Genomic DNA, 57,671 nt, shown 5'->3' on the forward strand with positions numbered 1-57,671 from the left:
TGTGTATGTGTAATATTTTCAGGAGTTATAAGATTATGGTTAGTTAAGGCTTTATGTATACCATAATTTATGATCTCCATATCTTCAACGACTAAAATTTTTTTAAACATATTATCTTATTTAAAGAGCTGATAGAATAATAGTTATTAAGTTGCATGAGGAAATTTCAATAAAACTTTTATTCCATTTTGCCTGTTGACTTCAAAATTAATTGTTCCACCGATTCCTTCAATAAGGTTTTCCATAATTGTAATTCCATTTTTTTTAGTCATTGTTTTTTCAGTAATACCTTTTCCATTATCTGTATATATAATATTTAAAGAGTTTTCTTCAGATTTAAAAATAATACTAGCTATTTTACAATTACTATGCTTTTCCATATTTACCATTAGTTCTTTTAAAACTCGAAATAAGACTATTTTTTTATTGTTCTCAATACCTTTCCAATTTTGATTATCAATACCATTAAAGAAAATGTTTCTTTCTGAAGAAATATAACTGTTCATCATCTCTTTGAGCTCTATATCAAAGTTTTCAAAATCAATATCATTACTTTCTCTTGAAATATCTCGAGCTTTATTATAAACAGAGTTTAGTTTACTTAAAATTTTAGGATCATCAGCATTATTAGTAACTAACATTTTTATCAGGTGGATATCGTTAGCTAAATGGTCATGTATTTTTTTTGATATTCTTTTTTCTGCCTCATAAGCAGCATTTATTTTTTGAGCTTTATGCTGTTCTTCCTTAATTCTATTCCTTTGTTTTTGAATTTTTTGATAAAGAATGATATATATGGTGATACCAATAATAGTTAATGAAAATAAAGAAATAATCCATAGTTTTTGCTCATGCTCTTGCGCTAGTTGTTTTTCTTTTAGAATTTTTTCTTTAGTCAAACGTTCATTTTCAAACCGAGTAGGAGCATAAATCTGACGGATTTTCTTTTGTGTTTCGCTTAATGACTTACTTATGGATTTAAATTTTTGCAGATCTTGAATAGCATTTGGATCTATTTTAGTAATAAGATCTAAAGATTCTAATATAGAAACTTCATTATTAAATAGTATAGCGTTTTTATATGCATTCCTTGCATAAAACATTGCTTTTTTAGAATTTTTTGAAATATAATATTTACTTAAATGTATATAGCTAGCGAATAAGTTTGATGGTATATTGTTTGATTCTCTTATAGCAAGAGCTTCAAGTAAAAGTTGTTCACTATCGCCGTTATTTGGATCTTGTAACCATTTTATTTTACCCAAATTACTTAATATTCTAGCATATTCAATAGTGCTATTTCTTACAGTTTTATTTTTCAAAAGTTGAGTAAATAGTGTTATAGATTCTTTAAAAGAACCGTTGTCCGCAATTATATTGGCTTTGGTATTTTTAAATTTTAATAAATTAAGAATGCCTATTTTATCAATAGCCTCATTCTCTTTAATTAGTTGGAGTGTTTTATAATTCCATAGCAATGCCTGATTACTATTTTGTAGCTCTCGGTAGTTGGTAGCTATAAGATGATTCAATCCAGAAATAGTTTTTAAGTCTGAAAAATTGCTTATATATTTCAATCCATCAATAGCAGTAATATTACTCCCTACATTATCTCCTAATACTTTTTGTTGATCAGCCATATAAAGCAATCTTTTGGCTGCGAGAAGGCTATCTTTTAAATTTCGATGAATTTGAAAAGAAGTATTATAATGGGTGAAAGAGGTTAGATGATTGGTTAAAGCTGAATTGTAGATCCCAAGTTTAAAATGAGCTTTTCCCATGTATGCACTATCTCTATTTTCTTTTGCTAACTTTAAAAGTTTGTAAGAAGTATTAATAGCCTCATTATATTTTTTTTGTTTGCTAAGTATGCTAGTTTTTAGCATATACCCTTTATAAATTAATGGCTTTACAGGTAAATCAGAAGTGATAGCGATAAATTGATCAACTTGAACTAAGGTAGTATCGTTAGGAAGTTGTTTTTTTAGATTGTTGTAGTGATTCGTTAAACTATCAAGAAACTTTGTGGCTTTACCATGTTTAACTTTTAGCTCAGAATGTTCATTACACCTTTGAAAAGTTGTGGTAAAAATGAAAAACAGAAATAAGAGTATGTGTATCTTTCTGATCATCCTCCTAATTTAAATTAATTTTCAATAAGTTTTAAGTCTAAAATAAAAAGAGGAATGATAATTTAATGTTTTCTTATCATCCCCCTAGCTGATATAATCTAGTGTATTAAAAGTAGATTATTCTTCGTCATCATCAGGATCCACAGTTCCATCTTCACCAACAGTTGTTTGTGTATTGTTGTTTGAACAATTATTAGGATCAATTTCTGTGGTTTCTTGGTTCGTATAATCACTTTTTTCTTCGTCATCATCAGGATCTACAGTTCCATCTTCACCAACAGTTGTTTGTGTATTGTTGTTAGAACAATTGTTAGGATCAATTTTTGTAGTTTCTTGGCTCGTATAATTACTTTTTTCTTCATTATTGTCAGAATCTACGGTTCCATCTTTACCAACAGCTAGCTGTGGTTTTTCATTAATATTATTTGTAATCAATTCTTCCTCTGTGCAACTGCTACAGATTAGCAGAGTTAATAATAATGCCGCTTTTATAATAATTGATAAAATACGATCTACGTGTTTTAAATTTTTCATTGTAATAAAATTTTAAATTCCGTAAGCATTTTTAACTTGACTAGTATTCATTTAAAGCACCTACTTGTTTTTGTTTTTTTTAATCGTTTTGAACATGTTTTCTAAGCTTAGATGTAGTTACGTTGGCCTTACGTTACTGTTGCTGTTCGGATACAAATAGACGGATAAAGAGAGGTGTTTTATGGACATAGAAAAACAAGTTTGTGGGCATTGTGGACATGCCCTACAAAAGGTGTTTTTATAAAAATAAATAGTAGAAGAAAGACCGAGAAAAAGAGAAGAGTTACTTGTAATACATCGTATATATATAATCAATTCTGATTATGTAAAACCATAATTTTTTTTTGAAATCGATAGATAAATTTGAAAATCCTACACAACTGTTGTGTTAAATGAAGCTCGTTTTTACACGTTGAAATTTTAGGTGAAAAAATAGTAGATGTAGAGGATTGAAAAGAGCATCAAAAAATCAAATAGTATATAAAAATGGATAGGGAGATTATTATAAAAAAAATAGTAGTAGAAGCTTTTGAAGGAGCTAAAGAGAGATGTTTATCAAATAATAAAACGGCATGGGCTAAACATATTGCCACTGAAGTTGATGTAGGTGTTTCAGAGAAAACATTAAAAAGAGCCTACAATAAATATGTATTAGATAAAGTAGAAGAAGTGGCGCCAAAGGAGGAAACAATTTTATGTTTTTGTAGGTATTTAGGTTTCAATAGTTATGAAGAATATGTTGAAGCTAGTAAAATTGAAATCTTAATGAAGAGCATGACTTATGAAAGGTTACTGAATTACGCGCCGATAAAAAAGCATGAGTTTATAGAAAAACTTTCTAAAATATCCAGATTTAAAAATGAGGCTATTTACTATTGGTTAGGAGTACTCTTTTTAGAAACAACACAATATGAATTAGCAATATCCAATTTGAAAAAATCTATCAAACTTAACCCAACAAAAGGAGAGTATTATTACAATCTGGTATTAGCGAAAATAAATGGTAGACGCCCATTTGTTTTGACTAGCAACGAGATAGAAGAAATATTGAAGGACATAGAAATAGGATTACAATATAACTCAGAAATAACTGGATTTAACTATTTAAAATACATTATTCAAGAAGACTTTTATAAAAATAGAGGTCTAGGTGTTAAAGGTGAAGAAATAAAATTAGAAGAGTATGAAAGAGAAACAAATGAATATAAAAGGTTGCTTAGAATGTTACAATTATAAAACGAAAACTTACTATATATGACACCCATAGAGAATATGACTCAAAATGGAAAAAAAATATTTAAATACTTTTCCAAAGGTTTTTCATTAACAAAAAAAATAACAAGTCAAGAGTATGACGAACTCATAGACCAAGCTGTATTTCCACTATATAAAAAAGCATTAAAAAAGACGTTACTTGATAGCAGTGAATGTAAACGAAAACCAGAGATGTTTTTCGCCCCAACTAGTGCTAAAAAAAGTTTAGGAGAACGTCATTTTAAGAAAGGGGAAGACAATGTATTACGATTCATTCCAATTGTAGTTACTATAATGAATTTCACAGCTCATGAATTGGTGATTTATCAATGTTTGTTTGATCCAACTACAGAAGTAGCACTTAATGAGAGTACTTGGACCTACTTTTATAAAGAAATTGTTTCCTTAGAAACTAAACAAGATTCAGGAGAAGGAGAGTTTTTAACACCTACTAAAAAAATGCTTTATAAAATACCAGTTGTTAATCTGTTTATAAAAGGGAAACATAAGCAATTTAATGTGTCTCAAGAGTTTATATTAACTACAAGAGGGAGTTCAAAATATAAAGTTAGATTGTCAGATTTTGAAATTTTAGATGAAATAGGAGGAGAGTTTGAGACTTCAGACGTAGAAAAAACGATTAAAGCAATTCGTAGTGCCTTACGAGATAAACAACGTTAAATAACAAGATTTTTAGGGGTTTTACGTAAACCCATAAAATCACTCTCTTGTCACCTATTAATTTTAGGTGTCCATTAGAATAATTAATTAGCCGACAATTAAATGAATCTAGTTCAATATTAAATTTTATAAAAACACACAATTTCATGGGGAAAATTATACACAAGACCAAACCAAAGAAAGAAATAAAGAAAGAGGATCAAAATATGGGATTTAAGATTATTTTCTTTGCGTTAAACTTTCTATTAGTTCCTTTTAGTGCGTATACTACTTTTAAAGGATACAGTCAATTTTTAGGAATTCCGCTAGCGATTGTACTTGCATTAGCTACAGGCTTAATGTTTTTCGGGCTCAATTACGCGATAATGACCCTAAGAGAAGAGGGAAAACCACATTTTAAACAGTCCGTTGGTTTTTTACTGCCATTAATGATTAGCTTTTTCGGGAACTTCCCACATTTCTATGGAAATCAAATGCAAGGTTCCCTCTTAAATGAAGAGGTAACACATTATAAAACTACACTCACCAATACGTATAATACAGCTATTAATAAATTAGAAAGAAAGAGACTAGATGAAAGGCAAGGAATTGAATCAAAAAATGAATTGGATATTTTAAAAACAAATCTTGATGCTGATTTAAAAGAGTTAAAAGCTCAGATCCAAGATGGTGGATGTAAAGGAATGTGTAGACAAAAATGGGAAGAAATAAGATCCTTATTTATGGAGTATAACAAGGTGCATAATGGTACTAACAATGCGCCACCACATATTTCACAAATTTTCACCAAGTCGTACAATCAGTTTGAAAATTTAGCTATGTCAAATTTTAAAGCATTACTCAATAAACAAAAAAATGAAATTGAGAACATAGATGGACAAATAGACTTAGATATTAAACTATTAAATGATACAGATTACTCGAACTTAGTTAAACTTTCAGATACGCTTTTAATGGCGCAAAATGAAGAAAGACTTAAAATTGAAGGAGGGAATCTCCTTAAAAGAATTAAAGCAACTAATGATGATTTAGGACAAAAAGCGAGTAAGTTACCAGGCTATGAATTCACCATACTTCCAGCACCAGAAGAAGTTAATACTAAAAATATCAAAGGAGTATTAGAAAGCGCTTTTATAAAAAATGATAATAGTTCAGCTACGATATTTTCCATAATTCTAAGCTTAATCATAGATCTAGCAGTACTTGGTTTTGTGTTTTTGATTTTAAGTTTTAAAAAGGTTAATCAAGAAGAAGAAATTCGAGGGCCGAACATACAAACCCTTAGTTAAATGAACAGATTAAAATGAATTAATATTTATTACACAGAATATTATGGCAAGATTTGGGAGTAAATTTATAGATAGAATAAAAGATAAAAAGAATAAAGGAGAAGAGAAAGTAGTATTTCCAGTAATACCCAAAAACATTAATGTTATTAATGTGACAGCTCACACTGTTGAAGTTTCTTGGGAACCAGGAAATGATGAAACTAGTTGGGAAATTGTTATTCAAGAAAATAATAAAGATAAACCTGCAATTGAAACAGGTACGTATACCTCGTCTAATACGCATTATAAAGAAACGGATTTACTTCCTTCTAAGGATTACGAAATTTATATAAGAGTTAATAATAATTCAGATGAAAGTATATGGGCTACACCTATAAAATTCACAACTTTATCCTCTTTAAATACAGAATTTATATTTGAACCAAACTCTAGTGGTGATAAAGAAAACAGTGTTTTTGGTAAAGATACATTTCCTAATCAAGAAAATGATAATAAAAAGGAATTTAATCCAGAACCACTAAATGAAGAAGACCAAGCAGATAGTGTTTTCAACAACAAAAAACAGGAAAATATAAACGAAGATCTAAATAAGACCATTAATAGTAGTCCAAATAGAGATCCTGTCCCACCTCCCCAAAATCCTAGTAGTGAAAGTACACTTACAATTGATGCAGATTATGTGTACTTTTTTACGTTTGGTTTATCTACAGCTGGAAAAACAGCAATGTTATCAGGCGTTCTATACTATATGGAAACTTCTAGAATTGGAAGGTTAAGAACAAAAGGAGATGAGAGACATCAAAAACGAGGCAAAATGGTTCTTAATCAGATGAGAAAGAAAGTAAAGTCTGGAGTATTTGTTGATAGAACATCTGCTATGGATGCAACAGCTGCTAACTTACCTACAGAAATTAATCTAAAATTTGAGCCTGCCGATTCCAATAAACCAGATATGCCATTTTGTTTAATGGAAATGGCAGGAGAAGATTTAGATGATATAAAACTAACTGAAGATGTAAATTCTGGAGACTTTGATGATAGAATAAAAGCGTATTTAACACACCCTGAATGTATGCTAGCATTTATATGTGTTATTGATACAGATTTAGGAGAAGAAGGAGGTATAAACCCGAGAGAGGAAAGTGAGAGCATAATCATGGAGTTTTTAGATTATCTCCATGAAATTGGGCATACAACAAATCCAATTTTAATAAGTGTAAATAAGTGGGATAAGATAGCAGATCAATACGAAAATGTAGAAAGCTATTTACGAAAAGAGCACCCTTTATTGTACGGAGCACTAGCAGATAGAGATAGAGATGAAGTTGCTATTACAAAATTTTCTATAGGAGAAGTTGATAAGGAAGGAGCTACTTATGAGTATAATTCAGAAGATTCTAAAACAATTTTTAATTGGATGTATAGAATTGTAACTGGGGTAGCTTTTAATAAAGAGATTTCTTTTGAAAAAAGAAAAACAAAGACAAAAACTTCGTTAAAAGAAAAGTTGAGTAAAGGTTTTAAAAATATGATGTCAAATGAGTAATAAAATAGGATATGCTGTTTTTGGTAGTCCTAGGGGGTTACAAGTACAGTCTAACGGACTCTTTAAAGAGTTAAATTTAGACAAGTCATTATATTTAGATCATAACGAAGTACGGTTAGAAGAAGGCGAACATGTATTGATGTTTAAGCGTATTTCTACTGAAAATAATGACAATAGAAATACAATTTTAATAGCTATATATGAACATGCATGGCAATACGGAGAAAATCGTGATGCTTTTATAGGAAGTGCTATATGTTTTAAAAATGATTTACCAAACTCTCAAAGAATGATGACAGGAGTGTGGGAGCTATTTCGTAAAATAAAAAAGAATGTAGATAATAACAATCGTTTTACAAGTAATAGTTCAAGTTCTTGGGATATCAACCTTCCAGACCCTAATGTAGATTATGGAATGTTAACCAATGAAAAATGGAGTTATAATCCTTTTTATCAATTAACTAAAGCTATAGTACATACTACATCATATAGCGCGTTAAAATATGAAAGTGCTTCACTTTTATTTCATTTTTGCTATAATGATAACCTTCATCATTTAGATTTTCTTTATGCGACGGATCAGGCTAATGTGATACAAAAGATGCAAGCCAAAAATTTACAATTGTTAAATTTTACCTCAATCTTTGATTATACTGTAAAGACAAATACACTTAAGAAAGAAAATGATGAATTATATGAGAGAATAGTATCTCAAAAAGAAGAAACTCTTAGGTTATCAAATAAGATACAAGATTTAAATATTAACTATTTAAAAAATGTAGACAATACTTACCTGCAAAAATTAAATAACCAACATAAAGCAAAATTAGATGAGATAAAAGCTAAAGAAAATCATATTAAAGGACTTGACGAGCATATTGCATCTAAAACTTTGGTGTATTTAGAAAAAATAGAACCAGTAAAAAAACAAGAGTTTATTGATAAGTTCGATAGTCAGAACAATGAAATTGAAGAAAAAAAGAAAGAGTTAAGAGCGTTAAGTGGTGATATAGAAATTAAAAAAAGAGAACTACAACGAATTGAAGAAAAAGTAGAGAGCGAAGAGAATATTTATAAGTATACAGTTAAAAAAGGAGTTGAACTTATAGAAGAACATAGCGCATTCAAATTCAAAAAAAGAATCACTGATAATGAAGGTGAAAACTATAACGCAAAGTTAAACCAATACCTTGAAGCCATTCCTGAAAGAATAAAGAAAAATAGAGTTAAAAATCTACTATTTCTTGGAATTATTGCGAGTATACTAATTCTTTCAGTAATCTCTCATTTACTTCTATTATCAATAGAACAGGATAAAGCTCAGTCTGTTTTTAATGAAGAGCGAGAGAAATTGGAGGCAAAAAAAGACAGTATAGTTAATCATCAAAATAAAAGAAATGAATTATTTCAAAATCTAATTACCTATCAAAAACATAGCGTTAAAAGTGATCCAGTAAAGTTTAGAAAATATGCCAATGAATTATTAAAAAACTACTTGAAAAATACATACGCTAAAACATCCCCTGAAAACACATTTATAACTATTTACGATTGGGAATTTTGGGAGTTCGATTACAAGAATAAGAATCTGGTTAAAGCTCTGAATTTAAAAAATAAACAGACATATTTTGTAAATCTAAACTCTAGAATTAAAGAACCTTTAGGTGATTTGAAATGGGATGATAAAGGCGTAGAACAAGCTCTTACATCATACCTAAAAGAAGATAATGACATTTATGAGCACATAGTTTCTATTCCTAAGAAGGAGGAAGAAATCAAATTTAAAATAAAGATACAGCGAGATGTTTTAGAGGATCATTTTAAATGGCTTTTAAAGGAGGCTAACGAAGTAGACAATATAAGCGAATTGAAAAAAGGGAAAATAGATGCACCATATTTTAAGAAACAATGAAAGAAATGATAGAGTTAATAGAAAATACAGGAATACAATTTGTTGAAATTCAAATTTCGATAGGCGAAGACATTAATAGTGATAAAAGGTTTGCAGAAGTCGTAGAATATGATGAAAATCAGAATGAGAAAGAATTAGATTTATTATTCCCTTATAAATTAGGAGATAAATTTGTAGACTACGATAGTATTAATGCTGAAGCGATAGATCATAAAGGTGAAGTAATTGAAAAAGAAATTAAAGAAAGTTTTTTAAACTATATCCCCGAAGAAGATATTTATAAAATAAGAGGACACGAACCTTTAGATATTTATAGAGGGCATTGGATACCTCTTCCTTATTTTAGAGTTAGGAATGACGAATTAGAACCTTTTCATCCAGGTCCTAAAGACTGGTGCAGATTATGGTTTGACGAGGTTGATGAGCAAACAAGAAGAGTAGAGGGGTGTACACATAAAATAGTCTTGGCTTTTGATACAAAAACGTCAAATCAGAATCAAAGTAATTATTTAATACCAAATGATACAGATGCCACATCGTCTGGAAATGTTAGATTCAAATGTGTTATTAAAGAACGATTTTTTAGATCTTTCTATAGTCGAGATTCGGTATGGGATTGGCTCGAAAATATCTATACGATATATGCTAAAAAAATAACTAGAAAACATAAAAATCATCTAAGGCATTTTAGTAGTTATTTTGCGTTGTTAGATATTTTAAATCAATGTAAGAGTTTTCCTGAAATAGCACTTATCAAAGGAGAAAATACAATAGAAACCGGATTAGTATTAGATATTGGTAATTCACGTACTTGTGGTTTAATTGTAGAAACAACGTCACCGCATATCAATAGTAATTTCGATTTCACTTCTGCTAAACGGATACAAATAAGAGATTTATCGGTTCCTTATAAAGTATATGACGAACCTTTTGAAATGCAAGTTGCTTTTGCGGAAGAGAAATTTGGGAATGAAGCTGCAAATCAATTTGAAAATGTATTTCAATGGCCTAGTTTGTTGAGGATTGGGAAAGAGGCGATAAGGCTCACTTCTATTTTCGAAAGTGAAGATTCACAAGCCACTTTAAGTAGTCCTAAACGTTATTTATGGGATAAATTACCCTCTCAAATTCCTTGGATAAAAGTAGATAAAGAAGGTCAATTGGGATATAATCCTAATAAAAATTTAAAAAAGAATGCGCTCTATGGCATTGCCACTCATATTAATAATGACGGTACGCTTTTAAAAGAAGGACAGTTTACAGCAGCAACAAAAAGTAATTATTCAAAATCTTCTTTAATGACTTTTGCTCTTGTAGAGCTTATTTTCCAAACAATATCACAATTAAATAATCATCGCTTTAGACGCGATCTTGGAAACTCTTCCTATAAAAGGGTTTTAAAGCATATAGTAGTGAGTTGTCCAACGGCAATGACAAAAAGAGAACAACAGTCGTTAAAAAAAGCTGTAGAAAATGCTATTGAACTAGTTAAAAGGTATTTCAATAATGAAATAATACACCAGAATATTAGTGTGTATCCTTTAGATCCGAAAAGCAATTTTGATGATGAGAATCCAAAATATTGGAAATTTGATGAGGCAACGTGCTCACAAATAACCTATTTATACAATGAGTTAGTAGAGAAGTATTTGGGGAAGCATAAATTGTTTTTCAAACATAAAGGAAAAATAAGAGATAACGTAAATAAAAATAATGAATCTTTAACTATTGCCAGTATTGATATAGGTGGAGGTACAACAGATTTTATGGTGTGCAACTACCATGCTGATCATGAATTTGAAACTCCAATTATTAAACCTATTCCTGTTTTTTGGGAAGGATTTAATATTGCTGGTGGTGATATAATTAAGCAAGTTGTAGAGGTTATAGTTTTTCCAAGTATAGAAAGATATGTAAAAGATAAAGGAGGAACAAATGTAGAGGAAACATTAAAATTTTTGTTTGGAAATAATCAAGGATACCAAACTGCATCACACAGAATTTATAGAAGACATTTTGCGAATCAGATAGCACAATACTGTGCTCAGTATGCGTTAGAATTAGTAACACATAAGTCTACATCAAAAGGGGTAAGAAAAACGATTGGTGAAATTTTCGAAAACCACCCTAAGCCTAAAAATAATCTCATTCCTTACATTGAAAATAAAATAAAGCAAAAATGCGGAGTTGATGAGTTTAATTTTTTAGATATCGCTCTAGACTTTGACATTGATACCATTAATCATGCTGTGATTATTGTTATGGAGTCTGTGATTGAAAAGTTAATACAACTTATTGCGATTTTCGATTGTGATATAGTATTACTTTCAGGTAGGCCAAGTAATTTAAAAGTGATAAGAGAAATGTTCGAAAAATCACTTGTATTAAGTCCCGATAAGATTGTCAACTTTGGAGATTATAAATTCGGAGACTGGTATCCTTTTGCCAGTTTTGGCGAAGTTAAAGATCCTAAAACTACAGTGAGTGTTGGAGCTCTGATAGCATTTTTAAACTCTATAAATAAACTTGATTCCTTGAGAATTGATTTAAAAAACTTGGCTAATATTCAATCTACTGCAGATTTTATCGGAGTAATGAATCCTAAATACCCTAAAATAGATCTTGATAAGATCATTTTTGATCATAATTCTTATGAAGGTAATTTTCAATTCTATGGACTCTCAATCCCTATTGGAATGAGGCAATTGCCTAAGGAAGAATGGATAGCTACACCACTTTACGTGTTTGATTTTAAAAGCGATAGTAGTAAAGAGTTTATTGCTGAAAAAAACTATGAGTTCCCATTTACGATTACCATAAATAGAGACGAGAGTAATTTAGAAGAACTTTCAATTAATGATATTGAAATCATAGATAAAAACGGAGAAGATTTAGATAACAACCATTTTACATTATTCTTTAAAACCTTACCAGAGTTTGAGTATTGGCAAGATAGTGGGGAATTTATGCTTAAGGATTTTATAGATAATTAATCTATGTCCATAATTTTTATTCCATTAAATTAATAAGATAACTATGACTGAAAAATTTGATGAACTAAAGAATCATACTGAAAAAACTTTAGCTGAAATTAAAAAGGCTAGTGCTTGGATAGATGTTCATGGCAATGAATCAACAAAAGAAGTAAAAAAAACACAACTTAACGAAAGTACAAGAACCCTAAACAGGGTAATAAATGCCCTGCAGAAAAGATCTTCAGTAGCCATTTTTGGTCAAAGTCAGGTTGGAAAATCATTTTTGGTAAGGAGTATGGCAAAATCTCCAGTTACAGGTAAGCTTGAGATTTTAGATGCTACTACTGAGCAAAAAATTGATTTTTTAAAAGATATTAACCCACCAGGAGGAAGAGAATCTACAGGTATTATAACGCGTTTTTCTATTGAAAAGCCAAATGAAATAACCAATGATTTTCCTTATAAATTAGAATTACTAAGTCAATTAGATGTTGCTGCTATAATAATCAATGGGTATTTAGAAGATATAAAAGATTATACGGATACTCTAGATAAAGAAGAAGTCCTGGCAAAGGTTAAAGAACTCAGTGCTACAAAAGATAATCAGAGTACCCTAGGAGTTTCATATAATGATGTAAAAGACTTTAATGATTACATTATTACAAATTTTAATGATGATTACAGGATAAAATACTGTGGTCAAATTAATTTTTTCAATGATTTACTTGACTTATTACCCAATATCACATATAACAAAAGGTGGGAATTGCTTCAATTTTTTTGGGGTAAAAATGCTTTTTTAACTGATATTTTTAATAAAATAAGTGAAACTCTTAATGCAGTGAATTTTTCTAAAGTAGTATTAGTCAATGATAAGGCTATTATTAATGGAAAGAAAGATCCAAAGTTTGCCAATACCACAAATATTTTAGATGTTGAACGTATTAAGGAAATGTATTATGAGAATCCACTGGATAAACTAAAAGTTAAAAGTTCGGATACTACTATAGTAGATGTTGGAGTGAGCGAGTTAAGTGCACTCATAAAGGAACTTCATCTCCAAATACCCAATGATTTTAGTCAAAAAAACGAAGGGAAACTATTAAGGAATGCAGATATTTTAGATTTCCCAGGCAGTAAAAGCAGAGAGAAAGTGCCTGAAATTGTGTTCAATAATAATTCAGAACAAGCAAAATTATCAATGTATGTAAGAGGAAAAGTATCGTATTTATTTTTTCTTTATAACCGAGATTTTGGCATATCTACTCTTTTGTATTGCATGGATCATGAACCTCCATTGGTGTCAGAATCTCCTAGCTTGTTAGATCAATGGATAAAACGCTATATAGGAGGAGATATTGAAGAAAGAAAAAGACGTGAAGATATTGTTTTGAATTTATTAGCATCTGAAGGGGTTACATGTAAGGTAGATCATATTTCTCCTTTACTAATTGCAATGACAAAGTTTAATGTAGAACTTACAGGGAAAGGAGCTGCGGAAAGATTAGGTGATCCTGATTCACATAATTCTAAATGGTTTGCTCGATTCAAAGAGAACTTTAGTAACTATATGAGTAAACCTGTTCAGGATAAATGGACAGAAAATTGGATATACCAAAATGAACCATTCAAATTTGTTTTTCCAATCAGAGACCCAGGATTTTCAGAGTCATTTTTTGAAGGATTTGAACCATTACATCAAAAAGAAACAAAATTAAGACCAGAGAAAGAAGCAATTATTGAAGACATGAAAGTTTCTTTTTTAAACTCAGATATTACAAAGCAGTTTATTTTTGATAGAGAAACATTATGGTCTGAATTGTTAACGCCAAATAAGACGGGTATAGATTATCTCTATAAATACCTTGAACCTTCTTCACATCCTATAAATATGTATACCCAATTATTGGAAGTTGCTAACAAAACCCTGAAAAATGTTTTAGGAATTTTGGATGGAGAACATCTTTCTGGAGATATGGATCAGGAACTAAAGAAAGCAAAATTAAAGGGAGCCAAATCATTAGCCGCTATAACTGCTTTAAGTAATAAATCTGATGTTTTAATCAGTCGTTACTTCAAAGAAATGAAAACAACAGAAAATGAAATATGGCGACTATTATATGATTTTAGATTTACAGTAGCTGATAAAAAAGAAGTAGAGCAAACCATCGATCATTCAAAAATAAAAGATTTTCTTTCTAGTCTAGGCATAGAGTTAAGTCAAGAATTTGTTGCCTTAAAACAAGAATTGGTTAACTTTTTTGGAGTCGATGAGACTGATTTAAATGATATTTTAATTGATGAAATAGGAGTCTCTATAGATGAATTATTAAAATCGAATTCTAAAATGCCAAGCGTAGGAGAAAAGTTTGCATCTATAGTAGAGAAGCATCTCTCTGAAAAATCATCTAAAATAGAGAATGAAGTTTTTAGGGACGTTTTTTTAGAGATACTCAAAAGTAAATCTATAGACGGTGTAAAAAAAGAAATTGCTAATATGATAGAAAATGAGCTAACTGAAGGAGGAAGCATGATGCAAGAAAAATTTAATCTTCTTTCCACTTGTATTACAAGTATCGTAAATAAATATGTATTCTCTTCTACTTGGTCTTATGAGAAAGAAACAGAAAAACCATTACGAATGGGGCAACCTATTTTTTCTAATCAAGGATTATTGAAGGATAGAAGTATTGTAGTTCAACCTATAGCTAAAACAAATTTAAAAGGCTACATCAGCGATTTTTCTATTGGAGCCAAAGAGTTATATGTTAAAAATGTAGAAAGGAAGTTTGGTGTCGATACTAATTTTGATTCAGCATCAAACGAAGAAATAGGGAATATTATAAATACACTTGAAAGTTTTGAGAAATAACGAATATTACTTTAAAAAATTAAACTCAGGAGCAAATCCATGGCCTTTTATCATAGGGGTTTTACTTGTTCTTCTAGTGTTAATGTTATTAAGACATTGTAATACTCCAAACAAATTCTGGGGTGATAATACATCTTATGAGTATAGAGTAATACCAATTTTTCCTGATAAACCTAATCTACTTCGACCGATAGATACAACAAAAATTATAATTCCAGACGATCCAATAAAACGCCCTATCATCTCTAATTTATTAAATGTTTATGTTCAAGATACAATTGATCTAAAACAGTTTGCAGCAAAAGTTATCGATAAGTATTCAACAGATTCCTTATTAGTAACTTATTATGCCGATGCTTACAAAAGGATTCAGTTTGAAATACCTTCAAATAAAAGAAATGAGCTAAAGAAATCCATAAAACAAGATTTTTCAGTGGTGAAGTTTGTTTGTTACGAGTCAATACTTTCTAGCAGCAAAAAAAATACAGATCCAGGGTTTAATAATCCAAATTATTCATGGTTTTATGAGCAAATAGGACTTTATAGGGCTTGGGATATTACAATGGGGAATGAAGATATCAAGATAGCGGTAATTGATGATTCTTTTGATGCTACACATCCCGAATTATCAAAACGGATAGAAAAACCTTGGAATGTTTATGAGTATTCAGATAACGTAAAAACCTATAATAAATTAATTCATGGTACTCATGTAGCGGGAACGGCTGTAGGAGAAAAAAATAATAACCTTGGAATTTCTGGTGTGGCTCCTAACTGTAAATTAATTCCAGTACAAATAGCCGATCAACAAGGTAGAATGACAACATCATCTATTCTAGACGGGATATTTTATGCATTAAAAAATGATGCAGATGTGATTAATTTATCATTAGGAATTAATATGCCACATTTAAAAAATCTTACAGAGAAAGAGCAAGAGATGTATTCAAAAACTACCTTTCTTGAAGAAGCTGAGATGTGGAATGAAGTTTATGAGATTGCACAAAAAGAAAATACAGTAATAGTACAAGCTGCTGGTAATTCTTCCGTATTAGCGGCTCTGGATCCTATGAAACGATCAAAAGCTACAATAATAGTTGGTGCTACTAATCAAGATAAAAAAATAGCAAATTTTTCAAACTATGGAGAGAAGGTAGATGTTTATGCACCTGGTGTAGCTATTTATAGCAGTTTACCTAATGGAAAGTTTGATGTTATGGATGGTACATCAATGTCATCTCCTATCGTTTCAGGATGTGTTGGACTCATAAAATCTATAAATGATAGTTTATCTATTACTTCAATAAAGAAATTAATAAGAAATACAGGATTGACAATTAAGGATGACAATAAGTTGATACAAATTGATAATATTTTACTTCAAATCAAGTAACTATGAATACAGTTAAAATATCAAAACTTGGAAAAATAAAATCAGTTTTCAATGATAATGAAAGCAATATGCATTATTATAACGTTATTCAGCAAGCGTTAAAAAGTCATATAGAAAATATAGAATTTGCAAAACCAATTTTACAGCAAGGTAAAGGAGTTGTGTTATGGAAGTCTAAACAAATAGGGCCTTTTAATAACTATAAAGCTTCTAATGAGAAGGAAAAACAGTATCTCAATCAAATTATTTCTAAGGCTTATACTAAAATGAGTGAATTATTTGGAAATCATTCCGAAAGTGATTTTTTAAATGATATTATGGAGTTCCCTAGTGAAGAAGCTATATTTTATACCCAACATAATGATGATATTACTGTAATATTTACAGAATGGGGGTTTGTTAAAGATGAACATACAAGATCATCTGGTGTTTTGAAGAAATTTTTGCCAGGTACTTTAAAATCATTCATAATAAAATTTAAGACGAGTAATGATGAATATTTGGCAGATATAAACTGCAAATTACATTCAGAAGGTATAAGCAAAACTGAAATGTCAAACTCTGAAGGATTCATTAAGCTAAATAATCTTGTTAGAGGTCAGATATTATCAATTTCTAGTCCAAATAATCTGTTTGAAAGTGAAGATATACAAATTGATACAACAGAAGAACACACAATAATTGTCAAAAGAAATTTTAATTTAAGTTTTCAGGTTTATAATAGCAATGATAAACCTGTAAAACAAATAGAGTTTACTTTCATTTCAGATTTTATATCTAATGTTAAAAATGTTACTAATGATGAAGGTAGCTTTAACGTCATTCATCCTGAAAATAATGGAGTATTTAAAATAATATCTCCTAATGGAATAGAACTTTTGGTAGAAAAATTACCCAGTGAAGATGAACAATATAAAATTATTTATGACGACCCTAAATCAAAAGAACAAGAGGTTGATGTAAAGTATGAAAAAGAAGAAGAAAAAGAAGAACCTATTGAGATTGAATTTCTTGATGAACAAAAAAATCCCATTACCAAAAGGCGAGTAGAAATAACATCGGTAGGGCAAAGCCAGAAATATAGAACTGATGAAGATGGAATTATTATTGCTGATCATCTAGAATTTGAAAGAAAATATGATATCTCTGTTGAATATAAAGGTGATATATGGAGAAATGAATTAATACCTATACATAATAGATTTAAGTATACTTTTATTTTAGAAGAATCTAAAGAGCCTATTATTCTTGAGTTTTTGAATTGGAGAAAAAAACCGATTACAAATCAAATAGTTGATATTTATGGTTATCAAAAACAAACAAATTTTACAACAGATGAGTTAGGATTAATAAAAATTAATGAGCTGGAGAAAGGCACAAAGTATTGTGTTTTTATGAACTTTAAAAAAGCGGATTGGAAAGAAGAGTTTTTATATACAGGTAGTAACAAACATACTTTTATAGTGAAAAAGAAAAAAATTATGTGGTGGTGGTTTCCATTAGTCTTACTTTTTTTTTTGCTACTCACTTTAATACCAACTGAAGTCAATCATCATTATAAAGTATTGGATAAAAATACAAAGCAGCCTATTCGTCAGGCCTCTATTTCAAGTTCTGAAGTTACAGGCTACCAAGTGCAAAATTATTTGAATACTACAGATTCCCTGGGTAAATTATCAATTTATTATGGAAAATTTCCAATTTATAAACAGATATTACATAAAGCTAATATCACTATTCTTGTAACAAAACAAGGGTATAATAGCCTAAAAGCTGATATACCTATAGGATACTTTAAAACTAGAAAAAGTATTATTTATTTAGCTAGACGAACTATCGAAGAAAAGAAACCTCCTAAGAGAGAAAGAAAAAATCCAATAAAAAAAGCCCCTAGAGAGTCTTGTAGAATTTTTGTCTCCGGAGGATTAATAAGTGATACCGATAAAGGAGAGCCTGGCTTTAGCGAAATATATGTTGAAGATGATTATAGTGAATATGTTGGTGAGGGAGAGTATCCAGACAATAATATGGCTTTTCCTAAAGCTGTAAGAACTACTTTTGATGGAATAGCAATAGATAAAGGAACAAGAGTTATTATATACAGTAAGAAGAATTTTCAAGGAAAAGTTTTATTAGATAAAATTGGTCCGGCTATTATTAATAACGTAAAATGGAAAGACAATGGAGATGCTAAAGTTTGGATAGATAAAATATTTAAAGCTCCATATCAAAAAACTTTTCCTAGCACTAAAAGGCATTTTAGTAAGTCTGATATGCATAGTTGGTCTTATGGTTCTATTAAAGTGATTTGTAAATGATATAAACGGGTATAAAAGGCTTCGTTTTTTTTAGATAAACACATTTAGACAATGTACAGAGAAAGTTTTCTAGCATCCTGCAATAAAAAAATCCAGCATTTCTGCTGGATTTTTTGCTCCCCCTCTTGGGCTCGAACCAAGGACCCTCTGATTAACAGTCAGATGCTCTAACCAACTGAGCTAAGGAGGAGTTTGTGACACTTTTTGTGTTTTGCGAGTGCAAATATAACACCCTTTTTTTAATCTGCAAACTTTTTTTCGAAAAAAAACATTTTTTTTTCTTTCGTCTACTGAATATTAAAATTTTAAAAAAAGAAGCTTTACTTAAGTTACAAATCGTATTTTTGTGTTTGATATTCTTATTACAGAAAAGTACAATTGTATATATGGACAAGTTTTCGTTCTTAAATGCAGCGCACGTAGGTTTTATTAGTGAACTGTATGAACAATACCAAAAGAACCCTGATGCTGTAGAACCAAGTTGGAGAAGTTTTTTTCAAGGATATGATTTAGCTAATGAAAATTACTCATTAACTGATGAAGAAGAAATTGAAATTCCTGAAGAAGTTCGCAAAGAGTTTTTAGTTATAGATTTAATTAATGGTTACCGTACCAGAGGTCACTTATTTACTAAAACAAACCCTGTACGTGACCGAAGAAAATATACGCCAACTCTAGATGTAGAGAACTTTGGATTAACACAAAATGATTTATCAACGGTTTTTAATGCTGGTCAAATTTTAGGAATTGGACCGCAAACGTTATCAGTAATTATTCAACATCTTCAAAATATTTATTGCGATAGTATTGGTGTTGAGTATATGTATCTTAGAAATCCAGAACAACTTAAGTGGTGGCAAGATCGCTTAAACAAAAATGATAATCATCCAAGCTATAATTTAGATGAGAAAAAGTATATTCTTTCTAAATTAAATCAAGCTTCTACGTTTGAAAGCTTTTTACAAACTAAATATGTAGGTCAAAAACGTTTCTCTGTGGAAGGAGGAGAAACTTTAATTCCTGGGATTAGTGTTGCACTTCGTGATGCAGCGGAAAAATATGGAGTTAAAGAATGTGTTATTGGAATGGCGCACAGAGGTCGTTTAAATACATTGGTGAATATCTTTAAAAAACCAGTTCGTGATTTATTTAGTGAATTCGAAGGTAAAGATTTTGAAGATGAAACTATTGATGGAGATGTAAAATACCACTTAGGATTAACATTAAGCAAAGAATACCTAGGAGGTCAAAAGATGAAGATGAACTTAGTGCCAAACCCTTCACACCTAGAAACAGTTGATGCTGTTGCTGAGGGAATTGTGAGAGCTAAGGTTGATCTAGATTATGAAGGAGATGATGGAAAAATTCTTCCAATCATAGTTCATGGAGATGCTGCAATTGCAGGTCAAGGTATTATATATGAAGTTGTGCAGATGGCACAATTAAATGGATACAAAACAGGAGGTACTATTCATGTAGTTGTAAATAATCAAGTTGGATTTACAACTAATTATTTAGATGCTCGATCTAGTACGTATTGTACTGATGTTGCTAAAGTAACGTTATCTCCAGTATTACATGTAAATGCAGATGATGCAGAAGCAGTATGTCATGCAATGCAAATAGCTGTTGAATATAGAGCTCGTTTTAAAAGAGATATCTTTATTGATTTATTAGGATACCGTAAGTACGGACATAACGAAGGTGATGAACCTACCTTTACACAACCTAAGTTATACCAATTGATCAAAAAGCATAAAAATGCAAAAGAAATTTATGTAAATAAATTATTAGAAGAAGGAGCAATAACTAAAGATTATGTTACTGAGATTACTAATGACTTTAAAGCGTTTTTAGAAGCTGAGTTTACAGAATCAAAGAAAAAAACTACCTCAAAAATTCAGGATTTTATGCCTGATGTTTGGGACGGATTTGTTAGAAAGCAATTAGAAGACATGTTAAAGCCTGTAGATACTACCTATGGTGCAGATGCATTGAAAGATATTGCTAAAGTAATTTCTTCTACACCTGACGGACATAAGTTTGTGCGTAAAGCAGAACGTATTCTACAAGGAAGAGCTAAAATGGTGTTTGAAGATAATAAACTAGATTGGGGTACGGCTGAAAACTTAGCCTATGGTACTTTATTAGAGGAAGGCTATAATGTTCGTATTTCAGGAGAAGATGTAGAAAGAGGAACATTCTCTCACCGTCATGCTATTATGCGTGATGAAAATACATTGGAGCGTGTTAACTTATTAAATACAAACCCAAAAAATAAGGGAGAATTAACTATTTACAATTCTCACCTATCAGAATACGGAGTGTTAGGTTTTGATTATGGTTATGCTATGGCAGCACCAAATACCCTAACTATTTGGGAAGCACAGTTTGGTGATTTTGCGAATGGAGCACAAATTGTATTCGATCAATATATTTCTTCAGCTGAAGATAAATGGAAACTACAAAATGGTTTAGTAATGTTGTTGCCTCACGGATATGAAGGGCAAGGACCAGAACATTCATCAGCAAGAATAGAACGATTCTTACAATCATGTTCTACTGATAACTGGACGATTGCAAATTGCTCTACACCAGCAAATATGTATCACATTTTACGTCGTCAGATGAAACGTGATTTTAGAAAACCGTTAGTCGTATTTACACCAAAGAGTTTATTACGTTTGCCAGCGGCAGTAAGCACAATTGAAGAATTAGCAGAAGGAACTTTCCAAGAAGTTATAGATGATACTATAGATACTGCTAAAGTGAAGAAAATGGTGTTCTGTACAGGTAAATTTTATTATGATTTATTAGCTGAGCGTGAGAAGTTAGGTAGAAATGATGTAGCTTTAATTAGAATAGAGCAGTTGTTCCCATTACATCACGATCAGATTAAAGCAGTTATGGATCGTTATCCGAATGTAGAGCGTTATGTTTGGGCACAAGAAGAACCTAGAAATATGGGAGCTTGGTTACATATGCTAGAACGTTTCGAATTAGCAACCTTAGAATGTGCTTCAGAAAAATACAGAGCAGCACCTGCAGCAGGTTCTAGTACTCGTTTTAAAGAGCGTCATCAAGCAATTATAAATAAAGTATTTGATTAAAGTAGCGTCTTGTAGTATTAACTTTTATGTAATGAAAGTATACAAGAAACGTTCAAAGTAAAAGAATAAAATAAAACAGAAATAAATTAGAACTGATGGTTTTAGAAATGAAAGTTCCTTCACCAGGGGAATCAATTACAGAAGTAGAAATCGCAACTTGGTTGGTTGAAGATGGAGATTATGTTGAGAAAGATCAACCTATTGCTGAAGTTGATTCTGACAAGGCTACGTTGGAATTACCAGCAGAAGAAAGTGGAATAATAACATTAAAAGCTGAAGAAGGTGATGCAGTAGAGGTTGGTGCAGTAGTATGTCATATTGATATGAGTGCAGCAAAGCCAGAAGGAGATTCGGCTCCAAAAGAAGCACCTAAGGCAGAGGAGAAAAAAGAAGAAACTCCTAAAGCAACTCCAGCTAAAGAAACATACGCTACAGGAACAGCGTCTCCGGCGGCTAAGAAAATTTTAGCTGAAAAAGGAATCAGTGCATCAGAAGTAAAAGGAACAGGTAAAGACGGAAGAGTTACTAAAGAGGATGCTGTAAAAGCAGTTCCTTCTATGGGAACTCCAGGAATGGGAGCTAGAGGAGTAGAGCGTAAAAAGCTTTCGATGTTACGTAGAAAAGTAGCTGAACGTTTAGTTTCAGTTAAAAATGAAACAGCAATGTTAACTACATTCAATGAAGTTAATATGCAGCCTATTTTTGACTTACGTAAACAATATAAAGAAGACTTTAAAGCAAAACATGGAGTAGGTTTAGGATTTATGAGTTTCTTCACATTAGCTTGTGTGAGAGCTTTACAAATGTATCCTGCGGTAAACTCAATGATTGACGGAAAGGAAATGGTATCTTTTAATTTCCAAGATATTTCTATTGCAGTTTCTGGTCCTAAAGGATTAATGGTTCCTGTAATTAGAAATGCTGAGAATTTAACATTTAGAGGCGTAGAGAGTGAAGTTAAGCGTTTAGCAATCAGAGCTCGTGAAGGTCAAATTACTGTTGATGAAATGACTGGAGGTACGTTTACAATTACTAATGGAGGTGTGTTTGGATCTATGTTGTCTACACCAATTATAAACCCACCACAGAGTGCTATTTTAGGAATGCATAATATTGTTAATCGTCCAATGGCTGTAGATGGTCAAGTAGTGATTCAACCAATTATGTACGTAGCATTATCTTACGATCATAGAATTATTGATGGTAAAGAGTCTGTAGGTTTCTTAGTAGCAGTTAAAGAAGCGTTAGAGAATCCAGTAGAATTATTAATGGGAGGTAATCCATTAAAAGCTTTAGAAATGTAGTTTCTACTTATAAAATTATTATAAAAATTAAAAGAATCCTGTGGTTTTATACTACAGGATTTTTTTATGAAGTACGATCTGTTTTTGTTTACGTTAGTCCTAAGTTTTAGAGACTGAATTCTTTTTGTTACATGCCTGAAAACAAATATATTTTGAAGTTAAAGGATTTCGAAATTGAAAATCATATTTTTGACAAAATATCATTTCAGTTGAACTTGGAAATCAATAAACTTTAAAGATGAAGAATGATATTTAGGGGGAATTACATATTTAATAGATATTTTAATGAAGACTTACATAAACAGTAGCGTAAAAAAAAGTTGCGTGTATTTACTTTTGCTTTTAAGTAACGCATTGATTTCTCAATCAGTTATAGTAGAATTAGATAGTTTAAAATCAGTGTTGTCAAAGCATGTTAAAGAAGATAGTACTAGAGTAATTTTACTCAATACCATTTCATATAAAAACTATGGCGTTGCCCCTGAAGAAGTAAACAATTATGCAAATAAAGCAAAACTTTTAGCTGAGAAAATTGGTTTTACAAAAGGTGAAGCAAGAAGTATGTATTTAATAAGTGTCTATCACTTATCAAAAGGTGATTTAAAAGGTGCTTTTAGTGCAATCGAACAATCTTTAGAGTTGTACAAAAAAATAAATGAATCTAAGGGTATATCCACTTGTTATGACTTTATGGGAACAATAAGTTATTATCAAGGAAACTATGATAAATCTATTGAATATTACGAAAAAGCATTGCAGTTAGCGCGAAAACTAGGATCTAAAAAGAAGGAAGCAGATTTTATGAATAATATTGGTAATATCAATTCAGCTTCAGGAAAATTAGATGATGCAATTAGATATTACAATGAAGTTATAGCTATTTATGAAGAAATAAATGATAAAAAGGCTATGCTTACTCCATTGAATAATATTGCAGTAATTTATAATAGACAAGGAAAACATCTGGATGCTTTAGCGTATTTTAAGGAGAGTTTAGAGATCAACAGAAAACTAGAGAATAAAAAAGAAATAGCTGGGGATTTATTAAATATGGGAGCAGTGTATTCAGCTATTAAAGATTATAAGAAGGCTGAAAAGTCTTATAAAGAGTCTTTGTTAATATTTAAAGAACTAAACGATCAGCATGGAATCTCCTCATGTATTATTAGCATGGCTAATATTTATAGAAATTCAGGAGATTATAAAGTAGCATTAGAGTACTTAAATGAAGCGCTTAACAATTATAAAGAAATTGATAGTAAAAAAGGAATGCTAACCACATATCACAATATTGGAGCAGTTTATTTTAAACAATCTGATTTTAAAAATGCACTAAAAAACTATCAAATAGCTTTAAATCTTGCAGAAGATTTAGGTGAGAAACGTGTGATTGGAATGTTGAATATTGATTTAGCTCAAGTGTATTTTCAGTTTAAAGATTACACTAAATCTTTTACCTATGCTACAAATGGAAAGAAAATAGCTGACGAATTATCATTATTAGAAGCTCAAAGAGAAGCTAATTCTGTAATGACTAAGTTATACAGACACAAAGGGGATTATAAAAGAGCATTAGAGCATCATATACTTTACAAAAAACTAAATGATAGTCTTTTTAATAAAGAAAATGTAAAGAAAATTGCAGAATTAGAATATGAATATAAATACAAAGAAAAACTACAGTTAGCAAATTATAAAGAGTTGCAACTTACTCAAGAGGTGGAGAAAACAGCTTTAGAATTAGCAAAATCTAAACAGAATTTATTAATAGGTATTATTGTTTTTTTAATAGTATCTATTACGCTAGGAGGAATTATCTTGTATCAGAAACTTAAGAATATAAGATCAGTCAATGAAAATATTTTAATGGAGCAGAAGTTATTGAGATCGCAAATGACACCACATTTTATTTTCAATTGCTTGTCTGTACTTCAGGGAGTAATATTAAATAAAGAAATCAAAAATGCAGTAAAGTATCTATCTAGATTTTCAAAATTATTACGTATTACCTTGGAAAACTCTAGAGATAAAATGGTGCCTTTAAAGAAAGAACTAGAAGCTTTACAACATTACGTAGTAGTTCAGAGTTTAGGAGTAGAAAAACCATTTGATTACACAATTCATAAGGCAGAAGAAATTCAAGAAGAAGAAGTATTAGTTCCGCCTATGTTAATTCAACCTTTTGTAGAGAATGCATTAGAGCATGCTTTTGAAGAAGAGCAAGTAGATAGAAAAATTAATGTCAATCTTGAATATAAAAATAATCAGTTAGTTTGTGTAATTTTAGATAATGGAGTTGGAATTGCATCCAAAAAGCAATCAAATACAGTATTAAAGAAATCATTAGCAACAACTATCACAAAAGATCGATTAAAAATGCTTTCAAAAGAGTTTCAAGTAGATTCTAGTATCAGTATTAAAGATCGAAAAGAAATTAATGAGCAAGGAACTCAAGTAGTATTAAAATTACCATACAAGAAGATTACAAATGATTAAAACATTACTGGTAGAAGATAAACCCTACATACGTAAAGCTTTAATATCGTTAATAGAAATATTAGACAAAGGGTTAACCATTATAGGAGAGTGCGGAAGTGTTAAAGAGGCTGTTACTGTAGTACAAGCTTGTAAACCAGATTTAATTTTTTTAGATATAAATTTATCAGATGGTAATGCATTTGATTTTTTAATGCAAACAGAAACATTTAAGTATAAAGTAATCTTTATAACAGCTTATGATGAATATGCATTAAAAGCGCTTAAGGTAGGAGCTATAGACTATATTTTAAAACCTGTTGATATAGACGAATTAGAAATAGCTATAGATAAAGTAATAGCCAGTAATACTACAATAGAAAAAGAGCAAATCTCAAAAGTAAGAGAACGTATAGAAAGTAATCGTTTAATAGTTAGCTTACAGGACGGTTATCAGGTAATTGAGGTTGATCAATTGAAGTTTTGTAAATCAGATAGGGGGTATACTACCTTTTATTTAAATGATGGTAAAACGATTTTAGCTTCTAAACCTTTAAAGTTTTTTATGGAACAGTTACCATCCTCAAAGTTTGTTAGGATACATCAGTCTTGTATTGTTAACTTAGATTATGTAGAAAAATATGATAAAAGCGGAATGGTTATTTTAAAATGCAACCAACGTTTGTCTGTTTCTATTAGAAAAAAAGAAGAATTTTTATCAAAACTACTGAATAAATAATCGCTAAGTAGATACAAATGGAAACCCAACCATTACGTATTTACATTCATTATACTACATACAATTAGTTATGATTTACTTTGTGTAAGTGAATAGGGGATTAAAGCGATAAAATCTTAATAAAGTTTATTGTTTTTTAGCTTTTTGAAGCCGAATTAAAAAAGTATAATCATAAGTATGAATTTTACTTTCATATTATTTATTATGTTGCTTTATACGTTACAAGCATTTGTCATTTCCATAATAGTAAGAATGTTTGATTTTAATGGTGTTTTTCATAGTAAAATAGAAGAAAAAAGATACTTTCAAAAGGAGTTTGTACTCTTTGAATTTATACGAATAAAGATGTTTAAGTAAAAGATACTATTATAATTATCAAAGAGATAATAGGAAAAAAGAAAGGGTCATTACATGATTAATAAAGGAGGGTTTTATTAATCTCTATAAGCCTGAAGTAATATTCAGGCTTGTTTTTAAAGGGAAATTAAAAAGAGATAAATATTGTGAAGAGAAAAACGAATAAGAGAATGGCTATCACAAAATCACAAAAACGAATGTTGGTTTTTGGAGCCATATTATTTCATATTGAAAATCAAAAAATATTAAGTGTTTCGTTTAAAGAGGAGTATGAAAGGTTTCTGTATGGAATTGAAAATCAAAATCAAAATAGAGAAACAGCAATTACAACTTTAGAACAATTGTTAGCACTAACTGAAAGTAGAAGGTTAGATTCTTTACTAGCAGAAAAGGTTTTGGACGAAACTGATATTAAAAAAGAGATTTCAAAAAAAATGAAAATTTCTTTACAAGAGGTTCAAGATATTAGATCTACTTATGCTTGGGATATCTGTCGTTTGGTAGCAATGAGTAAATGGTGTTTTTGGGGAGGATATATTACTAGAGAGGAAATGTGGAATTTCATCAGTAAAGGAGTAGAAAGGGCGTCAGAAAATGGAGATAATTGGAAATCGTATACAATATCATTTTTAATAGGAAGAAGACTTGCAGGTTTTGACATTGATGATGTTATAAAACAAGTTAAACAAATATTTTATTCAAGACATCCCTTTTTTAAAAGGATTAAAGATATAGATGTTTACAAGAAATACCCATTCAAATATAATAGAGTCATTTATACAAATTAAACTAAAACTTTATAAACTGTAAATCATGAGAATTTTAAAAGCGACAGTACTATTGTTTACTACCATATTCATGTTAACTATTCAATCTTGTGGAAGTAAAAAAGAACATTTAGAAGATAAAGAGTTAAGTAGTTTTATGTTAGGAGGTATTTATTTTTTTAATGGATATGGAGGTGTAGAAGTAGTATCAAAAATGATGAGTGATGCTGGATATATAACCGATGAACAGTTGATTAATGGTTATAAAGAAATTTTTCAATTTGCTTTTGAAAAATCACAAGGTAGCGGCATCAAAAGAATGTTTAAATCGATGTGGAATATTAACAATAAAAAAGAGTTGTTGGCTAGCATAAATGATTTAAAAACTAGAACACATAAATATAAAGCTTGGGATTATGCTAGAATAATAAATAATGCATCAATGGGATATGCTGCTGATTGGTTAACTAAAGAGGAAGTAAAAGAAATAGTACAAGAAATTCTTCCTTTAGCACAAAATAAATATGAAGATTGGAAAACTTATTATGAGGATTTTAATAAGGGTAGAATTGATTGGAATACAGAAGATCCAGAAGCAAAATCTTTTGAGAAAATTGCAAATACCATTACAACATATAATAATTCTATTTATCAAGTTTTACCATTAAAAGGTAAAGAATAAAGAATGGGAGTTTTACAAAATATTGGAAATAGAATACCTTTAGATGCAAAAATCTATCATACACTAAATCATGCATATCTGTAAAGGATTTTCTGTATTTAAAAAATAATAAATGAAATCAACCCAATCAGAAATTACTACTACAAAAAGAATTGAATTATTAGATGTATATAGAGGCTTTGCTATCTTGGGTATTTTTGTAGTAAATATTGTAATAATGAACTCTACGTTTCTAAATCAAGATGAGTTTATGTTGCAATGGACTTCTAAATTAGATTTAATCATTCAGAAGATTCTTCAACTTTTTTTCTACACAAAGTTTTTCCCAATTTTTTCCTTATTATTTGGCTTAGGAATATCAATGCAGGCTATAAGACTTTCTGAAAAAGGAAAAATGAATATATCTTTTTTTATAAGGAGAATGTTTTTTCTATTAGTATTTGGAGTGCTTCATATTCTCTTATTTTGGTCTGGAGATGTGTTAAATATGTATGCGCTATTAGGATTATTAACCGTGTTTTTTATCCGAAGATCAAATAAATTGATATTGGGATTGTCTATTTTCTTTTTGTTATTTCCTTTTTATAACTTTCTTTTTGAACAACTCTTCAGCTGGATAGCTTATGATCCTGGTAAATATTTAAAAGGCCATACAGGGAATTCAATCAATCAGATTATAACAAATGGCTCTTATCTTGAAGGAATGCAATTGAGAATCTTTGAGTATGGCTCTAATTTACCTATGTTAGTTGGCTTTTTAGTGCCTATAGCACTGTCTATGTTTTTATTAGGGTTATATCTTGGAAAGAATAAAATTTATGAATCTTTAGAGAACTTTATAATCAAAATTAAGAAACCAGCGATACTAGTTACTATAATATCTAATATATACAGAATGGTATTCCTTTATGTATTAGTAGAACTAGATATATATAAAATAACTGCAATTAGAGAACTTTTTATAAAACTAATGGTCATTTCTGATGTAATAATGGGATTATTCTATCTATGGATAATAGGTTGGTTATGGTATAAAACAAACTTTAAAAAAGTATTATCTCCACTTCAGTATGTAGGAAGAATGGCACTCACAAACTATATAATGCAAAGCGTTATAGGACTAGTTATTTTTTCTTCCGTAGGTTTTAAATTGTATGAAACGATGTCTCCTTCTCAAACCTTTTTAACCGCTGTACTAGTCTTCGTTTTTCAAATTCTATGGAGTAAATTATGGTTAACTTATTTTAGATTCGGTCCTCTAGAATGGTTATGGAGATGTTTAACTTATAAAAAGATATTCAAACTTAAAAAAGGGATTTGATTTTCTCAAAACTACTAAAAATCACATTAGAAAAATCAATAGAAAGAGAACTCTTCTTACAGAAAGATTTAAGATTTCATCTAAGTAAAGCAAGTATTAAAGTGAAAAATTGAAAATATAATAATGAAAAAGAACAGGGGTAACTTTAATTTTATCATGTGAGAATAAATTATGAAGGCTATAATAGTTGAGGATAATCAAAAGATTAGACAAGGAATAATTTCGCTTATAAACTCGTTAGGAAAGCAAGTTGATATAATAGGTGAATGTAGTAATATAGAACAAGCGATAATAGTTACTAAAGTTTGTAAACCTGAGTTGATTTTTTTAGATATAAGTTTTAAGGATGGAAATGCGTTTGATTTTTTAGAAAGAACAAAAGAGTTTAAGTATAAGTTTATTTTTATTACTGCTTATGATAAATATGCATTAAAAGCTCTAAAAATAGGAGCGGTAGATTATATTTTAAAACCTGTTGATGTAGTAGAACTTGAAGAAGCTATTACTAAAGTATTTCAAAGCAATATAACAAATCAAAGAGAGGGAAAAAAAGCGTCAAACAAATTGGTAATTAGTCTTTTAGATGAATACCAGGTAATAGATGTTTATAGTGTTGAATTTTGTAATTCAGATAATGGATATACAACATTTCATTTAGAAGGGAAGAAAAAAATAATGACTTCAAAACCATTAAAATTTTTTATAGATAAACTTCCAATATCAAAATTTGTTAGGGTACATCAATCTTATCTAGTTAATTTAGATTATGTTGAAAGATATAATAAAAGAGGAATTGTTATTTTAAAAGGAGGAAGTGAAATTTCAGTTTCAATACGAAAAAGAGAAGAATTTTTATCCCAGTTATTGAACAGAAAAAGATAGAATTATAATATAATAGTATAGTTTTTTTAACTAATCCTTATTGTCAATAGACAAATATAAATTTGAAATACCCGAATAAGAATTGGTAGAATTTCTCTTATGAATTCACTTTATTTTTGATAAATGATTTATAAAAAATGTATAATTAATAAAGTGATAATTTCATGACTAAAACAACAAAATTAAGAGTAAAAATAGGATTGATAGTGGTATTATCTATTTTCTTAAAAGCATGCTCTAGCAATGATGAAGAACAAACAAAAGAACCAGTATTGTTTACACCAACAGACAGTAAAGATCTATTAGCTTATTATGAATTTACTAATAATTTAAATGATGCATCAGCTAATAAGTTAGAAGGTACTGCAACTTCACCATTGTACACTACAGATAGAAAAGGAATAAGTAATAGCGCTTACCAGTTAACAGGGAATATTGAGCAAGTTATTAAAACTGAAGATTTTCCTTTAGAAGCAGGGTCACTTTCTATAAGCTTTTGGGTCTATATAAAAAGTGAAGATGTTAGTGGTGATAGTGCTGGATTTGGAAGATATATTTTAGGATCGAGAGAAGCGTGTAATATGTCTAAATTATTCTTGTTGTTATACTCTAAAAATACTAATGATGGAGGTAGTGATAATGTCTTAATCGGAGCTAGTAATGGTACTGATAATTTAAATACTTCAGCGAATAATTTTCCAAATGATGAATGGGTACACGTAACAGCCACAGTAGATAATGGAAATAAGGAAACAAAACTTTATTTTAATGGAGTAAAGGTTAGTGAATTTTCATGGGAAGGGGTAGAAGCAGATTTGTCAAATACTGCACCTTTAGAAATAGGTGACAGCGTATGTACAAGCGGAGATAATAGGGATAGAATTATTGCTAAAATAGACGAAGTAGCTTTATTTTCAGCAGTATTAACTCAAGAGCAAATAAATGATTTAGCTAAGAATTAGTAATTTAGCATAGCTAATCTTAAAAACGTCTAAAGTACTTTTAGGCGTTTTTTTATTAAAGTTATAAATAGCTTTTTTTATTCATTTTGAAATTTTATTTAGGTTGTATAGCACTGCTACGGAACAATAAAAAATCAAAAAAAGGTACAGAAAGAGTTTTTTTATAGCTAGTTTTAGTTTTAAAAAGTCTAAACCACTTCTTTGTACCAAACAAATAGTTTAACATATAAAAAGATGTTCAAACTTAAAAAGGGTATTTCATTTTCTTATATTTATCGCCTCATTGTATAAATACCCCTAATAATGCGTTTTAAGCAATTGTTTTTTGCTTTATTTGTTTTGCTGAGTATCATTGATGTCTCAATGATTTTTTTTGGCTTTAAAAATCTTTTATGGTTGCCTAGGATATTGAGTTTAACAGCTGTTGTTTTATATGGTTACTCCTCGATAGACCAAGTTAGATTCAGTTTTTGGATGTTATCTTTTTTTATTGTTAGTACAGGTTTTCTTTTTTCTTTAGATGATTACACGTTATTGGGAATGCTGAGTTTGGTAGCATTTAGATTGTCTTGGCTAAATTTAATAATAGATTCAAATGCCAAAATAGATAAAGAAATTGCTCTTATTGTTTTTAGTATTACAGCTATGTTTTTTAGTATTGTTTTATACCTATTATATACAGATACTATTTTTTATTATTTGTCCATAGCTACAACTATTGGCTTACTGTTAGTATTATCAGTTGTGTTTTCATTATTCACTACCAAAGGAGGGAAATTTGGAAATAGAGAGATGTTATTTGCGGTCATTATTTTTATTATTTCAGATGCACTATCAGGCTCAAAAAAAATAACAGGAACTTCAGTTTTTTTTCTAATGCTAAGCGTTGTACTCTATAACATAGCCTATTATTTTTTAATGAGAGGAGTAATACAAAATAATAAGAAATAAATTTAGTGGTTAGAAAATTTAACAGTAGAAGAATCTCATCCCCTTCTTATGTTAAATTTATTTTTTTGTGTTCAAATAATCAACTAAGAGCTTTTAATCATTATTAGTATCATAAGCTAGAAATCTAATTCTCCATTTATTTCTAGCATTATTGCCTACAGCAGGAAGCCTTACATGCGATATTTCATCGGATATTAAATTACAAAAGATTCATTAATTTTTTACAGTATAAACTGATCTATAATATATAAGTATTACTTGCAGACTACTAAAGTTATATCTTCAAAAAGAATTATAAGGAGGGTACAAAGAATTACTAGAGATTCACAAACTTATATCATAATATATTTTTACAACAAGTACTTTTAAGTCACATAAAAAAATACTCTCGCGAAGTATAGACAAACCTTGAGTGTCTTAAAATAAATCAAGAATTTAACTTTTAAATCTTTTAATTATGAAAAAACAAATTTCAAACTTAGGTAAACTCCTAAGTAAAAAAGAACTAGAAAAAATTAATGGAGCTGCATCTACCCCAACTAGATGTGCTGGAGTTTTTATTGGAAATACAGGGCAGACTTGCAATGTTGATTCAGATTGTAAAACTGATGAAGCTGTATGTTTTAGAGCTTGTTGTAATACCTTAGTTTAATTGTAAAACACTATTGATTATGAAAAAAACAATTTTAAATCTAGGGAAACCAATTAGCAAAAAAGAGCAGGGAAAAATTCATGGAGGAACAAAATGGAGAGAATACATATATGTCTTTTGTCCAACAGGTGGTGAATGTAGATCTGGAGCTTATTGTGATAATTCTGTTTGTATAGATACAAAGCGATAAATTAAAAAGTAGTAAATAAGAGTAAGAGGTTGAACTCTTTACTTTCATTTTACTGAGTTTACGCTCTTACAGGTTTTTAGTATCTTTATAGAAAACCAAATTCTATATTATGAAACTAGGGGCATTTTCAATTAGTTTAGCTGTTAAAAGCTTAGAAAAATCAAAAGAATTTTATGAAACTTTAGGATTTTCAGTTTTTGCAGGACAACTGGAAAAGAATTATTTAATTATGAAAAACGGAAATGCCTTAATAGGTTTATTTCAAGGAATGTTTGAAAATAATATCCTTACGTTTAATCCAGGTTGGGATGAAAATGCAAGTAAATTGGAAGAGTTTGATGATGTAAGAGATATTCAAAAACATTTGAAATCAAACCAAATCAAATTAGAAAAAGAAGCAGATGAAAGCTCGAATGGACCAGAGAGTATTGTTTTTTTCGATCCTGACGGTAATAGTATTTTAATAGATCAACATATATAAAAACACCTCTCTTTTGAGAGGTGTTTTGTATTTTTAGTTTTTAATGATTTTTTTAATTGTGGACTGTCCATCTATAATTACTCTACAGAAATAAATTCCACTAGCTAATTGTTGCTGAACTTCATTAAGGGTGAATCTATGAACTCCAGAATTTATATTGGTATTCGCAATAGTTTGAGAAGCTCCGTAAATAGTAATTAATTCTATTTTAACCGAAGAATTCTCTTTTGAATTGCGTATTTCTACCACAGTATTTTCATTGATAGCATTCGGATAAATAGTAATGGTGTCTTCTAGTATCTTTTGAAGATTGATTGTACTATTTCTACTAGAAGTTGGCTGTGGATTTTGATCGTACCAAGTTCCATTATAATACCATCCATTAGAACATCTTGATAAATCAGCAGTTTGTGAATTACCATTATTACTGAAAATTACATTGGCACAATTAGTATCAGTAAATGTATAACTATACCAACCATTTGCTTCTGGTTGCATGCTTTCACCAGGCCAAGATGTAGTTAAATTCGATGGAGATGTATTCCAGAAATAGATTTCAGGGTTGGCAAAGGAATCAGATTTAAAATACACTGTTAAATCATTATTATTAGTATTAGGTTGCTCATCATACCAAGTTCCATTTAAATACCAACCATCTCCACAACGTTGCAAGTCTGCTGTTTGATTAACTCCATTATTGCTGAAAATTAAATTGCTACAATCAACTCCGTCAAAAGTGTACGAAAACCAGCCATTGCCAATATTGGTCATGTTTTCACCAGGCCAAGATGTAGTTAAAGAAGCAGGATTTGTATTCCAGAAATAAATACTTGGATTTGTAAGGTTTCCTTTATAATACACCGTCATGCCACTTGATTGTTCTGTAAAAGTGTATGTTTCTGAAATGATGTTTGAAGCTAAACCTTCCGAATCAAAAGCAACTGCTTTTACTGTTGTATCTGTAGTAATAGCTATAGGACCGTTATAAATTGGAGATAAATTTGTTGGTGTAGAATCATCTACCGTATATCTAATTGCAGGATTAGGGTCACTACTATCTGTAGCAGTTAAAGTAACTTGAACTGTTTCTCCTGTAGTGTATTCACCGCCAACTGGACTTACAGATAAATTTGGAGCTTGATTTCCTGTAGTACATGGAATTGGCATTTGACTATCTAAGAATAAATCTTCTGTTTGGCCACCACATTGATTGATAATGTAGTTTGTGCTTAATATTCCTGGTAATTCGTATGTATACCATCCTTCACAACCTTCACCTAAAGGAGTCATTTCAACACCAGGCCAAGCTACATTTGGTAATACGTTTGGCTCTTCTAACCAATAATAAACTTTAGGAACTTCACCACATTCAGAAAAAGCATAAAGTGTAAAACCATCAATTTCACCAATAGAGTATTTTCTAGTAATTACTGAAGATAATTCTCCATTTGCATTCTGAGCTACTATTTGTACATCTACAGTTTCAGTAAAAGTTACATCGCCAGTATAAACCGTCCAATTATTTAAATTATCTGTACTTAAGTTTAAGTCAGTCGTGTAATATATTGTCGGGTTAGGATCATCTTTATCAGTAGCTGAAGCAGTCATTGTTATAGAATTTGGATCATAACTACTTTCAGGGGTAACGGTTAATGAAGGACGATTTGTAGGATTTGTTTCTTCTATTAATATAATTCCATTGCTGTGTGCGTTGAAAGTAACTGATCCGTTTGAAACCGTTGCCACTGATTCTGTATAAAAATCACGTAATTCAGTTCCGTTAGGAAATAGTGAAGATACATTAACAGAGGTGTTACCTGATGCTCCTATAACAACTATTACTCGGTCATCATTAAGTATTCTTGAAAATGTATACGGACTACTAGATAGTCTTTGATGAGTTCCCCCACCAACAGCAAGATGATTTCTTCTAAATTGCCCTAATCTTTGCCAATGGTTTTGAACATTAGTATTTATGTTATTCCAGTTCATATAAGATCGAGTTCCTTGATGTGGATCACCACCTCTTGGACCTTCTGGTCTACCTGTTTCATCTCCATAAAAAATTTGTATAGATCCAGGGGCTAATAATAAACTAGTTCCTCCATTAATTAAATTTCCCCTGTCAAATAAAGAAGTATCATGAGAAGAAATATAACTTAAAGCATTCCAGTCTGAAGCTGAATTGATTGAGTTGGCGTAATTAGAGTAAATATTCTCTAAATCATTAATGTTTCCAGCTCGTCCTTGGAAATCAAAATTAATTAAACCATCAAAACCATTGTCGATATGATATTGAGATCTTCCAAAACCATATCCGAAATTTTCTCCAACCATCCAAAATGGTAAATCATCTATTTTTTTAGTTGGGTTATTGTTTTTCCAATCTTGTAGAGCAATTACTGCTTGTTCTTTTAAGATTCTCCAAGATTCTCCTTCTACATGTTTTTCGGTGTCAACTCTAAAACCGTCGATTCCGTATTCTCTAATCCAGTCAGTTAACCATTTTACAAAGTGATTTCTTACAGTTCTACGATATCCAGTTCTATTAAAAAAGTCATTTAATTCTGATTGTTCTTGAGCTAATTTACTAGAAGACCACTTTCTCTGTAGTATTGGAGGTAACCCAACTTCTGAATTAGATTCAGTAAGAATATCAGGCAAACCTGCTAAAGTTTGTGTAAGCTCATTGCCACCTGGAGAAGGATAACCAGGTAATCCTGCACGCATCCAACTACCAGACCACCAATTCCCCCAGTTATTACAACTGTTAGAATAATTGATGAATAAATCGTGAATACTTGCCCAATTTTGACCGTTAGATGGTCTCCAGCCTCTCCAGCTATCATTTACACAACCAAAATTGAATTCTTGCATGTCGTGTAATGTGTTGTAACCAACATGATTCATTACTACATCCATAACTAAGCGAATACCATGATCGTGTGCCGCATCTACAAAAGCTCTAAATTCATCTTCTGTACCAAAATTAGCGTCCATTTCTGTCCAATCCAATCCATAGTAACCGTGATAAGCATAATGTCTAAATTCTCCATTTTGACCTCCAGATACCCATCCGTGAATTTGCTCGTATGGGGCGGAAAACCATATGGCATTAACTCCTAGATCATCAAAATAACCCTCATTTATTTTTTGAGTTAATCCTACGAAATCTCCTCCGTAGAAATTACCAACTTGATCAAATCCGTAGTCATTGCCATTTCCATCTTTTCCTCTTCCATAAGATTGGTCATTGCTTGTTTTACCATTTTCGAAACGGTCTTGAATTACAAAATATACTGTAGAATTATCCCATGTAAATGGTTTGTTTCGATTTTCATTTTGTCCTATTACAAAAAGACTGAATAGGAGAAAAAAACTTGTTATTATTGTTCTCATTAGTTTTGATTTTTTAAAAGGTAACTTGAAACCACCCCATTTGATATAGGGTGGCAATTAGATGTTAATTTTTGATTATAACTTTATGAGTGTGTACTTTGTTATTTACACGAATTCTACAGAAGTAGATTCCGCTAGCTCTTTTACTATTCTGATTTTTTAGTGCAAATGAATGCTTTCCTTGAAGAACAGTTTCGTTATATATTACCTCAGAAGCTCCGTAAAGATTGGTGATTTCTATACTTACCTTACTTTGATCTTTTGGAGCATATAATTCAATGTTTGAGTTTTCGGTAATAGGATTCGGATAAATAGTAACGTAGTTATCTATAATATCTTCTTTCTCTATTGAAATATTTCTTGATTGACGAGAAGTAGGCATAGTATCAGACCAGTTACCGTTATAATACCATCCATTAGAACATCTAGATAAGTCAGTAGTTTGTGAACTACCATTATCGCTGAAAATGATGTTAGCACAGTCGGTATTAGAAAAAGTATAACTGTACCATCCGTTAGATTCTAATTGCATACTTTCTCCTGGCCAAGAAGTGGTAACGTTAGATGGTGTAACATTCCAAAAGTAAATTTCAGGATTACTGAAAGAATCAGATTTGAAATATACAGTTAAGTCATTACCATTATCAGGTTGTTCATTAGGGTTACTATCATACCAAGTTCCATTATAGTACCATCCGTCACCACAACGTTGTAAGTCAGGAGTTTTATTCGAGCCATTACTACTAAAAATGAGATTGGTACAGTTAACTGCATTCAATTTATATGAAAACCAACCATTACCAATATCGGTCATACTTTCTCCTGGCCATGAAGTAGTTTGTGTACCTGGACTTGTATTCCAAAAATATAAGGTAGGGTTTGAAAGATTTCCTTTGTAATAAATAGTTATACCATCGGCTGTATCTTGGTCATCAGGATTGTCTGTGTCATCATCATCAGGTGTATTATCTCTTGGGTCTGAGTCAAACCAAGCGCCGTTTTCGTACCAACCATCTCGATCTCTAGATAAATCATCAGTTTTTGCATTTCCGTTATCATTAAATAAGAGGTTTGTACTAGTAACACCATCAAAAATATATTCATACCAATCAGTATTGCCAATTCTACTCATTTGTGGACCAGGCCAGTTACTTGCAGGTAAAACATCTGGAGATTCATTCCAATAATGCACATTTACTTGAGACCAAGAAGCTGGTTTTTTAAAGTATACATGTAATCCTTCAATAGGACCAATTACATAAGATTTGGTAATAATATCGGAAGCAGTTCCATCAGCATCATAAGCAATTGCTTTAATAGTAGTAGAATCATTAATGGTAAATGAACCCGAATATCTAGTACTAGATCTATTTGGATTAGTATTGTTCGTTGTGTAGAAAATTTCTAAGTTTCCATTGCCTCCAAAGGCTTCCATAGATACTTGAATAGGATCTTCTGATCTTGTATTACTAGGATTAATATTTACAATAGGTTTGCTAGGTCCGTTAACACAGTTTTCAAAATATCCACCACCACAAGGTCCAATTAATCCAGGTCCGTTTAATACATAAATACCAGCAGATCCAGAGGTAACTGAAAAATTAATACGTCCACCCGAAGCAAAAGCCTCTCGTCCGGTTACAGCATCTCTATACACACCATCTCTAACTCCTGAAATAGAAAAAGAAGCCCCACCATCTTTGGCTAATCCAACTATAACCTCACTATTTCCGTACACTCTTTTGTAAGAAACTGCATTGCCTGGTGCTTCTTTCCATTCCCAACTTCCTTTTTGTAAGGCAGGAATAGCACGACGCATAGCATTTAGTTTTTTAATTTGCTGATAAATTTTATGACTAGGAGCTTGATCCATTACATCTCCATAATACGCTCTACCTGTTTTATCTATAGATTCCTGAATTCCTGCTGCGTTATGAATATCAGCAAACTCTCCAGCTTTAAAGCGCATTTCTGTTCCGTAATACACTGTTGGTATACCTCGCCAAGTAAACATGAAGTTCATACAAGCGGCTAAGTTTTCATCAGAACCACCGTAACGTCTATTCCAGTCGTTATTCGGTCCAAAATCATGATTATCTAACCAAGTAACTAGTGTAGAAGGATCGCTATACAAATTATCATATCTAGCAGCAGCTTTTACGGTAGGGAAGGATTGTCCTTCTTCAAATGTACCGTGGAAAGTAGCTTCTCCATAAAAATCAATTACCGCTAAATCTAAAGGTTGAGAGTTATTCACAGCACCACGCCAAGTATAATAATGTGGATTAGTTTCTTCAACAGGATGTAATTCGTGTCTTTTTTGAGCTACTTCACCAAAAATGAATAAATCTGGATTTATAGCTTTAAAAGCATCAAAGAAATACAATACATCTTCTTTACTCATATGCTTTAACGTATCCCAACGAAAAGCATCAACTCCCATTTCTATATATTTTCTATACGCATTAACTAGGTAGTCTCTTACTTTTTGACTTCCAGTATTCAAATCAGGAGTGTCTCCTGCTAATGCTCTGTTTTGAAGATTTTCAACATCATCAAACCCTTGCGCAAAACCATTTCCTGAGTGATGATACCATTCAGGATCACTAGTATCTACATAACTCTCTTTACCAGGAAAATTAAAAGCAGCTAAATTTTGATTATAAGGAGGTGGCATTTTAGCTAAATTAGCTCTACTCCATATAAGACCATCGTCTGGGTTTGGTGTAATTCCATCATACTCCCAGTTTGGATTATCATCCGCTGCCCATGGTTTTGTAGGATCTGTATTATACTTGATTTCTGCAACGTCTTTAATACCAAAACGTCCAGCATGATTGGTAACCACATCAAGTACAATTTTCATGTCTCTAGCATGAATTTCATTAATTAAATCTTGAAAAGTTGCGCCTGGTGATTCTAATCTAGGGTCTACTCTAGTAAAATCCCAAGCATGATAACCATGATAATCTAAAGGACTCCGATTATGAACAATCGGCGTAATCCAAATTGCAGTAAAACCTAGATCTTTGATATAGTCTAGTTTTTCAATAAGTCCTTTAAAATCCCCCCGCCAAGTAACATCATTTGGATCCGTAATACTTGAATTGATGTCTGGATCGGGGTTGTACGAGGACCATTCAGTTGGAGCATTATTGTTAGGGTCTCCATCATTAAATCTACTAGTCAGTAGGAAATAAATTGTCTCTTCTCTAAAATCGACTTGAGAATACAAATTACTGAAAGTTAATGTGGCTATCATTAAAGCCACAAAACTTAATCTTTGATAAGTTTTTTTCATGAATAAAAGGTTTGTTTGAGAGTATTTGTAAGGGGTTAGCAAATGCTCAAATATTTGGTTGTTTTATTAAGATATCATCAAAATAATGATTATTTAACACCTATTATTCATTTAAAATAGCCGAAATCGATTTCGTGTTGATAAGTTTTTAATGAAAGAGAGCCGAAGGATTCAAAATAGAGAAATGTTTATTTTTTTATAGCTAAAAGTGGAGTTCCATCTTTCTTTTGATTTAGTGTCCAATCATAAAAAAGATAAGAAATTTTAGCATCATTATTAATTGTAGTATTAGCATATTTATTTATAAAGCTAATAACGTTTCCTTTATTAAAATCATTTGGATACCATTCAAATACTTTTGATATTGAAACTTCAGTACTAGAAATTTTATTTTTAGAAGGATCGTTAATGAAATTTGTCATAAGAATTTCTAAACTCTCTTCTATATTTTGTTCTGTGTAAGCATAGTTTACTAATTTTGGTCCTGATAAACTCGCAGCATTTAATCCAGCATGAATTCTACCATCATTAAAGTCTTTCCTAATAATTTCATGCTCAATCTGGTTTAATGTATATACTTTGTTTCCAACTTTTGCAAACTTTATATTCCAAGCATCCTTACCATTTTCTTCAATATACATGATACTTGAATTTTTTGTGTTGGTAATTGTAAAACTGATACTATTATCTGTACCATTGGTTTGATCACTAGTAAAACTATTTTTTTTAACAGGATAATAATCAACAATTATTTTAAGTGTGTAGGCATTATATGCATTTAGCCAAAAGGCTTTTAATTGATTTTTACTCCAAGTTTCATCGGGAGTTGTATTTTCTAAATAAGATAAAAAATCATTAAGTCTACTTCTATCTTTTTGAATAGCCTCATAGTCTATTTTACCTTCTTGATCTACATGGCTTTTTAAAAGTAAGTCATAACTTTCCAATTGACTATAACTTAGGTGTATAAAACAGATGAAGTAAATTGCAGCTAAAATATGTTTTTTCATTTTATTTAGTTTTAAATCAATGAATTGTAAGAGAATAATTAAATGCAATTTAATAAGACAAGTGGTGAATTAAATTAAAGAAACTATATAACTCATAAGATCTTACGTTGAATAGTATATATTGTAGGTTAAAATAAAAAAACAACCTTGCAAAGGTTGTTTTTTGGGATATATTTAAAAAGGACTTTACTTACTAGTAATTATTTTTCATTCAGGTTCCAATTATAATCTAAATATGACACTTTAGCATTATCATTAACCTTAGTGTTTGAATACCTATTAATATAATCGATTAAAGAAGTTTTTAATGTAAAATCTTCTTGGTACCATTCAAATATCTTAGATACCTGAACGTCAGTCAATGAAATTTTATTTTTAGTATCATCATTAATAAATTCTTTCATTAACATTTCAAGTTTACTTTCTATATTTTTTTCTGTAAAAGCATAATTTGGAAATCTAGGACCAGAAATAGCTCCTGCATTTATACCTACATGTATTCTAGCATCATCATGCCATCTTCTTAAAATGCGGTGTTCTATATAATCTAATGAGTATGTTTGATTACCTACTTTCGCAAAAGGAATTTTCCAAGCACTTTTCCCCTTAATTTTAATATCAGTAAGTTTTTTTAATGGGTAACTATCAATAATAAGTTTTATAGTATATGCGTTATAAGCATTCATCCAAAAAGCTTTTGCTTTTTTTGATGACCATTTTTTTAATGGAATAGTAGTTTCTAATTGATTTAAATAAATGTCTAAAACGGCTTTGTTTTTTCTTAACCCTTTGTAATCTAGTTTACCATCTGGGGTTACATAAGTTTTTAAAAGTGCATCAAATACTTCATTGTTTTGAGACTGTACGGTAAAAGTTATCAGTAAAAATGATAAGGTAATAAATAGTTTTCTCATGTTATTTTTAATTTTAGTCCTTTTGGGGTTTTACACTTTTTTTGACGGAAGAAATAAAACTTCATTACAACTTCTGTTAAAAAAAATAGGTTTTTAAGATTGAAAATTTTCGAATAAAGCCCGTTTTTTGATTTTTGTTCTTCAATTAATGTTTTAAATATATTCGTTGCTTAGAATCGTTAAAAAGAACTGTTTAATAATATGGTTCTTAGATTAAACAAATATCGGTTTTTTTTGAAGATAATTTAAAAAAATAGTATTTTTTAAGATTTATCTTGCTTTATGTGTTATTAATATTTAGTTTTATTGCTAATAATTAACCAATTAAAAACCCTTCAAAAATGAAAAAACCCTTTTTCAAGATGGTAGTTCTTGCCGTCATATTCCTATTTGGAATAAATTTACAAGCCCAAAAAATGTTTAAAATTGGGGATGAATTTGATGCAGACGTAAAAGTTACCAATGTGTATCAAAAATTTAGTAAAAGACCCTCTATTAGTCAAAAAAATGTTCCTGAATTAGTATTTTCTAAAGAATTTTATTCTGAAAATTCTTCTTACGTGAAATTATATTTTGAAAATTTTGATCTAGCGCCTGGAGATTATATCCAAATTAAAGGAAGTAATAGTGATGAAACTTTAATCTATGGAGGTAAAGGTAAAATTGTAGATGAAAAAATGACTATGATAAGTAATTTCTGGTCTAAAGTAATCTTTGATGATAAAGTAGAAGTAAAATTATTTTCTTTAGGTAAGGCCAATGCTCATAATGGTTTTGAAATAAGCAAAGTAGCATATGGGTATTCACCAAAAAGAATTACTAATTTATTTAAAAGAAGTGCTCCTTTACAAAGATCTATTTGTTCTAGTGATGATAAAGAAAGAATAGCTTGTTATGAAGGTACTGAAATGTATGAAAAAGCAAAAGCTGTATGTAGATTAATCATAGGTGGTAGTGGAAGTTGTACAGGATGGTTATTAGGTAGTGAAGGACATGTGATGACAAACAATCACTGTATTGGTTCAGCTTCTGACGCTCAAAATACAGATTTTGTGTTTAATTTTCAACAGTCTAGTTGTTCAGGTTCTGGTAATGCTACTAGTGACGTAGTTGCTTCTACATCTACATTTATTAAAACAAGTTCTGGTTTAGATTACACACTTGTAAAATTACCAAATAATCCAACCAATACTTATGGATATTTAAGTTTAAGCTCTGCTGCTACAAGTGCTGGAGATAGAATTTATATTCCACAGCATCCAGGAGGTAGAAGAAAAGAGATCTCGGTTAAAACTGATAGAGATCCTACTGCTGGAGGTTTTTCTAGAGTTTCTCAAAGTACATTATCTGGAGGTAGACAAGTTACTTACTTAGCAGATACAGAAAGAGGTAGTTCAGGTTCTCCAGTATTAGATTTTAATTCTAATTTAGTAGTTGCTATTCATAATACCGGTGGATGCCCAAACGGATCTAATGGTAGATCAGATAGTTTAATTAGTGCTATTGGAAGTTCAATGCCTGCTAATGGTGTAGATAATAGTGGAGGCGGTGGTGGTGGCCCAGATCCTACTACTTGTTCATCAACCGTATCTTCTTTTCCTTACAGTGAAAGTTTTGAATCTAATGTAGGTTGGACTCAAGCTACAGGTGATGATGGTAACTGGGTAAGAGATGCTTCTGGTACGCCTTCATCAGGTACTGGACCAAGTTCTGGAGCTAATGGTAGTTTCTATATGTTCCTAGAAGCTTCAACAAATGGAAGTACTGGTCAAATAGGATCTAATGCTACTGCTATTTTACAAAGTCCTTGTTTTAATTTATCATCTTTATCTTCGGCTACGTTCACATTTAGTAATCACATGTTTGGTACAAGTGTTGGATCATTAACATTACAAGCTTCTACGAATGGTACTAGCTGGACAACTATTTGGAGTGATTCTGGTAATAAAGGAAATCAATGGAATGATGAGTCAGTTAGTTTAGCCTCTTACGTTGGACAAAGTCAAGTTAGATTACGATTTGTAGGTACTACAGGTTCTAGTTGGTCTAGTGATATAGCAATCGATAACTTAGCATTAACTTCTGGTTCAGGAGGTGGAGGAAATCCTAGTTGTGCTGCCTTAGATTTTAATGACTTTTCTATAACTGGTTTTTCTAATCAAGATTCAGCAGGTAATTTCTCTGTTAGTGGAAGTGGAGCATCATTAACATTAACTAATAATACTTGGAAATACATTGCTTTAAACTATAATGTTACTGCTAATACAGTGATTGAATTTGAATTTAGTAGTACTTCGCAAGGTGAAATTCATGGAATTGGGTTTGAAGATGATAATACATTAACAGCAAACAGATATTTCAAAGTTCATGGAACTCAAAATTATGGAATTACAAATTTTGATAATTATTCTAGTGGAACAACTACATATACAATACCTGTCGGTAGTTCATATACAGGAAACATGGATAGATTAGTATTCATTAATGATAATGATGGAGGATCAGGAAACAATTCTACATTCTCTAATGTTAGAATTTATGAAGGAACTTGTGAAAACTCTAATGCTATAGTTACTGAAATGTTTGAAGCTAGGGTAGATGTACTTGGTAATGAGGATGAAGATATTTTTACATCAATAGAAATAGCGCCTAATCCAATTCAAAGAGGAAATGCATTAAGGTTACTAGGAGCTACTAAAGAATTAAGTAAAGCAACATATTCTATAGTGAATATGTTGGGTCAAACGCTTAAAGTAGGTATAGTTGGAGAAAGTAAATTAATAGCTATAGACCAATTTGATACAGGTGTTTATATTCTTAGGATAGAAAATGAATTTGCAACAACAAGTAAACAATTTATTGTTGAATAATTATCATTGTGTCATTTAAATAGTTAAATGAATTAATTAGATAACCCTCTTGTTTTTCAAGAGGGTTTGTTTTTATATTTAGATTTTTAATTATACATAATGGATACAGTTAAAGTCCTTATCATACTAATTTTATTTGTAGGTGCATTTCAAGGTATTGTTTACGGAACGATTTTATTTAGAACTAAAAATAATCGTAATTCTAATAAGATTCTCGCAATAATATTGTTTTTACTTTCATACAGATTATTGATTCAAATTATGCGCTTATTCGGTTTAGGATATTATGATACTTGGTATTATTTTATGCTAGACTTAAGTTGGATAACAGGACCTTTACTTTATTTTTATGTAAAATCACAAATACATACTAATTATAAAGTATCAATAAAAGAATATCATCATTTTATTCCATTGGTAGTTCAAATCTGTATTAGTGTATTTGTAAGACTTCAAAATTTATATTGGGAAGGAACCCGTGAAAGCTTAAGTTGGTTAGGATATTGGGGTTATGTCGTATGGATGAATTATCCAACCATATATATAATTGCGAGTGGGTTGATTATTTTTTATGCTAGTTTATCGCTAAAGTTATTAAATAAGAGTATAAGTCTTCATGAACGTACGCTTAATTGGATAAAACGTATTGTTTTTTCATTTCAAATATACTTTTCCTTAGTTTTATTAATTCTAATTATTGATGTTCTCGTTTACAATGTATTTCTTGAAAAGAATTACTTTTATTTTATCCGTTTTTTTTATTACCCATTTTTTATTGGAATATCACTTTTAATCTACTGGTTAGGAGTAGAAGGTTTTTCTAGAAGAAATGAGAAAAACATTGTTGTTAAAAGTCAATTATCAGATGAAGAAAGAATAAAACTAGAATCAATTGCAGAGGAATTGACCTCCGTTGTCAAAAAAAAGGAATTATACAAAATTCAAAAGTTGAATTTAAATATGCTAGCTGATGAATTGAATACTAAACCCTACATAATTTCTCAATGTTTAAAAGAAGTTTTTGGAAAAAACTTCAATGATTATATTAACGAGTATAGAGTCAATGAAGTTCAGTTTCTTTTAAAACAACCAGAGAATAAAAAGTTTACCTTATTGAGTTTAGCAATGGAGGCGGGATTCAATTCTAAATCTTCTTTTAATAGAGCTGTTCAAAAACATTTAGGAGTTTCTCCAAGTGAGTTAAAGCAAAATTTATAAGGTGTCAAATATATTTGTGGCACCTATTAGCACTAGAGTTTAGGTTTCAATTAAATAAATGAAGCGATTGTGATGTGCATAGCATCTAAGTTTGTATTGAATTTAAAATCTAATACAATGAAAAGAGTTTATGCAATTATTTTATGTTTTACAGTGTTTACTAATCTGTCTTTATCAGCACAAGAAGAATCAAGTTCTCGAATCAATCAGTTAATTGGGAAATGGAAAATTGATTTATCTCCGTATGATAAATCGGATAGTAATTATGCTATAATGATTATAGATAGAGTGTCTAAGAATTCAATTGAGGGAACATTTTATCGAGAAGGAGTATCAATAAGAGAGGGGAGAATTAATGTTCAGAATAAGAATATTTATGGAGCATTAGTTTCTGGAGATAATTCAGGTGATTATAATACCTCATTTTATCTTAAAAACGGAAAACTTTATGGCTCAACACATTCTCTTAAGAAAGATTTTTTGGCAGTTTGGGAAGCTGTTAAGGAAACTAAATAAAAAAAGCCGAGTAAGATATTACTCGGCTTTTTTAATATTTTTTTAAGGAATCTTATAAGTCAAAACCAATACTAACGCCAAGTTTGCTGGCAATAATATTAGTAATTCTTCTTTTAACTTCTGGTATCCTTACACTTTCTAAAACAGTATTTGCAAATGCATACATTAATAAAGCATTGGCTTCTTTTTTAGGAATTCCTCTTTGCTGCATGTAAAATAAAGCTTGTTGATCTAATTGACCTATAGTACAACCATGAGAACATCTCACGTCATCAGCAAATATTTCCAATTGAGGTTTTGCATTTATAGTAGCTTTATCGCTCACTAAAACATTGTTGTTTTGTTGGTAAGCATTTGTTTTTTGAGCTTCTTTTTCAACAACTACTTTTCCGTTAAATACACCAACAGAACGATCAGCATAAATTCCTTTATAATCTTGATGACTTTCGCAATTTGGTTCTATATGATGCACTAAAGTATGATGATCTACATGTTGCTTTCCTTCAAGAATAGTTACACCTTTTAAAATTGAATTGATATGTTCTCCTTTTTGAAAGAAATTAAGATTATTTCTTGTGATATTTCCTCCAAAAGAGAAGGTGTGTACTGAACAAGTACTTTCTTTTTGTTGTTCAATGAATGTATTATCTACTAAAGAGGCATTAATGTTATCGTTTTGGATTTTGTAGTAATCAACATTAGCATGTGTATCTACAAAAATTTCAGTAACCGAATTTGTTAGTACAGCTTGATCGGTTAAGCTTTGATGGCGCTCAATAATTTGAACATGAGCATTTCTTTCAGCAACAATTAAGTTACGAGGTTGTAACATGGTTGCGTTTTCAGCTCCAGTAGTAAAGTTGATAATTTGTATTGGTTTTTCAACTTCTACATTTCTTGGAATATAGATGTAAGCTCCTTCAGTAGCGAATGCAGTATTTAATGATGTTAAATTATCTTGCTTCGCTGCCTTGTTGAAATAATTTTCAATTACAGGTTTATATTTAGCTTTGTCTAAAGCAGAAGATAATAAACAAACATCAATATTATCGTGAGTTGTTTCAGATAAAAAAGAACTGTATTTTCCATCAATAAACACTATTTTGTAAGTATCTATATCATGGATGAAATATTTTTTTACATCTGCTAATTCAACGGCCTTTTCAGCTTTAGGAAATAAACTATAATCTTCTTTTAAAACTGAATTTAAAGAAGTGTATTTCCAAGCTTCTAATTTCTTAGTAGGAAAGCCTAGTTTTTCAAAATTCTGTAGTGCTTTTGATCGTATTTCATGGACATCTGAATTTACATTCAAACCATTCTCAAAAGCAACATATGATGATATTAATTTATCTTTTAATTCCATTGTATTTCAGTATTCAGTATTTAGTATTCGGTATGCAGTTTTATAATCACTGTTTACTTTCTACTATGAACTGGTTACTGGCGTTATGCGCCAACTTCTTCCTTAATCCAATCGTATCCTTTAGCTTCTAATTCTAAAGCTAAAGATGCGTCACCAGTTTTAACAATCTTTCCATCATGTAAAACATGTACGAAATCTGGAACAATATAATCTAATAAACGTTGATAGTGTGTAATTACAATTACAGCGTTATCTTTAGATTTCAGTTTATTCACACCATTAGCAACAATACGTAAAGCGTCAATATCTAAACCTGAATCAGTTTCATCTAAAATAGCTAGCTTAGGTTCTAACATAGCCATTTGAAAAATCTCATTACGCTTCTTTTCACCACCAGAAAATCCTTCGTTTAATGAACGTGATAAGAATTTGCGATCAATCTCTAGTAATTCAGACTTTTCACGAATCTTCTGAAGCATTTCCTTAGCTGGCATTTCTTCTAAACCTTGTGCTTTTCTAGATTCGTTAATTGATGTTTTAACAAAATTAGTTACAGTCACACCAGGTATTTCAACAGGGTATTGAAATGATAAAAACACACCTGCATGTGCTCTTTCTTCAGGTGCTAATTCGCTAATATCTTCACCTTCTAACTCAATAGTTCCAGAAGTTACTTCGTATTCTTCTTTACCTGCTATTACAGAAGCCATTGTACTCTTACCAGCTCCATTAGGTCCCATAATTGCATGTACTTCTCCTGCTTTTACTTCTAAGTTCAATCCTTTTAAGATTGACTTTTCTTCTATTGCTGCGTGTAAATTTTCTATTTTTAACATCTTGATTTATGCTATATGCTTTTAGCTTTTTGCTGCAAGCGTAATTTTAACTTAATAATTGATATATTTTCAAATTAACACATTGGTTAATTATCCTACAGAACCTTCTAAAGAGATTTCTAATAATTTTTGTGCTTCTACTGCAAACTCCATAGGTAATTTGTTTAATACTTCTTTACTAAAACCGTTAACAATTAATGCAATAGCTTTTTCAGTATCTATACCTCTTTGATTACAATAGAATAATTGATCTTCTCCAATCTTACTTGTAGTAGCTTCATGCTCTACTTGTGCAGATTTATTTTTTGTTTCTATATATGGAAATGTGTGTGCTCCACATTCATTACCCATTAGTAAAGAATCACATTGCGAGAAGTTACGAGCATTCTCAGCTCTAGCTCCTATTTGAACTAAACCACGGTAACTGTTTTGCGATTTACCTGCAGAAATACCTTTAGAAATAATTGTAGACTTCGTGTTTTTTCCTAAATGAATCATTTTAGTTCCAGTGTCTGCTTGTTGGAAATTATTAGTAACTGCAATTGAGTAGAATTCTCCTACAGAATTATTTCCTTTTAAAACACAACTTGGATATTTCCATGTAACTGCAGAACCTGTTTCAACTTGTGTCCAAGAGATTTTAGCATTGGTTTCGCATAAACCACGCTTGGTTACAAAATTGAAAACTCCTCCTTTTCCTTCTGCATCACCAGGAAACCAGTTTTGTACTGTTGAGTATTTGATTTCGGCATCGTCAAGAGCAATTAATTCAACAACAGCAGCGTGTAATTGATTCTCATCACGTTGAGGTGCTGTACATCCTTCTAGATAAGAAACATAACTACCTTTGTCAGCAATCACTAAAGTTCTTTCAAATTGTCCTGTTCCACCTTCGTTGATTCTGAAGTAGGTTGATAGTTCCATAGGACAACGAACGCCTTTAGGAATGTAACAGAAAGATCCATCAGAGAAAACAGCAGAATTTAATGCTGCATAGAAATTATCAGTAGTTGGAACTATAGAACCGATATATTTTTTAACCAATTCAGGATGTTCTTGAATAGCCTCAGAAATTGGCATGAAAATGATTCCTTTTTCAGCTAATGTTTCTTTAAAAGTAGTAGCTACAGAAACAGAATCCATTACGATATCTACCGCTACATTAGCTAATCTTTTTTGTTCTTCTAAAGAGATTCCTAATTTCTCAAAAGTAGCTAACATTTCAGGATCCACTTCATCTAAACTATTTAATTTAGGTTTCTGTTTAGGAGCCGAATAGTATGAAATATCTTGAAATTTAGGTTTTTCATAATTCACATTTGCCCATTCTGGTTCTTCCATTTGTTGCCAAACTCTAAACGCCTCTAAACGCCACTCAGTCATCCATTCAGGCTCATTCTTCTTTTTAGAAATGGCACGAACTATATCTTCATTTAATCCCTTAGGAAATGTTTCGCTTTCAATATCTGTATAAAAACCATACTCATATTCTTTGGTTTTTAATTCTTCTCTTAAATCGTCTTCAGTGTACTTACTCATTTTTTCAGTAATCAGTTATCAGTAATCAATTATCACTTTTTATAGAGAAAAACTTTCTCCGCACCCGCATGTTCTGTTGGCATTAGGATTGTTAAAAACAAATCCTTTTCCGTTTAATCCGCCAGAATATTCTAAGGTAGTTCCTACTAAATACAGGAAACTTTTTTTATCAACAACAAGCTTAACACCATTTTCTTCGAAAATTTTGTCGCTTTCTTGGGTTTCTTTATCAAAACTTAAGTCGTATGAAAGTCCGGAACAACCACCACTTTTAACACCTACACGAACAAAATCAGTAGTTGCATTGTAGCCATCGTCTGTCATTAATTCTACAACTTTCTTTTTAGCTGTGTCTGAAACTTTTATCATAGGAATGGTTTCTGTTTAACTTTGAGCTGCAAATATACGACATAAACAGCGATTCTACCATGTAAGCTTAAATGATAATTACGATACCCAGATCAATAAAATTTATGGTTTCTGAAAATTAGGATTATTTAAGAAGTCCGAATCAGATAAAGTTAATAAAAAAACTTTTAAATCAGCTTTATCTTGAGTTGTTAAATTTACGCCACCCTGATCTATTTTTTTCATTAGAGGATCTATTGTTGTAGAGTTTTTTAACCCTTCTGAATAGTGATCGATTACTTCGTCCAGAGTAGTAAATCTACCGTCATGCATATAAGGTGATGTGAAAGCCAAATTTCGTAAAGAAGGCGATCTAAATTTTCCATTATCATTTGGGTCACCTGTTACAGCGCCCAGTCCAAGATCTGAGAAGGTTTCATCTAATCCATTATTATGGAATTGATTATCGGTCCATAATGGGTTGTTTGGATTGCCATGACAATGAAAGCAATCTCCTTTAGTTTCTTGCATAAAAACATCTAATCCGTTTTGCTCTTGTGTAGTTAAAGTAGTTTCACCACGTAGGAATTTATCAAACTTAGCGTTCCCTGAAATTAATGTTCTTTCAAATTGAGCAATGGCTTTTACAACGAGATTAGAATCTACAGGTATATTGCCAAAAGCCTGTTTGAATAATTCAGGATATTCAGAGTGATTGATAAGTCTAGTGGCTACTGTTTTCCAATCATTATTCATTTCTTTGGAATTTGTAACAGGTTCAAAAGCTTGTTTTTCTAGACTAAACTCTTTTCCGTCCCAAGCAAAACGTTCATCAAAATTCCACGCTAAATTAAAAAGTGGCATTGAATTACGCGTGCCGATGCGTCCATTTATACCTTCACTAAATTGTAAATTATCTGTAAAAGCCTTTTTAGGATCGTGACAAGTCGCGCAAGAAACAGAATTATCACCTGATAAAATAGGATCAAAAAATAACTTTCTACCTAAAGCCACTCCTTCAACAGTTAATCTGTTATTTACTGGTATTACAGGAGCAATTAGTTTATCTTCAAAAAGTTTAGGTACCTCTAATGAAATTTCAATAGGTGTGTATGTTTCTTGATCATTACTGTTATCAGAAGAGCAAGAAAGAAAAACACATATAAAAAAAGAAAATGTACAATTACGAATCATTATCTAAACTAAAAACAGTAGCCCCATTGGCACTCATTAATTTTTGAGCATCAAAATTAGGCATTAACATTTGGTTTAATGTGTTTAAATCCCATGTATTAGGATCTTCAAACCACTGGCTAATATCAACAGTAACATTAATTACAATATCACCATCTGTAACTTCTATATTTGTTAAACTGATTGGAATTGATGTGTCTTCGTATACAGGATTAGCAGGGTCTGTTATATCTGCTGCTCGAATTGCATGATAATTAAATCCAGAAGGCATTGTGGTCGTTGTATTGGTATATTTGCCGTCAAATTGCATATAATGGTAACCTCCTCCTAATGATGTAGGTACATTAAAATTAGCTGAATTTAAATCTGCATATTCTCCATCTTTATTATCTTCATCTGAAAACCCAAAAGTAAAATTAAGACTATAGGTTCCATTGATTAGAATTTTATCAATTTCAAAAGATAAATTTTTCTCCTCTCCAAGATCAATAAGTAAATAATCCGATACATCAGTTTCATTATTGTTAGCATCAACTAATTTAATGTTAGACAATACATATCTGTAAAGCTCAATACTAACTTTGTCTTCATTTTCCGTTTCAAAACTCTTTGAATTAAAATCAGCTTTTGTAACTACAACATCATCCCATTTATGTACAAAATTGACTGTGATTTTTTTACTTTGTAGTATAGTGTCTTCATTACTAGAACATGAAACTAAACATAGAAGTAAGGTTAAAGAGTATAAAAATTTTAACATATATATTAATTAAGTTTTGTTATTAGAATGTCAGAAAAGCCCTTATTTTCCGTTATGTCTTTGTCATTACTAGTACTTTCACCAACAGCTATTATACTACCGTCATTTATTTCAGTAACGTCATACAATACATCAACATTAGATCCACCTATAAATTTTTGCCATTTGATAGTTCCTTCAGAGGATATTTTTTGTATCCAAGCATCGTTTTGACCTTTATTAGAGAAATTATTATCTAAACTTCTAGAGTTTCCAACAATTAAAAAATCTCCATTACTAGAAGAAAATATAGAAGAACCAGTTTCAAAGCTTGAGCCACCGTAAGTTTTTTCCCAAATCATTTTTCCATCAGCATCAATTTTAACGAGCCATAAATCGCCACCGCCGTTATTAAATGAAATATCTTTATCATTACTTCTGGTATTTCCTATAATAATGAATTGATTATCATTTGTTTTAACCATCCTTGAAGCTTTATCAGCTTGAGATCCACCAAAGTTCTTTTCCCAAAGTAATGTTCCAGTATTATCTATTTTAACAACCCAGAAGTCATAGTCGCCTTTTGGGTTAGAAATATCCACATCAGTGCTATCTGTAGTTCCAGCAATTAAAAAATCACCGCTACTAGTTTCAATTATATCAGTAGGTGTGTCAGTAAAAGTACCACCATAAAATTTACTCCATTCTTTCTCTCCGGTAGCGTTTAATTTTATAGCCCAGTAATCACCTCCAGCATGTCTAGAGAGTAAACTTTTGGAGTTTCCTTCACCTCCAGATGAGGTAACATCTAATTCTCCAATGAGTAGAAAACCATTGTCAGCAGTTTGAATTACAGCATACCCTGTATCATTTCCTGAAAAGCCATAAGATTTTTGCCATGAAATTTCTCCATTAGCTGTTAGTTTTAACATCCAAAAATCATTGTTTCCTTTGTTTTCTGTAGCGTCTCCATCATTACTTTTACTAAAACCTATGATAGCAAAACCAGTATCAGACGTTTGAATCACGCTATGTGCTCTATCATTATCTGATCCACCGTAAATTTTAGACCATTCTAAAGTATCATTGCTAGAATATTTGAGTAGAAAAAAGTCAGAATCATTTGTTACTTTACTATCAAAATCCTCATTATTACTATCAGTATATCCACAAATAGCATATCCGCCATCATTGGTTTTTACAACTGAATTTGCTATTTCATTTTTATTCCCCCCCAGTGTTTTTATAAATGTAATGTTGATGTTCTCAGTCTGAGAAATCGGAGACTCATTGTTTGAGCAATTTGTAAATACTAATAAGATTGATAGAATAAAGTATAATCTCATAAATTAAGTTCCAGATTTTCTAACAATAAAAAGGCCACGTTGAATATCGTTAATTACAATATTTCCACTAGGAAAGTAAGGATAGACACTCCAAGCTCCGCTAAAATCAGCATTGTTATTTTGAGGAAAAGTATCGAAAAAACCAACTTCATTCATTGAGTTTGTAGCTGCACTTATGTTACTGATATCTAGTTCTCTCATACCAGCGGTGTAGTTAGCGATGAAAAATGAATTACCTTTTACATAACCATTATGATCGACTGCTGTAGTTGGTCCTGTGTATGTTGAAGATAGTGTTGGATTTTCTAAATCACTTAAGTTGAAAACAAGTAAACGTGTATTAAAACCAAAAGTTTGCTCGTCCAATTCATCACCTAAAATAAAATGTGTTTGATCGTCTGTAAACCAACCCTGATGAGCATATCGTACTTGTGGGTAACTTAAAGAAGATAGTAGAACAACATTAGATTTGTCAGTAACGTCTAAAACAACTATTTCATTTTCATTACTTCCAATATATATTTCTTTTCCTGTATATCGTGTATCAGGACCATTGTAGGTTATTACTTGTGCGTCATGTGAATAACCACTACCTATATAGCTTCCTAAAGATGTAGGATTCAAAGGATCACTAATATCTACAAAAACTGGCCCACCACCATTAGTGCTTCTACAGCCTACTAAATATGCAATGGCTTTATCTTCATTAATTACAATATTATGACAACTTTCGACTCCTGTATATACCGTATCAGCAGTAAAATCTACAGGTGGATTAGCAACATTTCTTAATTTAGTAAGATCAAAAACTTGCATACCATGCGCACCTACATTATCAGCAACAATAAAAGCAAAGTTGTTATATATTTTTACATCTCTCCATGAGTTCGCTGACGTATTTGTATTTAAACGTCCTAAAAATATTGGATTTGTAGGTTCGCTAATGTCTACAAAAGCAGTGCTGTTATTTAAGCATGAAATAGCATACTCTTTTCCTGTTGAAGCATCTGTCCAACCCCAAATATCACTTCCTCTAGGTACACCAGGGGTACCTCCTAAAACTGTAGCTGGTATGTTAGCCATTAAATCATAGCCATTACAAGGAAAGTCACCTGCCATACCATTTTTACAGGGTGTTCTTGAGTCTTCAGAAGTATCTGGATTATCACCATCGTCGTTGCCTGGATCATCATTTGAACAGCTAAAGGCTAAAAAAATACATGTAATTAAAGGGAATAAACGGAAACTCATAATGTACATTAATTGAGGTTGTTGGATACTAATGTATAAAATTATTGGATTAAAAGTAAAATTCCTATAATTTCATTGTTAAAAAGCTGATAAGTATTGTTAAAAAATTAGATTGAAGTATCTTTGTTTTATGTTAGAAGATAAAAATAAGCAAAAAACTTCATTAGCTGAATTAGGAGAGTTTGGTCTAATCAGTCACTTAACAGAACATTTCGAAATACATCATGAGTCAACAGTAAAAGGTGTGGGAGACGATTGTGCAGTAGTATCTAATGAAGATGAATTGGTAGTTACTACAGATTTATTAGTTGAAGGAGTACATTTTGATTTAAGTTATGTGCCTTTAAAACATTTAGGTTACAAATCTGTAATGGTAAATCTTTCAGATGTTTATGCAATGAATGCAGAAGCGAAGCAAATTACTGTCTCTATTGCAGTCTCTAATCGTTTTCCATTGGAGGCTTTGGAAGAATTATACTCAGGGATCCAGTTGGCGTGTAAAACATATAAAGTTGACTTAATAGGAGGAGATACTACTTCTTCAACCAAAGGAATGTTAATTTCCATAACCGCTTTAGGTACAGCTAAAAAAGAGGATATTGTATATAGAAATGGAGCAAAATCTAATGATTTAGTTGTAGTGACCGGAGATTTAGGAGGCGCCTATTTAGGATTACAAGTTATGGAAAGAGAGAAGGAAGTATTTAAGGTTAACCCTCAAAATCAGCCCGATCTTGAGTCATATTCTTATATTGTAGAAAGACAATTGAAACCAGAAGCTAGAAAGGATATTCCTAAATTATTGAAAGAATTAGAGGTGAAACCTACAGCTATGATTGATATTTCAGATGGGTTATCATCAGAAATTATGCACATATGTACACAGAGTAAAGTAGGATGTAACTTGTTTGAAGATAAATTCCCACTAGATCCACAAGTAATTTCTACTTGCGAAGAATTTAATTTGGATTCTACAATGGTTGCGCTTAGTGGAGGAGAAGATTATGAGTTGTTGTTTACGGTCTCTATAAATGATTTTGATAAGATAAAAGGAAACCCAAATCTTACTGTAATAGGTCATATTACTGAAGAAAATCAAGGCATGAATTTAATAACCCGTGCAAATCAATCTATTAAATTAAAAGCTCAGGGTTGGAATTCATTCAATGAAGAATCTTAAAAAGTAATGGTATAAAATTTGTATATTGCTGATACGAATTAAATAATTATTAACAACAAAAAATTAAAAGAAATGGGTTTATTTTCATTTATTAAAAATGCCGGAGCTAAAGTTTTTGGAATTGGAAAAACTACTGAAGAAGAAGCCGCTGAGAAAGCTGGTAAATTAGTTGATGCAGTTAATGCATTAGAATTATCTGTTGCTGACTTAAATGTTAGTGTAGATGATGATAAAGCTACAATTACTGGTGAAGCTGCAGATTTAGCAACAAAAGAAAAAGTAGTTTTAGTTGTAGGAAATACAGAAGGAATTGCAACTGTTGAAGATAATATGACTGTAGCTGAAGTAGAAGAAGTAGCTGAAGAAGAAATGGCTCAGTTTCATACTGTAGTTAGCGGAGATACTTTAGGAAAAATAGCTAAAGAATTCTACGGTGATGCTATGAAATACCCTGTAATCTTTGAGGCTAACAAACCAATGTTAGAGCACCCAGATAAGATTTACCCTGGTCAAGTATTAAGAATTCCACCTTTAGTGGACTAACCAAAAGTTATACAACCACAATCAGGAAGCATCACTTTACAGTGGTGCTTTTTTTATTGTTGGATAATAATTGATCAAATAAAATTAGTTGAAAGAAAAATTCTTGAAGTAAATAGGCAAGGATTGCAATTTTGTAGCTACCTTAAAAATTATCTTGTCGAATCTTTCGGCTTTTTTAAAGATAGGTTAAATATAGAAAGCTTTCAAAGTAAATTATTAAATGATATACTTATAAAATTTCTAATACTTTATCTACTATTATCTCAGGTTCAATACTACGCATTACATCTTCATATCCTTCAAATGTTCTATTCCCATAAAC

The 57,671-nt window shown here is 30.7% G+C and carries 42 protein-coding genes and 1 tRNA gene (1 of these 43 running past the window's edge); 27 read left to right on the forward strand and 16 right to left on the reverse strand.

The features are described 5' to 3' along the window. Positions 1-146 precede the first annotated feature (146 nt). Both BVC87_RS18100 and BVC87_RS18105 read right to left on the reverse strand, forming a co-directional pair. The gene (locus BVC87_RS18100; protein WP_075343819.1) at positions 147-2,132 is read right to left on the reverse strand and encodes a sensor histidine kinase; all 1,986 of its coding nucleotides are present in this window, start codon (positions 2,130-2,132) and stop codon (positions 147-149) included. A 117-nt stretch (positions 2,133-2,249) separates the two neighbouring features. Next, positions 2,250-2,666 carry a hypothetical protein gene (locus BVC87_RS18105; RefSeq protein WP_075343820.1) on the reverse strand — a complete coding sequence of 139 codons (417 nt, stop codon included), beginning with the start codon at positions 2,664-2,666 and terminating at the stop codon, positions 2,250-2,252. 486 nt (positions 2,667-3,152) lie between these two features. On the opposite strand from BVC87_RS18105, the gene BVC87_RS18110 reads away from it, so the two are divergent. From BVC87_RS18110 to BVC87_RS18150, 9 genes are all read left to right on the forward strand, one after another. Beyond that, positions 3,153-3,902, forward strand: coding sequence for a hypothetical protein (locus BVC87_RS18110; protein WP_075343821.1), 750 nt, complete (start codon positions 3,153-3,155; stop codon positions 3,900-3,902). 18 nt (positions 3,903-3,920) lie between these two features. Further along, positions 3,921-4,601, forward strand: coding sequence for a hypothetical protein (locus BVC87_RS18115; protein WP_075343822.1), 681 nt, complete (start codon positions 3,921-3,923; stop codon positions 4,599-4,601). Positions 4,602-4,747: 146 nt separating this feature from the next. Beyond that, on the forward strand, positions 4,748-5,890 hold the full coding sequence (locus BVC87_RS18120) for a hypothetical protein (RefSeq protein ID WP_075343823.1): 1,143 nt from the start codon (positions 4,748-4,750) through the stop codon (positions 5,888-5,890). Between the two features lie 43 nt (positions 5,891-5,933). Further along, complete coding sequence (locus BVC87_RS18125) at positions 5,934-7,436, forward strand: fibronectin type III domain-containing protein (RefSeq protein WP_075343824.1); 1,503 nt, start codon at positions 5,934-5,936, stop codon at positions 7,434-7,436. Then, entirely contained in the window at positions 7,429-9,348 is a 1,920-nt protein-coding gene (locus BVC87_RS18130; protein WP_075343825.1) for a hypothetical protein, read from the forward strand. Before BVC87_RS18125 ends, BVC87_RS18130 begins: the two co-directional genes overlap by 8 nt. Continuing rightward, positions 9,345-12,341, forward strand: coding sequence for a virulence factor SrfB (locus BVC87_RS18135; RefSeq protein WP_075343826.1), 2,997 nt, complete (start codon positions 9,345-9,347; stop codon positions 12,339-12,341). The genes BVC87_RS18130 and BVC87_RS18135 overlap by 4 nt, the downstream gene beginning before the upstream one ends. 43 nt (positions 12,342-12,384) lie before the next feature. Then, a complete protein-coding gene (locus tag BVC87_RS18140; protein WP_075343827.1) occupies positions 12,385-15,195 on the forward strand; it encodes a virulence factor SrfC family protein in 2,811 nt (936 codons plus the stop codon). Further along, on the forward strand, positions 15,185-16,588 hold the full coding sequence (locus BVC87_RS18145) for a S8 family peptidase (protein WP_143569834.1): 1,404 nt from the start codon (positions 15,185-15,187) through the stop codon (positions 16,586-16,588). The genes BVC87_RS18140 and BVC87_RS18145 overlap by 11 nt, the downstream gene beginning before the upstream one ends. 2 nt (positions 16,589-16,590) lie before the next feature. After that, entirely contained in the window at positions 16,591-18,906 is a 2,316-nt protein-coding gene (locus BVC87_RS18150) for a hypothetical protein (protein ID WP_075343829.1), read from the forward strand. 116 nt (positions 18,907-19,022) lie between these two features. On the opposite strand, the gene BVC87_RS18155 is transcribed toward BVC87_RS18150, so the two are convergent. Next, positions 19,023-19,096 (reverse strand) — tRNA-Asn (locus BVC87_RS18155). A gap of 196 nt (positions 19,097-19,292) precedes the next feature. On the opposite strand from BVC87_RS18155, the gene BVC87_RS18160 reads away from it, so the two are divergent. From BVC87_RS18160 to BVC87_RS18220, 13 genes are all read left to right on the forward strand, one after another. Next, complete coding sequence (locus BVC87_RS18160) at positions 19,293-22,016, forward strand: 2-oxoglutarate dehydrogenase E1 component (protein ID WP_075343830.1); 2,724 nt, start codon at positions 19,293-19,295, stop codon at positions 22,014-22,016. A 95-nt stretch (positions 22,017-22,111) separates the two neighbouring features. After that, a complete protein-coding gene (gene odhB, locus BVC87_RS18165) occupies positions 22,112-23,320 on the forward strand; it encodes a 2-oxoglutarate dehydrogenase complex dihydrolipoyllysine-residue succinyltransferase (RefSeq protein ID WP_075343831.1) in 1,209 nt (402 codons plus the stop codon). Between the two features lie 285 nt (positions 23,321-23,605). After that, positions 23,606-25,816, forward strand: a complete 2,211-nt coding sequence (locus BVC87_RS18170; RefSeq protein WP_083629599.1) for a tetratricopeptide repeat-containing sensor histidine kinase — start codon at positions 23,606-23,608, stop codon at positions 25,814-25,816. Beyond that, positions 25,809-26,534, forward strand: a complete 726-nt coding sequence (locus tag BVC87_RS18175) for a LytR/AlgR family response regulator transcription factor (RefSeq protein WP_075343832.1) — start codon at positions 25,809-25,811, stop codon at positions 26,532-26,534. Before BVC87_RS18170 ends, BVC87_RS18175 begins: the two co-directional genes overlap by 8 nt. A gap of 527 nt (positions 26,535-27,061) precedes the next feature. Beyond that, a complete protein-coding gene (locus BVC87_RS18185; RefSeq protein WP_075343834.1) occupies positions 27,062-27,679 on the forward strand; it encodes a DUF1266 domain-containing protein in 618 nt (205 codons plus the stop codon). 25 nt (positions 27,680-27,704) lie between these two features. Next, on the forward strand, positions 27,705-28,340 hold the full coding sequence (locus BVC87_RS18190; protein ID WP_075343835.1) for a DUF1266 domain-containing protein: 636 nt from the start codon (positions 27,705-27,707) through the stop codon (positions 28,338-28,340). A gap of 112 nt (positions 28,341-28,452) precedes the next feature. Then, positions 28,453-29,661, forward strand: a complete 1,209-nt coding sequence (locus BVC87_RS18195) for a DUF418 domain-containing protein (protein ID WP_075343836.1) — start codon at positions 28,453-28,455, stop codon at positions 29,659-29,661. Positions 29,662-29,832: 171 nt separating this feature from the next. Beyond that, a complete protein-coding gene (locus tag BVC87_RS18200) occupies positions 29,833-30,543 on the forward strand; it encodes a LytR/AlgR family response regulator transcription factor (protein ID WP_083629601.1) in 711 nt (236 codons plus the stop codon). A gap of 164 nt (positions 30,544-30,707) precedes the next feature. After that, positions 30,708-31,505: a LamG domain-containing protein gene (locus tag BVC87_RS18205; RefSeq protein WP_075343838.1), complete on the forward strand. Its 798-nt coding sequence runs from the start codon at positions 30,708-30,710 to the stop codon at positions 31,503-31,505. A 363-nt stretch (positions 31,506-31,868) separates the two neighbouring features. Further along, positions 31,869-32,456 (forward strand): hypothetical protein, encoded by a 588-nt coding sequence (locus tag BVC87_RS18210; RefSeq protein WP_075343839.1) that lies wholly within the window; start codon positions 31,869-31,871, stop codon positions 32,454-32,456. A 457-nt stretch (positions 32,457-32,913) separates the two neighbouring features. Further along, positions 32,914-33,108, forward strand: coding sequence for a hypothetical protein (locus BVC87_RS18215; RefSeq protein WP_075343840.1), 195 nt, complete (start codon positions 32,914-32,916; stop codon positions 33,106-33,108). A gap of 19 nt (positions 33,109-33,127) precedes the next feature. Then, a complete protein-coding gene (locus BVC87_RS23505) occupies positions 33,128-33,298 on the forward strand; it encodes a hypothetical protein (RefSeq protein ID WP_159439384.1) in 171 nt (56 codons plus the stop codon). A gap of 109 nt (positions 33,299-33,407) precedes the next feature. Beyond that, positions 33,408-33,779: a VOC family protein gene (locus BVC87_RS18220; protein WP_075343841.1), complete on the forward strand. Its 372-nt coding sequence runs from the start codon at positions 33,408-33,410 to the stop codon at positions 33,777-33,779. 33 nt (positions 33,780-33,812) lie between these two features. On the opposite strand, the gene BVC87_RS18225 is transcribed toward BVC87_RS18220, so the two are convergent. The 4 genes from BVC87_RS18225 to BVC87_RS18240 form a co-directional block, all read right to left on the reverse strand. Continuing rightward, a complete protein-coding gene (locus BVC87_RS18225; protein WP_075343842.1) occupies positions 33,813-37,178 on the reverse strand; it encodes a starch-binding protein in 3,366 nt (1,121 codons plus the stop codon). Between the two features lie 64 nt (positions 37,179-37,242). Further along, on the reverse strand, positions 37,243-40,479 hold the full coding sequence (locus tag BVC87_RS18230) for a starch-binding protein (protein ID WP_075343843.1): 3,237 nt from the start codon (positions 40,477-40,479) through the stop codon (positions 37,243-37,245). Positions 40,480-40,667: 188 nt separating this feature from the next. Continuing rightward, positions 40,668-41,489, reverse strand: a complete 822-nt coding sequence (locus tag BVC87_RS18235) for a DUF547 domain-containing protein (protein WP_075343844.1) — start codon at positions 41,487-41,489, stop codon at positions 40,668-40,670. Positions 41,490-41,689: 200 nt separating this feature from the next. Continuing rightward, the gene (locus BVC87_RS18240; protein ID WP_075343845.1) at positions 41,690-42,403 is read right to left on the reverse strand and encodes a DUF547 domain-containing protein; all 714 of its coding nucleotides are present in this window, start codon (positions 42,401-42,403) and stop codon (positions 41,690-41,692) included. A gap of 416 nt (positions 42,404-42,819) precedes the next feature. Here BVC87_RS18240 and BVC87_RS18245 point away from each other — a divergent pair, with 416 nt between their 5' ends. From BVC87_RS18245 to BVC87_RS18255, 3 genes are all read left to right on the forward strand, one after another. Next, positions 42,820-45,273, forward strand: a complete 2,454-nt coding sequence (locus BVC87_RS18245; RefSeq protein ID WP_159439385.1) for a trypsin-like peptidase domain-containing protein — start codon at positions 42,820-42,822, stop codon at positions 45,271-45,273. A gap of 99 nt (positions 45,274-45,372) precedes the next feature. Then, the gene (locus BVC87_RS18250) at positions 45,373-46,491 is read left to right on the forward strand and encodes a helix-turn-helix transcriptional regulator (protein ID WP_075343847.1); all 1,119 of its coding nucleotides are present in this window, start codon (positions 45,373-45,375) and stop codon (positions 46,489-46,491) included. Between the two features lie 117 nt (positions 46,492-46,608). Then, positions 46,609-47,007, forward strand: coding sequence for a hypothetical protein (locus BVC87_RS18255; protein ID WP_075343848.1), 399 nt, complete (start codon positions 46,609-46,611; stop codon positions 47,005-47,007). A 52-nt stretch (positions 47,008-47,059) separates the two neighbouring features. Here BVC87_RS18255 and sufD read toward each other — a convergent pair whose 3' ends face one another. From sufD to BVC87_RS18295, 8 genes are all read right to left on the reverse strand, one after another. Next, a complete protein-coding gene (gene sufD / locus BVC87_RS18260; RefSeq protein WP_075343849.1) occupies positions 47,060-48,373 on the reverse strand; it encodes a Fe-S cluster assembly protein SufD in 1,314 nt (437 codons plus the stop codon). Between the two features lie 83 nt (positions 48,374-48,456). After that, positions 48,457-49,209 (reverse strand): Fe-S cluster assembly ATPase SufC, encoded by a 753-nt coding sequence (sufC, locus tag BVC87_RS18265; RefSeq protein ID WP_075343850.1) that lies wholly within the window; start codon positions 49,207-49,209, stop codon positions 48,457-48,459. 90 nt (positions 49,210-49,299) lie between these two features. Then, positions 49,300-50,748, reverse strand: a complete 1,449-nt coding sequence (gene sufB, locus BVC87_RS18270) for a Fe-S cluster assembly protein SufB (protein ID WP_075343851.1) — start codon at positions 50,746-50,748, stop codon at positions 49,300-49,302. A gap of 39 nt (positions 50,749-50,787) precedes the next feature. Further along, positions 50,788-51,117 (reverse strand): HesB/IscA family protein, encoded by a 330-nt coding sequence (locus BVC87_RS18275; RefSeq protein ID WP_075343852.1) that lies wholly within the window; start codon positions 51,115-51,117, stop codon positions 50,788-50,790. Positions 51,118-51,219: 102 nt separating this feature from the next. Continuing rightward, positions 51,220-52,290 (reverse strand): cytochrome-c peroxidase, encoded by a 1,071-nt coding sequence (locus tag BVC87_RS18280; protein WP_075343853.1) that lies wholly within the window; start codon positions 52,288-52,290, stop codon positions 51,220-51,222. After that, complete coding sequence (locus BVC87_RS18285) at positions 52,280-53,050, reverse strand: MbnP family protein (protein WP_075343854.1); 771 nt, start codon at positions 53,048-53,050, stop codon at positions 52,280-52,282. The genes BVC87_RS18280 and BVC87_RS18285 overlap by 11 nt, the downstream gene beginning before the upstream one ends. A 5-nt stretch (positions 53,051-53,055) precedes the next feature. Next, positions 53,056-54,375 (reverse strand): hypothetical protein, encoded by a 1,320-nt coding sequence (locus BVC87_RS18290; protein ID WP_075343855.1) that lies wholly within the window; start codon positions 54,373-54,375, stop codon positions 53,056-53,058. A gap of 3 nt (positions 54,376-54,378) precedes the next feature. After that, complete coding sequence (locus BVC87_RS18295; RefSeq protein ID WP_075343856.1) at positions 54,379-55,626, reverse strand: choice-of-anchor B family protein; 1,248 nt, start codon at positions 55,624-55,626, stop codon at positions 54,379-54,381. A gap of 130 nt (positions 55,627-55,756) precedes the next feature. Between BVC87_RS18295 and thiL the strand changes: the two genes are divergently transcribed. Further along, positions 55,757-56,806 carry a thiamine-phosphate kinase gene (gene thiL, locus BVC87_RS18300; protein ID WP_075343857.1) on the forward strand — a complete coding sequence of 350 codons (1,050 nt, stop codon included), beginning with the start codon at positions 55,757-55,759 and terminating at the stop codon, positions 56,804-56,806. Between the two features lie 72 nt (positions 56,807-56,878). Beyond that, entirely contained in the window at positions 56,879-57,349 is a 471-nt protein-coding gene (gene lysM / locus BVC87_RS18305; protein ID WP_075343858.1) for a peptidoglycan-binding protein LysM, read from the forward strand. Positions 57,350-57,578: 229 nt separating this feature from the next. Here the strand turns inward: lysM and BVC87_RS18310 are convergent, their stop codons facing one another. Next, positions 57,579-57,671: the final stretch of a glycosyltransferase family 9 protein gene (locus tag BVC87_RS18310; RefSeq protein WP_317041742.1), read on the reverse strand. 939 nt of this gene lie beyond the right edge of the window; 93 of the gene's 1,032 nt are visible here — the last part of the coding sequence; its start codon lies off the right edge, out of view; the stop codon is at positions 57,579-57,581.

The sequence above is a fragment of the Tenacibaculum agarivorans genome, assembly GCF_001936575.1.
Classification (GTDB): domain Bacteria; phylum Bacteroidota; class Bacteroidia; order Flavobacteriales; family Flavobacteriaceae; genus Polaribacter; species Polaribacter agarivorans.

What these genes read in the sequence shown, in the direction of transcription:
- BVC87_RS23505 (WP_159439384.1), top strand. Translation starts at nt 33,128, where the DNA reads ATGAAAAAAACAATTTTAAATCTAGGGAAACCAATTAGCAAAAAAGAG.
- BVC87_RS18250 (WP_075343847.1), top strand. Translation starts at nt 45,373, where the DNA reads ATGGATACAGTTAAAGTCCTTATCATACTAATTTTATTTGTAGGTGCA.
- BVC87_RS18185 (WP_075343834.1), top strand. Translation starts at nt 27,062, where the DNA reads ATGGCTATCACAAAATCACAAAAACGAATGTTGGTTTTTGGAGCCATA.
- BVC87_RS18215 (WP_075343840.1), top strand. Translation starts at nt 32,914, where the DNA reads ATGAAAAAACAAATTTCAAACTTAGGTAAACTCCTAAGTAAAAAAGAA.
- sufD (WP_075343849.1), bottom strand. Translation starts at nt 48,373, where the DNA reads ATGGAATTAAAAGATAAATTAATATCATCATATGTTGCTTTTGAGAAT.
- BVC87_RS18100 (WP_075343819.1), bottom strand. Translation starts at nt 2,132, where the DNA reads ATGATCAGAAAGATACACATACTCTTATTTCTGTTTTTCATTTTTACC.
- BVC87_RS18195 (WP_075343836.1), top strand. Translation starts at nt 28,453, where the DNA reads ATGAAATCAACCCAATCAGAAATTACTACTACAAAAAGAATTGAATTA.
- BVC87_RS18240 (WP_075343845.1), bottom strand. Translation starts at nt 42,403, where the DNA reads ATGAGAAAACTATTTATTACCTTATCATTTTTACTGATAACTTTTACC.
- BVC87_RS18190 (WP_075343835.1), top strand. Translation starts at nt 27,705, where the DNA reads ATGAGAATTTTAAAAGCGACAGTACTATTGTTTACTACCATATTCATG.
- BVC87_RS18115 (WP_075343822.1), top strand. Translation starts at nt 3,921, where the DNA reads ATGACACCCATAGAGAATATGACTCAAAATGGAAAAAAAATATTTAAA.
- BVC87_RS18245 (WP_159439385.1), top strand. Translation starts at nt 42,820, where the DNA reads ATGTTTAAAATTGGGGATGAATTTGATGCAGACGTAAAAGTTACCAAT.
- BVC87_RS18120 (WP_075343823.1), top strand. Translation starts at nt 4,748, where the DNA reads ATGGGGAAAATTATACACAAGACCAAACCAAAGAAAGAAATAAAGAAA.
- BVC87_RS18220 (WP_075343841.1), top strand. Translation starts at nt 33,408, where the DNA reads ATGAAACTAGGGGCATTTTCAATTAGTTTAGCTGTTAAAAGCTTAGAA.
- BVC87_RS18235 (WP_075343844.1), bottom strand. Translation starts at nt 41,489, where the DNA reads ATGAAAAAACATATTTTAGCTGCAATTTACTTCATCTGTTTTATACAC.
- BVC87_RS18200 (WP_083629601.1), top strand. Translation starts at nt 29,833, where the DNA reads ATGAAGGCTATAATAGTTGAGGATAATCAAAAGATTAGACAAGGAATA.
- BVC87_RS18205 (WP_075343838.1), top strand. Translation starts at nt 30,708, where the DNA reads ATGACTAAAACAACAAAATTAAGAGTAAAAATAGGATTGATAGTGGTA.
- BVC87_RS18280 (WP_075343853.1), bottom strand. Translation starts at nt 52,290, where the DNA reads ATGATTCGTAATTGTACATTTTCTTTTTTTATATGTGTTTTTCTTTCT.
- thiL (WP_075343857.1), top strand. Translation starts at nt 55,757, where the DNA reads ATGTTAGAAGATAAAAATAAGCAAAAAACTTCATTAGCTGAATTAGGA.
- sufB (WP_075343851.1), bottom strand. Translation starts at nt 50,748, where the DNA reads ATGAGTAAGTACACTGAAGACGATTTAAGAGAAGAATTAAAAACCAAA.
- BVC87_RS18110 (WP_075343821.1), top strand. Translation starts at nt 3,153, where the DNA reads ATGGATAGGGAGATTATTATAAAAAAAATAGTAGTAGAAGCTTTTGAA.
- BVC87_RS18105 (WP_075343820.1), bottom strand. Translation starts at nt 2,666, where the DNA reads ATGAAAAATTTAAAACACGTAGATCGTATTTTATCAATTATTATAAAA.
- BVC87_RS18160 (WP_075343830.1), top strand. Translation starts at nt 19,293, where the DNA reads ATGGACAAGTTTTCGTTCTTAAATGCAGCGCACGTAGGTTTTATTAGT.
- BVC87_RS18125 (WP_075343824.1), top strand. Translation starts at nt 5,934, where the DNA reads ATGGCAAGATTTGGGAGTAAATTTATAGATAGAATAAAAGATAAAAAG.
- BVC87_RS18275 (WP_075343852.1), bottom strand. Translation starts at nt 51,117, where the DNA reads ATGATAAAAGTTTCAGACACAGCTAAAAAGAAAGTTGTAGAATTAATG.
- BVC87_RS18175 (WP_075343832.1), top strand. Translation starts at nt 25,809, where the DNA reads ATGATTAAAACATTACTGGTAGAAGATAAACCCTACATACGTAAAGCT.
- BVC87_RS18295 (WP_075343856.1), bottom strand. Translation starts at nt 55,626, where the DNA reads ATGAGTTTCCGTTTATTCCCTTTAATTACATGTATTTTTTTAGCCTTT.
- BVC87_RS18140 (WP_075343827.1), top strand. Translation starts at nt 12,385, where the DNA reads ATGACTGAAAAATTTGATGAACTAAAGAATCATACTGAAAAAACTTTA.
- BVC87_RS18225 (WP_075343842.1), bottom strand. Translation starts at nt 37,178, where the DNA reads ATGAGAACAATAATAACAAGTTTTTTTCTCCTATTCAGTCTTTTTGTA.
- BVC87_RS18150 (WP_075343829.1), top strand. Translation starts at nt 16,591, where the DNA reads ATGAATACAGTTAAAATATCAAAACTTGGAAAAATAAAATCAGTTTTC.
- lysM (WP_075343858.1), top strand. Translation starts at nt 56,879, where the DNA reads ATGGGTTTATTTTCATTTATTAAAAATGCCGGAGCTAAAGTTTTTGGA.
- BVC87_RS18210 (WP_075343839.1), top strand. Translation starts at nt 31,869, where the DNA reads ATGATTTTTTTTGGCTTTAAAAATCTTTTATGGTTGCCTAGGATATTG.
- BVC87_RS18290 (WP_075343855.1), bottom strand. Translation starts at nt 54,375, where the DNA reads ATGAGATTATACTTTATTCTATCAATCTTATTAGTATTTACAAATTGC.
- BVC87_RS18255 (WP_075343848.1), top strand. Translation starts at nt 46,609, where the DNA reads ATGAAAAGAGTTTATGCAATTATTTTATGTTTTACAGTGTTTACTAAT.
- BVC87_RS18170 (WP_083629599.1), top strand. Translation starts at nt 23,606, where the DNA reads ATGAAGACTTACATAAACAGTAGCGTAAAAAAAAGTTGCGTGTATTTA.
- BVC87_RS18230 (WP_075343843.1), bottom strand. Translation starts at nt 40,479, where the DNA reads ATGAAAAAAACTTATCAAAGATTAAGTTTTGTGGCTTTAATGATAGCC.
- BVC87_RS18130 (WP_075343825.1), top strand. Translation starts at nt 7,429, where the DNA reads ATGAGTAATAAAATAGGATATGCTGTTTTTGGTAGTCCTAGGGGGTTA.
- BVC87_RS18135 (WP_075343826.1), top strand. Translation starts at nt 9,345, where the DNA reads ATGAAAGAAATGATAGAGTTAATAGAAAATACAGGAATACAATTTGTT.
- sufC (WP_075343850.1), bottom strand. Translation starts at nt 49,209, where the DNA reads ATGTTAAAAATAGAAAATTTACACGCAGCAATAGAAGAAAAGTCAATC.
- odhB (WP_075343831.1), top strand. Translation starts at nt 22,112, where the DNA reads ATGGTTTTAGAAATGAAAGTTCCTTCACCAGGGGAATCAATTACAGAA.
- BVC87_RS18285 (WP_075343854.1), bottom strand. Translation starts at nt 53,050, where the DNA reads ATGTTAAAATTTTTATACTCTTTAACCTTACTTCTATGTTTAGTTTCA.